Source organism: Streptomyces sp. 1331.2, assembly GCF_900199205.1.
In the GTDB taxonomy this organism is placed as follows: domain Bacteria; phylum Actinomycetota; class Actinomycetes; order Streptomycetales; family Streptomycetaceae; genus Kitasatospora.
The window spans coordinates 2,980,025-3,037,481 of sequence record NZ_OBMJ01000001.1 but is presented as its reverse complement, the minus strand read 5'-3'; the positions used below and the strand labels follow the sequence as shown (position 1 = coordinate 3,037,481).

46 protein-coding genes, 2 tRNA genes, 1 pseudogene and 1 riboswitch (2 of these 50 cut by a window edge) are annotated in these 57,457 nt (G+C 73.1%); of the genes and pseudogenes, 38 read left to right on the top strand and 11 right to left on the bottom strand.

Translation table 11 applies throughout. The features are described 5' to 3' along the window. Both CRP52_RS12765 and CRP52_RS12760 read right to left on the bottom strand, forming a co-directional pair. Positions 1-1,342 carry the 5' portion of a penicillin-binding transpeptidase domain-containing protein gene (locus CRP52_RS12765; protein WP_097236513.1) on the bottom strand. It extends 425 nt beyond the left edge of the window, so the window shows 1,342 of its 1,767 coding nt (coding positions 1-1,342); its start codon is at positions 1,340-1,342; the stop codon falls past the left edge of the window. A 217-nt stretch (positions 1,343-1,559) separates the two neighbouring features. Further along, entirely contained in the window at positions 1,560-3,413 is a 1,854-nt protein-coding gene (locus tag CRP52_RS12760; protein WP_097236512.1) for a dolichyl-phosphate-mannose--protein mannosyltransferase, read from the bottom strand. A 106-nt stretch (positions 3,414-3,519) separates the two neighbouring features. Here CRP52_RS12760 and rsmI point away from each other — a divergent pair, with 106 nt between their 5' ends. The 7 genes from rsmI to CRP52_RS12725 all read left to right on the top strand — a co-directional run bounded on the left by rsmI (position 3,520) and on the right by CRP52_RS12725 (position 11,801). Beyond that, positions 3,520-4,377 carry a 16S rRNA (cytidine(1402)-2'-O)-methyltransferase gene (rsmI, locus tag CRP52_RS12755; RefSeq protein ID WP_097236511.1) on the top strand — a complete coding sequence of 286 codons (858 nt, stop codon included), beginning with the start codon at positions 3,520-3,522 and terminating at the stop codon, positions 4,375-4,377. Between the two features lie 328 nt (positions 4,378-4,705). Next, a complete protein-coding gene (locus CRP52_RS38180) occupies positions 4,706-5,131 on the top strand; it encodes a hypothetical protein (RefSeq protein WP_179852780.1) in 426 nt (141 codons plus the stop codon). A gap of 144 nt (positions 5,132-5,275) precedes the next feature. Continuing rightward, positions 5,276-6,895, top strand: a complete 1,620-nt coding sequence (metG, locus tag CRP52_RS12745; protein WP_097236510.1) for a methionine--tRNA ligase — start codon at positions 5,276-5,278, stop codon at positions 6,893-6,895. Continuing rightward, positions 6,895-7,773 (top strand): TatD family hydrolase, encoded by an 879-nt coding sequence (locus CRP52_RS12740; protein ID WP_097236509.1) that lies wholly within the window; start codon positions 6,895-6,897, stop codon positions 7,771-7,773. The genes metG and CRP52_RS12740 overlap by 1 nt, the downstream gene beginning before the upstream one ends. 134 nt (positions 7,774-7,907) lie before the next feature. Continuing rightward, positions 7,908-8,825, top strand: coding sequence for a 16S rRNA (adenine(1518)-N(6)/adenine(1519)-N(6))-dimethyltransferase RsmA (rsmA, locus tag CRP52_RS12735; protein ID WP_097236508.1), 918 nt, complete (start codon positions 7,908-7,910; stop codon positions 8,823-8,825). Next, entirely contained in the window at positions 8,822-9,739 is a 918-nt protein-coding gene (locus CRP52_RS12730; RefSeq protein WP_097236507.1) for a 4-(cytidine 5'-diphospho)-2-C-methyl-D-erythritol kinase, read from the top strand. Before rsmA ends, CRP52_RS12730 begins: the two co-directional genes overlap by 4 nt. 226 nt (positions 9,740-9,965) lie before the next feature. Further along, positions 9,966-11,801: an ABC-F family ATP-binding cassette domain-containing protein gene (locus tag CRP52_RS12725; protein WP_097236506.1), complete on the top strand. Its 1,836-nt coding sequence runs from the start codon at positions 9,966-9,968 to the stop codon at positions 11,799-11,801. Between the two features lie 28 nt (positions 11,802-11,829). Here CRP52_RS12725 and CRP52_RS12720 read toward each other — a convergent pair whose 3' ends face one another. Then, positions 11,830-13,845 (bottom strand): FUSC family protein, encoded by a 2,016-nt coding sequence (locus CRP52_RS12720; RefSeq protein WP_101948182.1) that lies wholly within the window; start codon positions 13,843-13,845, stop codon positions 11,830-11,832. Positions 13,846-14,444: 599 nt separating this feature from the next. On the opposite strand from CRP52_RS12720, the gene CRP52_RS38175 reads away from it, so the two are divergent. From CRP52_RS38175 to CRP52_RS12695, 5 genes are all read left to right on the top strand, one after another. Then, entirely contained in the window at positions 14,445-14,936 is a 492-nt protein-coding gene (locus CRP52_RS38175; RefSeq protein ID WP_179852779.1) for a hypothetical protein, read from the top strand. A 44-nt stretch (positions 14,937-14,980) separates the two neighbouring features. Then, positions 14,981-16,621: a WXG100 family type VII secretion target gene (locus tag CRP52_RS12710; protein WP_143685719.1), complete on the top strand. Its 1,641-nt coding sequence runs from the start codon at positions 14,981-14,983 to the stop codon at positions 16,619-16,621. A 127-nt stretch (positions 16,622-16,748) separates the two neighbouring features. Further along, a complete protein-coding gene (locus tag CRP52_RS12705) occupies positions 16,749-18,077 on the top strand; it encodes a S8 family serine peptidase (RefSeq protein ID WP_257032439.1) in 1,329 nt (442 codons plus the stop codon). Positions 18,078-18,246: 169 nt separating this feature from the next. After that, entirely contained in the window at positions 18,247-19,473 is a 1,227-nt protein-coding gene (locus tag CRP52_RS12700) for a S8 family serine peptidase (protein ID WP_257032438.1), read from the top strand. A 179-nt stretch (positions 19,474-19,652) separates the two neighbouring features. After that, positions 19,653-21,017, top strand: coding sequence for an MFS transporter (locus CRP52_RS12695; RefSeq protein WP_097236502.1), 1,365 nt, complete (start codon positions 19,653-19,655; stop codon positions 21,015-21,017). Positions 21,018-21,056: 39 nt separating this feature from the next. Here CRP52_RS12695 and CRP52_RS12690 read toward each other — a convergent pair whose 3' ends face one another. Then, positions 21,057-21,653 carry a flavodoxin family protein gene (locus tag CRP52_RS12690; RefSeq protein ID WP_097236501.1) on the bottom strand — a complete coding sequence of 199 codons (597 nt, stop codon included), beginning with the start codon at positions 21,651-21,653 and terminating at the stop codon, positions 21,057-21,059. A 174-nt stretch (positions 21,654-21,827) separates the two neighbouring features. Here CRP52_RS12690 and CRP52_RS12685 point away from each other — a divergent pair, with 174 nt between their 5' ends. The 5 genes from CRP52_RS12685 (at position 21,828) to CRP52_RS12665 (ending at position 25,664) form a co-directional block, all read left to right on the top strand. Beyond that, entirely contained in the window at positions 21,828-22,214 is a 387-nt protein-coding gene (locus CRP52_RS12685; protein ID WP_097236500.1) for a winged helix-turn-helix transcriptional regulator, read from the top strand. A gap of 95 nt (positions 22,215-22,309) precedes the next feature. Beyond that, positions 22,310-22,382: transfer RNA gene (locus CRP52_RS12680), tRNA-Thr, on the top strand. A 164-nt stretch (positions 22,383-22,546) separates the two neighbouring features. Then, positions 22,547-23,215 (top strand): LuxR C-terminal-related transcriptional regulator, encoded by a 669-nt coding sequence (locus CRP52_RS12675; RefSeq protein WP_097236499.1) that lies wholly within the window; start codon positions 22,547-22,549, stop codon positions 23,213-23,215. A 196-nt stretch (positions 23,216-23,411) separates the two neighbouring features. After that, a complete protein-coding gene (galE, locus tag CRP52_RS12670) occupies positions 23,412-24,389 on the top strand; it encodes a UDP-glucose 4-epimerase GalE (RefSeq protein ID WP_097236498.1) in 978 nt (325 codons plus the stop codon). Positions 24,390-24,656: 267 nt separating this feature from the next. Continuing rightward, entirely contained in the window at positions 24,657-25,664 is a 1,008-nt protein-coding gene (locus CRP52_RS12665) for a LuxR C-terminal-related transcriptional regulator (protein ID WP_097236497.1), read from the top strand. 30 nt (positions 25,665-25,694) lie between these two features. On the opposite strand, the gene CRP52_RS12660 is transcribed toward CRP52_RS12665, so the two are convergent. Beyond that, positions 25,695-26,192 (bottom strand): MarR family winged helix-turn-helix transcriptional regulator, encoded by a 498-nt coding sequence (locus CRP52_RS12660; RefSeq protein WP_097236496.1) that lies wholly within the window; start codon positions 26,190-26,192, stop codon positions 25,695-25,697. 111 nt (positions 26,193-26,303) lie between these two features. Here CRP52_RS12660 and CRP52_RS12655 point away from each other — a divergent pair, with 111 nt between their 5' ends. Further along, positions 26,304-27,095: a methyltransferase domain-containing protein gene (locus tag CRP52_RS12655; RefSeq protein ID WP_097236495.1), complete on the top strand. Its 792-nt coding sequence runs from the start codon at positions 26,304-26,306 to the stop codon at positions 27,093-27,095. A gap of 67 nt (positions 27,096-27,162) precedes the next feature. Here the strand turns inward: CRP52_RS12655 and CRP52_RS12650 are convergent, their stop codons facing one another. Further along, positions 27,163-27,765 carry a TetR/AcrR family transcriptional regulator gene (locus tag CRP52_RS12650; RefSeq protein ID WP_045710789.1) on the bottom strand — a complete coding sequence of 201 codons (603 nt, stop codon included), beginning with the start codon at positions 27,763-27,765 and terminating at the stop codon, positions 27,163-27,165. 200 nt (positions 27,766-27,965) lie between these two features. Further along, the gene (locus CRP52_RS12645) at positions 27,966-28,970 is read right to left on the bottom strand and encodes an acyl-CoA desaturase (RefSeq protein WP_097236494.1); all 1,005 of its coding nucleotides are present in this window, start codon (positions 28,968-28,970) and stop codon (positions 27,966-27,968) included. Between the two features lie 301 nt (positions 28,971-29,271). Between CRP52_RS12645 and CRP52_RS12640 the strand changes: the two genes are divergently transcribed. The 6 genes from CRP52_RS12640 to CRP52_RS12615 all read left to right on the top strand — a co-directional run bounded on the left by CRP52_RS12640 (position 29,272) and on the right by CRP52_RS12615 (position 34,168). Then, positions 29,272-29,342 (top strand) — tRNA-Gln (locus tag CRP52_RS12640). Positions 29,343-29,485: 143 nt separating this feature from the next. Further along, the gene (gene glmU / locus CRP52_RS12635; protein ID WP_097236493.1) at positions 29,486-30,940 is read left to right on the top strand and encodes a bifunctional UDP-N-acetylglucosamine diphosphorylase/glucosamine-1-phosphate N-acetyltransferase GlmU; all 1,455 of its coding nucleotides are present in this window, start codon (positions 29,486-29,488) and stop codon (positions 30,938-30,940) included. Positions 30,941-31,154: 214 nt separating this feature from the next. After that, on the top strand, positions 31,155-32,132 hold the full coding sequence (locus CRP52_RS12630) for a ribose-phosphate diphosphokinase (protein WP_097236492.1): 978 nt from the start codon (positions 31,155-31,157) through the stop codon (positions 32,130-32,132). A gap of 280 nt (positions 32,133-32,412) precedes the next feature. After that, positions 32,413-33,000 carry a 50S ribosomal protein L25/general stress protein Ctc gene (locus tag CRP52_RS12625; protein ID WP_097236491.1) on the top strand — a complete coding sequence of 196 codons (588 nt, stop codon included), beginning with the start codon at positions 32,413-32,415 and terminating at the stop codon, positions 32,998-33,000. Positions 33,001-33,073: 73 nt separating this feature from the next. Next, entirely contained in the window at positions 33,074-33,691 is a 618-nt protein-coding gene (gene pth / locus CRP52_RS12620; RefSeq protein ID WP_373560485.1) for an aminoacyl-tRNA hydrolase, read from the top strand. A gap of 153 nt (positions 33,692-33,844) precedes the next feature. Then, positions 33,845-34,168, top strand: a complete 324-nt coding sequence (locus CRP52_RS12615; RefSeq protein WP_143685717.1) for a hypothetical protein — start codon at positions 33,845-33,847, stop codon at positions 34,166-34,168. Positions 34,169-34,240: 72 nt separating this feature from the next. On the opposite strand, the gene ppc is transcribed toward CRP52_RS12615, so the two are convergent. Further along, positions 34,241-37,036 (bottom strand): phosphoenolpyruvate carboxylase, encoded by a 2,796-nt coding sequence (ppc, locus tag CRP52_RS12610; RefSeq protein ID WP_179852778.1) that lies wholly within the window; start codon positions 37,034-37,036, stop codon positions 34,241-34,243. Between the two features lie 259 nt (positions 37,037-37,295). Here ppc and CRP52_RS12605 point away from each other — a divergent pair, with 259 nt between their 5' ends. Further along, complete coding sequence (locus CRP52_RS12605) at positions 37,296-38,564, top strand: sensor histidine kinase (protein WP_097236488.1); 1,269 nt, start codon at positions 37,296-37,298, stop codon at positions 38,562-38,564. A gap of 29 nt (positions 38,565-38,593) precedes the next feature. Here the strand turns inward: CRP52_RS12605 and CRP52_RS12600 are convergent, their stop codons facing one another. After that, on the bottom strand, positions 38,594-39,055 hold the full coding sequence (locus CRP52_RS12600; protein WP_097236487.1) for an SUKH-3 domain-containing protein: 462 nt from the start codon (positions 39,053-39,055) through the stop codon (positions 38,594-38,596). Between the two features lie 181 nt (positions 39,056-39,236). Next, entirely contained in the window at positions 39,237-39,698 is a 462-nt protein-coding gene (locus tag CRP52_RS12595) for a YwqJ-related putative deaminase (protein WP_097236486.1), read from the bottom strand. 441 nt (positions 39,699-40,139) lie between these two features. Here CRP52_RS12595 and CRP52_RS12590 point away from each other — a divergent pair, with 441 nt between their 5' ends. The 7 genes from CRP52_RS12590 to CRP52_RS12565 all read left to right on the top strand — a co-directional run bounded on the left by CRP52_RS12590 (position 40,140) and on the right by CRP52_RS12565 (position 51,022). Then, on the top strand, positions 40,140-41,141 hold the full coding sequence (locus CRP52_RS12590; protein ID WP_097236485.1) for an SMI1/KNR4 family protein: 1,002 nt from the start codon (positions 40,140-40,142) through the stop codon (positions 41,139-41,141). A 97-nt stretch (positions 41,142-41,238) separates the two neighbouring features. Further along, a complete protein-coding gene (locus tag CRP52_RS38170) occupies positions 41,239-42,336 on the top strand; it encodes a hypothetical protein (protein WP_179852777.1) in 1,098 nt (365 codons plus the stop codon). After that, on the top strand, positions 42,282-44,099 hold the full coding sequence (locus CRP52_RS40470) for an SUKH-4 family immunity protein (RefSeq protein WP_306458856.1): 1,818 nt from the start codon (positions 42,282-42,284) through the stop codon (positions 44,097-44,099). The genes CRP52_RS38170 and CRP52_RS40470 overlap by 55 nt, the downstream gene beginning before the upstream one ends. 267 nt (positions 44,100-44,366) lie before the next feature. Continuing rightward, positions 44,367-45,521 (top strand): hypothetical protein, encoded by a 1,155-nt coding sequence (locus CRP52_RS12580; RefSeq protein WP_097236484.1) that lies wholly within the window; start codon positions 44,367-44,369, stop codon positions 45,519-45,521. Further along, positions 45,515-45,724: a hypothetical protein gene (locus CRP52_RS12575; RefSeq protein WP_179852776.1), complete on the top strand. Its 210-nt coding sequence runs from the start codon at positions 45,515-45,517 to the stop codon at positions 45,722-45,724. The genes CRP52_RS12580 and CRP52_RS12575 overlap by 7 nt, the downstream gene beginning before the upstream one ends. A 538-nt stretch (positions 45,725-46,262) precedes the next feature. Continuing rightward, positions 46,263-49,892, top strand: a complete 3,630-nt coding sequence (gene mfd, locus CRP52_RS12570) for a transcription-repair coupling factor (protein WP_097236482.1) — start codon at positions 46,263-46,265, stop codon at positions 49,890-49,892. Positions 49,893-50,002: 110 nt separating this feature from the next. Further along, complete coding sequence (locus CRP52_RS12565; RefSeq protein WP_097236481.1) at positions 50,003-51,022, top strand: MazG family protein; 1,020 nt, start codon at positions 50,003-50,005, stop codon at positions 51,020-51,022. Positions 51,023-51,028: 6 nt separating this feature from the next. On the opposite strand, the gene CRP52_RS12560 is transcribed toward CRP52_RS12565, so the two are convergent. Continuing rightward, positions 51,029-51,454 carry an SDR family NAD(P)-dependent oxidoreductase gene (locus tag CRP52_RS12560; RefSeq protein WP_097236480.1) on the bottom strand — a complete coding sequence of 142 codons (426 nt, stop codon included), beginning with the start codon at positions 51,452-51,454 and terminating at the stop codon, positions 51,029-51,031. A 257-nt stretch (positions 51,455-51,711) separates the two neighbouring features. Between CRP52_RS12560 and CRP52_RS12555 the strand changes: the two genes are divergently transcribed. The 6 genes and pseudogenes from CRP52_RS12555 to CRP52_RS12530 form a co-directional block, all read left to right on the top strand. After that, positions 51,712-53,025: a cytochrome P450 family protein gene (locus CRP52_RS12555; protein WP_097236479.1), complete on the top strand. Its 1,314-nt coding sequence runs from the start codon at positions 51,712-51,714 to the stop codon at positions 53,023-53,025. 210 nt (positions 53,026-53,235) lie between these two features. Continuing rightward, positions 53,236-53,404: riboswitch (cyclic di-AMP (ydaO/yuaA leader) on the top strand. Positions 53,405-53,409: 5 nt separating this feature from the next. After that, entirely contained in the window at positions 53,410-54,189 is a 780-nt protein-coding gene (locus CRP52_RS40465; protein ID WP_097236478.1) for a LysM peptidoglycan-binding domain-containing protein, read from the top strand. A 292-nt stretch (positions 54,190-54,481) separates the two neighbouring features. Continuing rightward, positions 54,482-55,768, top strand: a complete 1,287-nt coding sequence (eno, locus tag CRP52_RS12545) for a phosphopyruvate hydratase (protein WP_097236477.1) — start codon at positions 54,482-54,484, stop codon at positions 55,766-55,768. Positions 55,769-55,888: 120 nt separating this feature from the next. Beyond that, entirely contained in the window at positions 55,889-56,374 is a 486-nt protein-coding gene (locus CRP52_RS12540) for an FtsB family cell division protein (RefSeq protein WP_179852775.1), read from the top strand. Further along, positions 56,346-56,879: pseudogene (locus CRP52_RS12535) on the top strand (DUF501 domain-containing protein); the annotation flags it as partial. The gene CRP52_RS12540 and the pseudogene CRP52_RS12535, both read left to right, overlap by 29 nt. Before the next feature lie 155 nt (positions 56,880-57,034). Beyond that, positions 57,035-57,457, top strand: the 5' end (the start) of a protein-coding gene (locus CRP52_RS12530; RefSeq protein ID WP_097236474.1) for a Ppx/GppA phosphatase family protein. It continues 513 nt past the right edge of the window; the window shows 423 of its 936 coding nt (coding positions 1-423); the start codon lies at positions 57,035-57,037; its stop codon lies beyond the right edge, outside the window.

Below are 57,457 nucleotides of genomic sequence, written 5' to 3'. Positions count from 1 at the left end.
CCGGGGTCGGCGGCACCTTGCCGTCGGCGTTCGGCAGGCCGGTCTTCCACTCCAGGCCGATGCCGAAGACGTCCTTGGCCGTGGCGGAGAGCGTCTCGGGCTTGAGGCTGGTCAGGCCCTGGTTGATGAAGGCCGTGTTGCAGGACACCATGAAGTCCTGCTGGAGCGTGTTGTTCGGGAAGGCGCCGGGGAAGTCGTTCGGGATCGCGACCGCGTTGCTGCTCTTCTCCGGACAGGCCACCGTGCTGTCCGGGTTGAGGCCGGCCTCCAGCAGGGCCGTCGAGGTGACGATCTTCATCGTCGAGCCCGGCGCGAGCAGCCCGGTGAAGGCCCGGTTCTGACCGCTGGCGGGGGCGTTGGCGAAGGCCAGCACCTGGCCGGTGCTCGGCTCGATCGCGACGATGGAGCCGGACTTGCCGCCCAGGTCGGTCATCGCCTTCTCGGCGGCGGCCTGGATGGTGTTGTCGATCGTCACCTTGAACGGCTTGCCGGGCTTCGGCTCGACGATGGTGAACAACTTGTCGGCGGCGGCCTTGCCGGCCGGGTCGCTGATCACCACGGCCTTGCCCGAGTCCGCGTCCTTGTTCGGGTCCGGCGGGAGCAGCTTCTGGGCGTTGTCCTGCAGGGTGGCCATCAGCGCCGGAGTGAGCGAGGCGCCCTGCAGCACCTTGCCGTTGCGGTCCACCACGGTGGACGGCGGGGCGAAGACCTGCTGGGTGGCGATGGTCTCGTTGCCGGACAGGTGCGGGTGGATCACCGAGGGCGCCCAGTGCACGGCCGGGGTGTTGTCGCTCATCTTCACGACGCCCAGGAAGCCCTGGTAGTCCCAGGCCCGGTTGGTGCCCTCGAACTCGGCACGGGCCTTGAAGCTCATCAGCGTGCCGGTGGGCCCGGGCGTGGCGGTCGCGGACGGCGAGTCGGTGGCGCCCGGGGTGCCGGCCGCCGGGGGCGTCGCGGAGGTACCGGCGGCGGGCTTGGCGGGGGCCGGGGTGCCGGTGGCGGCGGAGAAGACCTGCTGGGTGGTCGGACCGGTCGGGGTGAGGGTCAGCGCGCTCGGCTTCACCTGGTCCCGGAAGGCGGTCAGCGCGGTGGTGGCCGCGGCCGGGTCGTCGGTCAGCGAGGCCGCCTTGGCGATGTCGCCGGAGGCCCAGGCCGCCAGGAAGTCCTTGGCGCCGGCCGCCGCCTGCTCGGCGGTGGGCGGCTCGGCGACCACCGTACGGGCCTTCTTGCCGCCGGACCCTGAGTCGTCCGAGCCCATCAGGCTGTACGCGCCGTAGCCGCCGCCCGCGAGGACGACGATGGACACGCCGGTGATGATGCCGATCTTCGCGCCACTGCGCATGGTGCAGGTCCCCCAGGGGTCTCGCGGCCGGGCGCAACCGGCCGGAGCCGGAAACGCGGTACGACCCCACCCTAGGCAGCGCGGATCGGTGCGCTGACGAATCGCCCGTCACTTGTGACGGATCTGGTACGTGTCGTGCACCGCATACGGACGAATCGGGGGGACGCGGTGTGGGCCGGACCACTTTCGAGCGCCGGGCCGGCCTCGGCTCCCGCCGTCAGATCCAGCTGTTGAACCACATCCGGCGGCGCCAGTCCTCCAGCGGGATCGTCTGCCCGGTGAACAGCGGGAAGAAGAACAGGAAGTTCCAGACGATCAGCAGCACCAGCAGGCCGGCCGCCGTGGCGCCGATGATCCGGCGGTCCCGGGAGGCGCCGGGCGGGCCGATCAGGGCGCCGACCAGCATCGTCACCGCGAGCACCAGGAACGGGACGAAGACCACCGCGTAGAACAGGAAGATCGTCCGCTGCTGGTAGGCGAACCAGGGCAGGTAGCCCGCGGCCAGGCCGCACAGCAGTGCGCCGGCCCGCCAGTCCCGCCGGAACGCCCAGCGCCACAGGCAGTAGACCAGGGCCACCACGGCCGTCCACCAGAGCAGCGGGGTGCCGATGCCCAGCACCTCGCGGGCGCAGTCGGCGGCGGTGCAGCCGGCCTGGCCCAGCTTGGGGGACTCGTAGTAGAAGGAGACCGGCCGGCCCAGCACCAGCCAGGACCACGGGTTGGACTGGTAGGTGTGCGGGTCGCTCAGGTGGGTGTGGAACTCGTAGACCGTCGAGTGGTAGTGCCACAGGGCGCGCAGGCCCTCGGGTATCCACGGGTAGTCGGTGGAGCGGCCGACCGCCCAGTCACGGCCCCAGCCGCCCTTCCCGGGGGCGGTGCTGCTGGCGAACCAGCCCCACCAGGACGCGACGTAGACGACCACCGAGACCACGACGACCGAGACGAAGGCCGGCACGACGTCCCGGGCGAGCACCGCCAGGTACGGCCGCGGGGCCCCGGCCAGCCGGCGGGCGCCGACGTCCCAGAGCACGGTCAGCACGCCGAAGGCGGCCGCCACGTACAGGCCGCTCCACTTGGTGGCGCAGGTCAGCCCGACGCAGACGCCGGCCGCGATCCGGTACGGGCGCCAGCCCAGGTTCAGCCGCTGGGCGAGCTCCGCGTTCTCCACCCCGCCGAGCCGCGAGGCCAGCAGGGCTCGGGTGCGGTCGCGGTCCAGCAGCAGGAAGCCGAAGGCGGCGATGATCCAGAACATCACCACCAGGTCCAGCAGGGCGGCCCGGCTCAGCACCAGGTGCAGGCCGTCCACCGAGAGCAGCAGGCCCGCCACGCAGCCCAGCAGGGTCGAGCGGAACATCCGGCGGGCGATCCGGGCCAGCATCAGCACCGACAGGGTGCCGAGCAGGGCCACCGCGAAGCGCCAGCCGAAGGGGTTCATCCCGAACAGCTGCTCGCCCACGCCGATGATCCACTTGCCGACCGGTGGATGCACCACGTACGAGGGCGTCGACCGGTACGGGACGGCCGCGCCCGGCGTCATGATCGTCGTGTTGGCGTCCTCCGGCCAGCTGATCTCGTAGCCGCCGTGCCAGAGCGCGTAGGCGTCCTTGGCGTAGTACGTCTCGTCGAAGATGATCGCGTGCGGCTGACCGAGGTCGGTGAACCGCAGGGCCCCGGCGAACAGCGCCACCGCGATCGGGCCCAGCCAGCCGGACCAGCGGCACAGGAAGTACCAGAGGCCCTGCGGCAGCGAGATGCCCACGCGCAGCAGCAGCGGGGACTGCGGCACGTCGCGCGGCGTCACCCGCGGGCCGTCCGGCATCGGCGGCACCAGGCGCTCGGCCAGCGGCGCCGTCGGGCGGGCGAGGTAGCCGTGGCGGGCCAGGCGCTCGCGCCAGCCGGCGGCCGGCGGGGTCGGAGGGGCCGGGGTAACCGCCGGGGCCGGCGGGGCTGCCGGGGGTGCGGGGACGGTGGCGACGGCGGGCTCCGGTGGGCGGGGAGACGGCAGGCCGGCGCCGCCCCGCGCGGAGTGGTCCGTACCAGTGGGCGTCTGCGCCGCCTTGTCGCCGTTCATCCGCCACATCGTAGGGGCGCTCTTCGCACACGTGTCCGCTCCCTCGGAAGCTGACCGAATCGTCACCAAACGCCCCGCACCGCCGGTAGCTGGAAGGATGGGGCCCGTGACAGGAGTACTCGTTCTCGCAGGCACCCCCATCGGCGACGTCTCGGACGCCCCGCCCCGGCTGGTCCACGAACTGGCCACGGCCGACGTGATCGCGGCCGAGGACACCCGGCGGCTGCGCCGGCTCACCCAGGCCCTCGGGGTGACCCCGGCCGGCCGCGTCGTCTCGTACTTCGAGGGCAACGAGGTGGGCCGCACCCCCGAACTGGTCGAGGCGCTGCTCGGCGGCGCCCGGGTGCTGCTGGTCACCGACGCGGGCATGCCCTCGGTGTCCGACCCCGGCTACCGGCTGGTCGCCGCGGCCGTCGAGGCCGAGGTCAAGGTCACCGCGGTGCCCGGGCCGTCCGCGGTGCTCACCGCGCTCGCCCTGTCCGGCCTGCCCGTCGACCGCTTCACCTTCGAGGGCTTCCTGCCGCGCAAGACCGGCGACCGCGCCCGGCAGCTCGCCTCCATCGCCGCCGAGCCGCGCACCATGGTCTTCTTCGAGGCGCCGCACCGGATCGCCGAGGCCCTGGCCGCGATGGCCGAGGCCTTCGGGCCGGAGCGCCCGGCCGCCGTCTGCCGCGAGCTCACCAAGACCTACGAGGAGGTCAAGCGCGGGCCGATCGGCGAGCTGGCCGCCTGGGCGGCGGAGGGCGTCAAGGGCGAGATCACCGTCGTGGTCGCGGGCGCCCCGCCGGCCGCGCCGCAGGAGCTGACCCCGGCCGAGCTGGCCCGGCTGGTCGCCCTGCGGGAGGAGGCCGGGGAACGGCGCAAGGAGGCCATCGCGGCCGTCGCGGTCGAACTCTCGCTGCCCAAGCGGGAGGTCTTCGACGCGGTGGTGGCGGCGAAGAAGGAAGGCCTGGGGAAGGCCTGAGGGGACACGTGCGGGAAGGCCCGGGGGAAGCCTGGACGGAGGCCTGGGGGACGCTTGGGGGAAGGCCTGGACGGGGGCCGAAGGAGCGGTGAATTCGGGGGGGTTGCGTCGCGCACGGGGCGTCGTACCTTTGAGGGAAGGCCCCGGTAAACGCCCGCTGAGCTGAAGTTTCGGTCGCGGTTTTCGGCTCCCGGGAGGCCCTTCGTATAGGACTTCCCAACCCGCATCCAAGTCTTCACAAGTGGGGCGTCGGCCGAGGCGGTCCGGGCATTTCCTGAAAGGGAAAGACCCAGCCGGGCGAGCGCCCGGCGGGCGCTGGGAGACGGCTATGAGCGAGACGATCGGTAGCCCCCGCAATGGCAGCGCACTGAGCACCGCCGGCCTGGCCGGGCGGGCGCACACTCCCGTCGAGACCGTACGGGAGGCCTACTCCTTCGCCTGCCTGCGCTGCGGGTACGGGTGGGAGCAGGCGTACGACATCGAGCACCACGTGGCCAACGACGGGCACGTCGTGTTCGAGTACCACGCCAACGGCGTCCGGGTGCCGTCCCCGCTGCTCAAGCCGACCTGCCCGGGGTGCGGTGGCCACACCGTCCGGATCATGCGCGAGGGCCGGGTCGCCTCCGCCGACCAGCCCTGGCAGCACGCCCCCGGCTACCCGGCGCACGCGGAGCCGGCCGAGCCGGTCCCGGCCCCCGCGCCCGCCGAGCCGCGCGGCCGCTGGGCCCGGTTCTGGGCGCGGCTGCTGGGCTGACGGTCGCAGCTGCCGGTGCGGGCCCCGGTTACCCGGCCCGCACCGCAGGACGCGGGCGGACCGCAGGAGACCGGACGGACCGTCCCCCGGCCGGGAAACAACTCGGTCGAGGGCGGTCCGCGGGCCCGACTAAGCTTTCCGACCATGGCGGCCACTGCAGACCACAGCACCACCGGGGCGAACGCCCCGGCGTACTACGTTTCCACCCCGATCTACTACGTCAACGATCGCCCGCACCTGGGCCACGCGTACACCACCGTGGCGGGCGACGTCCTCACCCGCTGGCACCGCCAGCGCGGCGAGAAGGTGTGGTACCTGACCGGCACCGACGAGCACGGTCAGAAGATCATGCGGACCGCCGAGGCGAACGGCGTCACCCCGCAGGAGTGGTGCGACAAGCTGGTCGAAGAGGCGTGGAAGCCGCTCTGGGAGCACCTGGAGATCGCCAACGACGACTTCATCCGCACCACCCAGCAGCGCCACACCGACCGGGTGCAGGAGTTCGTCCAGGACCTGTACGACAAGGGCGAGATCTACAAGGGCGGCTACTCCGGCCCCTACTGCGTCGGCTGCGAGGAGTTCAAGCTCCCGGCCGAACTGCTCGACGGCGCCACCGCGGACGAGAAGCTCTGCTCCGTCCACAAGAAGCCCGTCGAGTGGCTGGAGGAGGAGAACTACTTCTTCCGCCTCTCCGCGTACGGCCCCAAGCTGCTGGAGTTCTACGCCGCGAACCCGGACTTCATCCAGCCGGCCTCGGCCCGCAACGAGGTGCTGCGCTTCGTCGAGCAGGACCTGAAGGACCTCTCGATCTCCCGCTCCACCTTCAACTGGGGCGTGCCGCTGCCCTGGGACGAGAAGCACGTCCTCTACGTGTGGGTGGACGCGCTGCAGAACTACATCACCGCGGCCGGCTACGGCAGCGACCCGGAGCGCTTCGCCGAGCTGTGGCCCGCCTCCGTGCACCTGGTCGGCAAGGACATCCTGCGCTTCCACGCCGTCATCTGGCCCGCCATGCTGATGGCCGCCGGGCTGCCGCTGCCCAAGCGGGTCGTCGCCAACGGCTGGCTGATGGTCGGCGGCGAGAAGATGTCCAAGTCGAACCTGACCGGCATCGCGCCCACCGACCTGACCTCGCACTTCGGCGTGGACGCCTACCGCTACTACTTCCTGCGGGCGATCCCGTTCGGCACGGACGGCTCGTTCTCCTGGGAGGACTTCAGCGCCCGCTACACCTCCGAGCTCGCCAACGACTTCGGCAACCTCGCCTCCCGGGCCGCCGCGATGGTCGGCAAGTACTTCGGCGGCGTGCTGCCGGCCGCCACGGCCGACGGCGAGGCCGAGCAGGCCCTGAAGGACGGGCTGGCCAAGGCCGTCGAGGCGGCCGACCGGAAGATCGGCGAGGAGCTGGACTTCGCCGGCGGCCTCGCGGCGATCTTCGAGTTCGTCAAGCAGGTCAACGGCTACATCACCGAGCAGGAGCCCTGGAAGGTCGCCAAGGACGAGTCGGAGGAGGGCCGGGCGCGCCTCGCGACCATCCTCTACGCCGCCGCCGAGTCGCTGCGCGCCACCGCCGTCCTGCTCAACCCGGTGATGCCGTCCACCGCCGAGAAGCTGTGGGCCTCCCTGGGCGCCGAGGCCGAGCTGGGTGCGCTGTCCGCGCAGACCGTCGCCACCGTCGCCGACTGGGGCCGGCTGCCCGCCGGCGTCACCGTCACCAAGGGCGAGATCCTCTTCCCGCGCCTCGAAGAGAAGCCCGCCGCCTGATGGCCGCCAAGGACGACGACCGGTCGACCCCGCCGCCGCTGCCGGAACCCCTGGCAGTGGCGGTGGCCGACTCGCACACCCACCTCGACATGCAGTCCGGTACCCCGGCCGAGGGCCTGGCCCGGGCCGCCTCGGTCGGCGTCACCACGGTCGTCCAGGTGGGCTGCGACGTGCCCGGCTCGCGCTGGGCCGCCGACCTGGCGGCCCAGTACGAGCAGGTGCACGCGGCCGTCGCTCTGCACCCCAACGAGGCGCCGCGGATCTTCCTCGGCGACGCGGACGGCTGGTCCGGACAGCAGCGCAAGGCCGGCGGCGCCGCCGCACTCGACGAAGCCCTCGCCGAGATCGACCGGCTCGCCGCCCTGCCGCAGGTCCGGGCCGTCGGCGAGACCGGACTGGACTACTTCCGGACCGGGCCCGAGGGCGTGGAGATCCAGAAGGAGTCGTTCCGCCGCCACATCGAGATGGCCAAGCGGCACGGCAAGGCCCTGGTCATCCACGACCGGGACGCCCACGAGGACGTCATCGCCGTCCTGCTGGAGGAGGGCGCCCCCGAGCGGACCGTCTTCCACTGCTACTCCGGCGACGCCACGATGGCCAAGACCTGCGCCGAGCACGGCTGGTACCTCTCCTTCGCAGGCCCGGTCACCTTCAAGGCCAACCAGCCGCTGCGGGACGCCCTGCTCGCCACCCCGCTCGACCGCATCCTGGTCGAGACCGACGCCCCCTTCCTCACCCCGCACCCCTACCGCGGCCGGCCCAACGCCCCGTACCTGATCCCGGTCACGGTGCGCTCGATGGCCGCCACCCTGGGGCTGCACGAGGACGAGCTGTCGACGGCCATCGCGGAGAACACGGCGCGGGCCTTCGGGTACTGATCTACCCGGCACCCAGGGCCTGCCCGTCGCGCAGCACGAGGGAGTGCTCCGCACTTCGGTGCCGTACCCGGTGGAGATCGACCTGGCGGCCCTGGTCGAACTCTGAGCCCCGCCCGCGCCCGTATCCTTGGCGCGTGAGCACCACCGACCCCACCCCTGACAGCCACCTGCTGGGCGCCGCCGACATCCGCGAGCTGGCGGCCGCGTTCGGCGTGAAGCCGACCAAGCAGCGCGGGCAGAACTTCGTCATCGACGGCAACACCGTGCGGCGGATCGTCCGGGCGGGCGGCGTGACCGGGGAGGACGCGGTCGTCGAGGTCGGGCCCGGGCTCGGGTCGCTGACGCTCGCGCTGCTGGAGGTGGCGAAGCACGTCACCGCCGTCGAGATCGACCCGGTGCTCGCACAGCACCTGCCGGACACCGTCGCGGCCCGGATGCCCGGCAAGGCGGACAGCTTCGACCTGGTGTTCAGTGACGCCATGGAGGTCACCGAGCTGCCCGGGCCGGCCCCCACCGCGCTGGTCGCCAACCTCCCGTACAACGTGGCCGTGCCCGTCCTGCTGCACATGCTGGCGACCTTCCCCAGCATCGAGCGGACCTTGGTGATGGTGCAGAGCGAGGTCGCCGACCGGCTCGCCGCCAAGCCCGGCAACAAGGTGTACGGCGTCCCGTCGGTCAAGGCCAACTGGTACGCCGAGGTGAAGCGGGCCGGTGCCATCGGGCGGAACGTGTTCTGGCCCGCCCCCAACGTCGACTCCGGGCTGGTCTCGCTGATCCGCCGCGAGCCCCCGAAGACCACCGCCAGCCGCGAGGAGGTGTTCGCGGTGGTCGACGCCGCGTTCGCCCAGCGGCGCAAGACCCTGCGTGCCGCCCTGGCCGGCTGGGCCGGCTCCCCCGCCGGCGCCGAGCAGGCCCTCGCCGCTGCCGGGATCGACCACAAGCTGCGCGGCGAGATGCTGACGGTGGAGCAGTTCGCCGCGATCGCCGAGCACAAGCCCGAGCACAAGCCCGAGCGCAAGCCCGAGCGCAAGCCCGCGAAGGACAGTGAGTGATCACCGTACGGGTCCCGGCCAAGGTCAACGTCCAGCTCGGCGTCGGCGGACTGCGTGCCGACGGTTTCCACGACCTGGCCAACGTCTTCTTCGCCGTCGCCCTCGGTGACGAGGTCACCGCGACGGCAGGGGAGGGCGTCACGCTCTCCTGCACCGGACCGGACGCCGCCGTCGTCCCGCTCGACGACAGCAACCTCGCCGCCCGCGCCGCCCGGCTGCTCGCCGCCCACCACGGCATCGCCGACCCCGGCGTGCACCTGCACATCGCCAAGGCCATCCCGGTGGCCGGCGGCATGGCCGGCGGCAGCGCCGACGGCGCGGCAGCCCTGGTCGCCTGCGACGCGCTGTGGCAGCTCGACACCTCGGTCGAGACCCTGTTGGAGCTGGCCGCCGAGCTCGGGTCGGATGTGCCGTTCGCCCTGCTCGGCGGCGTCGCGCTGGGCCGCGGCCGGGGCGAGATCCTGGACCCGCTGGCCGTCGAGGGCACCTTCCACTGGGTCTTCGCGGTCGCCGACGGCGGCCTGTCCACCCCTGCCGTCTTCCGCGAGTGCGACCGGCTGCGCGAGGAAGCCGGCACCGGCTCCAGCGACACCGACGTCCCCACCCCCGACGCCGACCCGGCGCTGCTCGCGGCACTCGCCGAGGGCGATGCCGTCGCCCTGGCCGCCGCACTCGCCAACGACCTCCAGTCCGCCGCCCTCTCGCTGCGCCCCGCGCTCGCGGACACCCTGCGGGCCGGCACCGAGGCCGGCGCGCTCGGGGCACTCGTCTCCGGCTCCGGGCCGACCTGCGCCTTCCTCGCCAAGGACGCCGACGCGGCCGCTGCCGTCGCCGAGGCGCTGCGGGCCTCCGGAACCTGCCGGACGGCGCACGTCACGTACGGGCCGGTGCCGGGGGCTTCGGTCGTGGCGTAGGCGGGGCGTCCCTCGGCGTCCCTCGGCCTGCTGCGGCGTCCCGGGCTTCACCTGGTGGCCGGGCTCCCCGTGGTGGCCCGGCTCGCTCCCCGTCGTGGCCCGGCGCGCTCCCCGGGAGCGCGGTGAGGCCGTCGCCGCGAGCCCATTAGGCTGGGGAGATCGGGGTGTCCCCGAGACGGGGCCGGTCGTCCGCCCCGCGACCGCCGATCCCAGGAGCGCAGCACACGTGGCCGTCAACCTCGCCACCATCGAGTCCGTCACGAAGGTCTACGGCACCCGCACCCTGCTGGACGCGGTCAGCCTCGGCGTCAGCGAAGGCGACCGGATCGGAGTCGTCGGACGCAACGGCGACGGCAAGACCACCCTGATCCGGATGCTCGCCAAGCTGGAGGAGCCCGACGGCGGCCGGATCACCTGGAGCGGCAACCTGCAGCCGGCCGTCCTCACCCAGCACGACTCGCTCGACCCGAACGCCACCATCCGGCACGAGGTCATCGCCGACCGGGCCGACCACGAATGGCTCGGCGACGCCCGCATCCGCGACATCATCGAAGGCCTCTTCGGCGGCCTCGACCTCCCCGGCTTCGCCGACGGCCTGGACACCGTCATCGGCCCGCTCTCCGGTGGCGAACGCCGCCGGATCGCCCTCGCCAAGCTGCTGCTCGGCTCGCCCGACCTCATCATCCTGGACGAGCCCACCAACCACCTCGACGTCGAGGGCATCAACTGGCTCGCCCAGCACCTCCAGAAGCGCCGCTCCGCGCTGGTCTGCGTCACCCACGACCGCTGGTTCCTCGACCAGGTCTGCACCCGGATGTGGGACGTCCAGCACGGCACCGTCCACGAGTACGAGGGCGGCTACTCCGACTACGTCTTCGCCCGCGCCGAGCGCACCCGGGTCGAAGCCGTCGAGGAGCAGAAGCGCCAGAACCTCGCCCGCAAGGAACTCGCCTGGCTGCGCCGCGGCGCCCCCGCCCGTACCTCCAAGCCGCGCTACCGCATCGAGGCCGCCAACGCGCTGATCGCCGACGTGCCGGAACCGCGCGACAAGTCCGAACTGATGAAGTTCGCCAACGCCCGGCTCGGCAAGACCGTCTTCGACCTGGAGGGCGTGACCGTCAAGGCCGGCCCCAAGCTGCTCCTGGAGAACCTCACCTGGCAGCTCGGCCCCGGCGACCGGATCGGCCTGCTCGGCGTCAACGGCGCCGGCAAGACCTCGCTGCTGCGCGCCCTGCGCGACGCGTACACCAGCGAGGGCGACGTGCAGCCCGCCTCCGGGATCATCAAGGTCGGCAAGACCGTACGGCTCGCCTACCTGTCGCAGGAGATCGCCGAACTGGACCCGGAGATCCGGGTGCTGCAGGCCGTCGAGCAGGTCCGCTCGCGAGTCGACCTCGGCAAGGGCCGGGAGATGAGCGCCGGGCAGCTGTGCGAGCAGTTCGGCTTCGGCAAGGACAAGCAGTGGACGCCGGTCGGTGACCTCTCCGGTGGCGAGCGCCGCCGCCTCCAGCTGCTGCGGCTGCTCATGGACGAGCCCAACGTCCTGTTCCTGGACGAGCCGACGAACGACCTGGACATCGAGACGCTGAACCAGCTGGAGGACCTGCTCGACGGCTGGCCCGGCTCGATGATCGTCATCAGCCACGACCGCTTCTTCATCGAGCGCACCACGGACGTCGTCCACGCGCTGCTCGGCGACAAGAAGATGCGGATGCTGCCGAACGGCGTCGACGAGTACCTGGAGCGGCGGGCCCGGATGGCTGCGGAGGCGGCTTCCGCCGCCGCCGCTGCTTCCGGTGCCGCTGCCGCCTCGGCGGCGGCGGCCGGCGCGGCCGGGTCGGGGCTGACTGGCGGGGACCTGCGGGCGGCGAAGAAGGAGATGCAGAAGCTGGAGCGGCAGATCGCCAAGCTGGACGAGAAGGAGTCCAAGCTGCACACCCAACTCGCCGAGCACGCCGCCGACTTCTCCAAGGTCGCGGAGCTGGACGGGCAGCTGCGCGCGGTCCGGGAGGAGAAGGAGGAGCTGGAGATGAGCTGGTTGGAGCTGGCGGAGCAGGTGTGAGTCGAAGCGAGTCGGGTCGGCTGGTTCGCTAGCCGTTGGTGAGGAGCGCTTCGAGTTCGTCCGCCGCACGGCCCAGCGCGCTGCGCGTGGGGTCGTGCGGCTCGGTCGGACGGTCGACCGAGACGGTCGTGCTGCCCGTCGGAGCACTCGGTGGGCGGTGGGCGCGGGCGGCGACGGTCAGTTCGTCCAGCGCGCGGCGGACCCGGTCGACCTCGTCCGGGTCCGGCACTCGGCCGCCGTACCGGATCTGCGCCGCGAACGCCGCCACCGCGCCGCCCAGCCGCTCCAGCGCCGCCGTCGCCGGCAGCCACTGCTCCGCGAGCCGCCCTGTCGGCGGCGGCTCGGCCAGGCCCTGCCGCACCTCCTGGCGGGCCTCCGCCAGCGAGCGGTAGGCGGTGCGGCGCAGCCACACCTCGGCGCGGTCGGTGCGGCCTGTGCTGCTGTCGGGGCTCTGGCTGATTTCGGGGCTCCGGTTGTTTCCGGGGCTCAGGTTGTCTCCGGGGCGCGTGCGCGTGGCGGTGACGGCGTCCAGGTAGGCCCGTAGCGCCCCCGTCGCGTCCACCAGCCGGGGCTCGATCCGGTGGCGCGGCCGCTCGGGCCACAGCAGATAGCCGAAGAGCAGCACGATCGCGCTGGCCAGGACGGTGTCCAGGACCCGTGGCCAGAACTCCGCCGCGCTGCTCTGGCCGCCCAACTGGAGCAGGACCAGCGCCATCGGCGTCATCGCGACGGTGTTCAACCCGTAGTGTGCCGCCGTCGCGTACGGGAGCAGGGCCACGCACAGCGCGGCGATCGCGGTCAGCGCCCACTCCTCGGTGGTCAGCACGAGCAGCGCCGCCGTGACCGCCACCCCGAGCACCGTGCCGATCGAACGGCTCACCGCGCGCAGGAACACCGAGCCGAGGTCCGGCTTGAGCACGAAGGCGATCGTCATCGGCACCCAGTAGCTCTTGCTGAGCGGGAAGTTGGCGGTGACCGCCGAGCCGACCGCGATGCACAACGCCACGCGCAGCCCGTACCGCACCGAGCCCCGGGACAGCAGCCGCACCCGCAGCCGCCAGGGGTCGGGCGGGGGCACGGGCGCCGTGCCGAGCCGCGCCTCCCGGCCCGCCACCGTGTCGGCGGCGGCGCGCAGCGCCACGTCCAGGGCCTGCCGCGAGGGCGTGTCCGGCTGCCAGTCCGGCATGGCGACCTCGCCGCCCCCCTGCCGTACGGCGGCCGCGAGGCGGTGCGGCACCGCGGCTACCTCGGGCGGGACGGCACGACGGGCCCACAGCAGGCCGGTCGCCGCCTCGGTGGCGGCGAGGGCGGCTTCGTACTGGTCCTGGCTCCGCGTCTGGTGCTGGTTCCGGTTCCGGCTCCGAGTTCGGGTTCCGGTTCGGTTCGGGAGGAGGTCCTGGAGCTGGTTCAGACGGGCCGTCAGCACCTGGCGCGAGCCGGCCGCCCGTGAGGTGCCCAGGTCGGCGAGCGTACGGCCGAGCGCGTCGTACGCGGCCGCGAGCGCCCGGACCCGCGGATCGGCGGCGGGCCGGCTCGGCACACCCGCCGGCAGCCCGAGCAGCACCACGAACGCCGCGCCCACGAGCATCATCGGCGCCGCCGCCCACCACGGGTGCGGCAGCGGCATCCCACTGCCCAGCGCCGCCGACACCAGCAGCAGCATCCCGGCCGCCGAACCCCGCGGACCCGTCGCACTCAAGGCGCCGGAGACGAAGGCGGTGGACGTCAACGCCGCACCGAGGGCCAGGCCGTTCGCGTCGGCGCGCTGCAGGGCCGTACCGACCAGCATGCCGAGCGCGGAGGCGAGCACGGCCGTCCCGATCCGGGCCGCCCGCAACCGTGACGGCTCAGCCCGGTCGTTCATCGTCGCGTGCATCGCACCCAGGCCCGCGAACACCCCCAGATCCAGCCGGTGCAGCAGCAGGCCCGCCGCCAGCGGCACCGCCATCCCCACCGCGGCCCGGACCATCAGCGCCAACGGCAACGGCGGCCGCTCGGGCCGTACGGCGCGGGCCCACCAGGAGGCGGCGTCGGAGGAAGGCATGCGGTCACGTCCGTTCTGCGGCCTTGGGTCGCTGCTGTGCGACATTGCGCGGCAGATGGGGCGTACCCGGGCAGTCTACCCAGGGGCGGGTAGGGAGTTGTACGTGTCGGGTTCGTACCGATCGCGTACGGGCAGACCAAGGGCCCTGCCCGGCCGACAGAGGCGGTGGCTACGATGACGGAGGCGAAAACCGCCCTCAGGGTGGACGGTTCGCCGACCAAGACGGTACGACGACGGCACGACCCACAAGTTGACGGTGTGTTGCGGCACGGCACCACCCGGGGACACCCCCCGGGGCGGCGGCCGGCCGAACGGGGGAGAGGTGAACTGCTATGGCAGGAAATAGCGCATCGGGTTCGGGGACGCCGACCCCTTCGGCAAGTCCTTCGGCGAGTCCGTCCCCGAGCCCATCGCCGAGCTCGTCGGGGACACCCACGCCCAGCGCGTCCCCGAGCCCTTCACCGAGCCCCGCCCCCAGCCCGTCGGCGAGCGCCACGCCGAGCCCGTCGGCGAGTCCGGCCCCCTCCTCCAGCCCCGCGCCCAGCTCCTCGGGGGACGGCACGAACGCCCAGGGGCTGACGGGTGACGCGACGCCGTTCATGCTGGACAAGAAGATCCCGTTGCCGTGGGGCGCGATCAACATCGCCCCCGTCGTCAGCACCGCGCAGACGAACGTCAGCGCCAACGACCTGGTGGCGGCCTTCGGCAAGCAGGACGTCAAGGTGGAGCTGCAGACGCTCTCCGCCTTCGCTGCCAAGGTCGAGGCGCTGCTCGCCGCGATGGAGGGCTCGGCGGCCGCGCCGTACAAGCTCGAAGAGCAGAAGCTGACCCAGACGAGCTTCGTCAGCGGGGGCAATCCCGGATCGTTCACCGAGGCGGTGGCTCTGACCACTGCCTACGGCAAGGTCCACTCGCAGCTCGTGAAGTTCCACAAGGACTTCAAGGCCCAAATCGAGGCGATGCAGAACGCGGTCACGAAGACCGCGGGCACCTACTCGACCAACGAGGACAACACGACGGCCGATCAGAACGCGGTCGCGAAGAACGCGGGGGTCAGCCCGACGACGACGAAGGAAAAGACGACCCTCTGACGGCGTTGCGGGGAGAGACTCACGGGGAGACGGGGAAGCAGGTCATGGCAGGAGAATCGAAGTACCACGACATGGAGCACGCCGAACTCAGGGAGTTCGTCGTGTCGACGCAGCCGGACTTGGTGTTGAAGCGAGCCGGTCAGCTCCAGGACGCCGGTCGTGTTCTGACCGAGCTCAGCACGGCACTGCAGGGGCACCTCGGCCAGGTCCACTGGGAAGGCCCGGCGGCCGAGAACTTCAAGGCCTGGGTCGGAAACCTGTACAAGTCCGCGGCGATCATCGGTCAGCACTCGGCGACCGCCGGCGGTGCGATGACCCAGGCCGGTGAAGCACTCAGCACGGCCAAGGTCGCGATGCCCCCGGTTCCCACGGAAGCGATGAAGGTGGTCGCCAAGTACGAGGGGCAGGCCACTCCCGCCGGAGTGCAGGCCAAGCTCGCCGTCGGTCAGTCGGTCGACGATTACATGAAGACCGTTCCGGGCTCCGGCTGGGTGAGCAAGGCGGAGTACGACCAGGCCAAGGCGACGGTCGAGAAGGAGCACCAGGAAGCCAGCCATCAGGTGGTGAACCTGGCCCAGGCTTACAGTGCGGCGACGACGACGCTGAACGGGATTCCCGAGGACGTGACGTTGCCGGGGACGCCTGGGGATGACAAGGCAAGGGCATCCAGTACGGAGTACGGAGGCTCCGGAGGCGGCGGCTACAGCGGCTCCGTCCGTAGCCCTCGTACGGGTGGCGGGAGCGTCGGAGGCAGCTACAGCCCGTCCGGTGGAGGCAGCTACGGCGGCGGGTCGGTCGCGCCGCAGAACCCGGGGTCGGGTTCCACCGGGCCGTCCGGGCCGGGGCACACCACCCCCATTCCTCCGCACGGTGGTGGCCAGGTTCCCCCCAACCCGCAGGACCCGGGTTCCGTCCCGCCGTCCCACCCCTCGGACCCGGTCAATCGTCCCGGCACGGGGCTGGACAGTGTGCCGACCCTCCCGACCCAGACCGGTCCGTACGGTCCCGGAGGCGGCCCGCTGCCGACCGGTGGTCCGACCGCCACACCCGTCTACCCGAGCGGCCCCAACGGGCCCGGCGGCGGTCCTGGTGTCCCCGGTGGTGGCCCGGTCCCCGGATTCCCGGTCGGGCCCGGCGGTGGTTCGGTGCAGGCCAAGGGCGGTGGCGGCGGATACCAGCCCGGCAAGGGCGGTAGCTTCACCCCCCGTCCGGCTCCCTTCGGCGGCGGCCAGATCCCCGGGAAGAACGGCACCCCGGGTCTGCCCAGCGGGACGGTCTTCGGCGGACGCGAGGCGGGGCCCGGCGGTGGCCGGGCCGGCGGGCCCAACGGCATGGGCATGCAGCCCGGCATGGGTGGGCATGGCGGTGGAGCCGTCGGTTCCGGCGGTGGTGGGCGTGGCCGGGGTCTGTCCTCGACCAGCGGTGGCACGGTCGGCGGCCGCAAGGGACCGGCCGTCGGCGGGGAGTTCACGCCCGGCGGCACGGGCCTGCGCAACCGCGCGGCCGCGGCAGGAGCTGCGGAGGGCGGTTCCCGGTCCAGGCAGAACGGCATGATGGCCCCCGGAGCGGCGGGCCACGGAGGCCGCAACGAACGCGACCGCCGCAAGCGGGCCGACTACCTCCACGAGGACGAGGAGACCTGGACCAGCGGTACGCCGCAGAGCAACCCGGACGTGGTTGAGTAGGACGGCAACGACTGCCCGGCCACTGGGCTCTCCCAGTGGCCGGGCAGGCTTGTTCGGGGCACGCTTCCCGGTCGGGTGGACAGATTGACGAGGAGTTGTGATGGGGCGGAAGCAAGGTCGGTGGCGGATGCTTTCAGCCGCGCTCCTGGCTGCAGGAATTCTTGCTGGTCCGGTTGCTGGGCCTGCGGTTGCCGATGATTCGATCCGCGCTGATCAATGGCACCTGGATGCCATGCACGCCCCTGAGATGTGGAAGGTCTCGAAGGGCGAGGGAATCACTGTCGCGGTCATCGACGGAGGATTCAAACTGGATCATCCGGACCTGGTCGGGCAGTTTCTTCCGGGAAAGGATTTCAGCGGTGGCTCCAGTGGCTTGGGCGTAGACCGCAACGGCCATGGCACCGAAATGGCTAGCCTCATCGCAGGCACGGGCAGGAACCGAGCCGGGAACGGCGCCTACGGCCTTGCGCCTGGTGTGAAGGTTCTACCTCTGAAGATCAATAGTGGATCTGAGGGTACTGTCATCACGGCCGAATTCCTCGATCAGATCGGCCAGGCGATCAGCTATGCGGTTGACCAGGGTGCGAAGGTCATCAGCATTTCGCAGGGCACATCTGCGGTTACCGCCACGTCAGACGATGTGGCCAAGATAAATCGAATCCTTGCAAATGCGCGCGCGAAGGGCGTCCTCGTGGTCGCCAGTGTCGGGAATTCTGCGCAGCAGGGCAATATTGTCGAGTATCCGGGTGGTCTGCCGAATGTGGTCGGCGTCGGGGCTGTTGACCGGAACGGAACCGTGACGGATGAGTCCGAGCGTGGGCCGCAGGTCGCTCTCGTGGCCCCTGGCATGGATGTGATTGCTGCTTGTACGGCGTCCACCGGCTATTGCAAGAGCCATGGCACCTCCGATGCGACTGCCCTGGTCTCCGCTTCGGCGGCGCTGGTTTGGGCGGTTCACAAGGACTGGACGGCGAATCAGGTTCTGCGGGTGCTGATCAACACCGCTGGCCGGTCGAATGGTGGGGACGGCCGCACGGACGGTGCGGGGTGGGGGGCGGTTCGGCCTCGGGTCGCGCTGACGGATCCCGGCGATCCCGGTCCGGCGGGTGTGTCGCCGCTGCCGGCAGATGCGGTTTCGCCGTCGGCGGCTCCGTCTGCTTCGGCGAGTGCGTCCGCGCCCGTGTCGTCGGCGCCGAGTGCGGCCGGGAGCCCGACCGATGTCGCGGTGGGTGCGCCGCCCGTGGAGCCCAAGGCAGGGTCGAGTAGTTCGGCGCCGATCGTGGCGGGCGTCCTTGCCGGGTTGGTGCTGGTGGCCGGCGTGGTGTTCGTGCTGGTGCGGCGGCGGAAGTCGGCCGTGCAGCCTGAGGCCGCTGTTCCGCTGGTGCCGCCGCATCAGCCGATGCCGCCGTCGTACCAGCCGCCGGTGCCGCCGGAGGACAATCCGTACGCGAGGTAGTAGGGGCGCTTCTGTGGTGGGGGATCGGGTGGGGAACCGTTGGACTCGGCGGTTTGTGGCCGTTGGGGTGGCGAGTCTGTGGGTGGCGGGGGCATTGGCGGGGCCGGCGGCTGCGGACGAGACGGTTCGCGCACGGCAATGGCACCTGGACGCCATGCATGCTCCCGAGATGTGGAAGACCTCGACAGGGCAGGGCGTCACTGTCGCGGTGATCGACGGAGGCTTTCGACTGGACCATCCTGACCTGGTCGGACAGTTCCTGCCAGGCAAGGATTTCAGCGGTAGTCCCGGCGGGGTGGGGACCTTCGGCGACGGACACGGTACGGAGATGTCCAGCTTGATTGCGGGTACTGGCAAAGGCGTGGGCGGAACAGGCGCCTACGGTCTGGCGCCCGGAGCCAAGATCCTCCCACTCAAGATCAACAATGGGTCTGTCGGTGCCCTCGTTTCGGCCGACTTCCTGGACCAGATCGGACAGGCTGTCAACTATGCCGTAGACCAAGGGGCGAAGGTCATCAACATCTCGCAGGGCATTGCTGCAGTGACGGCCATGCCGAGTGATGTGGATAAACTGGACAGGATTCTTGCTGCTGCGCGATCCAAGGGTGTCCTGGTCGTATCCAGTGTCGGAAATAAGGCGCAGTCCGGAAACCTGCTGTCGTACCCGGGTGGGCTGCCCAACGTAGTCGGAGTGGGGGCCATCGACCGACAGGGAACCGTTACGGCTGAATCGGAAACCGGACCTCACGTTGCCCTGGTTGCTCCGGGCGATGAAATTCTCGCGGGTTGTACCTCGGAAACGGAATACTGCAAGAGCCATGGAACGTCGGACGCGGCGGCTTTGGTTTCCGCTTCGGCTGCGCTGGTTTGGGCGGTTCACAAGGACTGGACGGCGAATCAGGTTCTGCGGGTGCTCATCAACACCGCGGGCAGGCCGAACGGTGGGGACAAGCGTACGGATGATGCGGGGTGGGGGGCGGTTCGGCCTCGGGTCGCGCTGACGGATCCCGGCGATCCCGGTCCGGCGGGTGTGTCGCCGCTGCCGGCTGATGCGGTTCTGCCGTCGGCGGCTCCGTCGGGTTCGGCTTCGGCGAGTGCGTCCGCGCCCGTGTCGTCGGTACCGAGTGCGGCCGGGAGTCCGACCGATGTCGCGGTGGGTGCGCCGCCGGTGCAGCCGAAGGCTGATTCGTCGTCCGGGTCGGGCAGTTCGCTGCCGATCGTGGCGGGTGTGGTGGCCGGGTTGGTGTTGGTGGCCGGTGTGGTGTTCGTGGTGGTGCGGCGGCGGAAGTCGGCCGTGCAGCCTGAGGTCGCCGTTCCGCCGGTGCCGCCGCAGCAGCCGTTGCCGCCGTCGTACCAGCCGCCGGTGCCGCCGGAGGACAATCCGTACGCGAGGTAGTTCGAGCGTTCCATGGCGGTAACGGCGCCCCGGCTGGTGTGGCCGAGCGGGGGCGGGTGGCTCGGTACCGGTGGTCGTGGTGGTGCGGCGGCGGTAGGGGGCGCCGGGTGGGTGGGGGTGCGCCGGGGTCACTCGGGTGGGGGCTGGTGGGGGAGGGGGTTGGTGGTGAGGGTGGTGGTATGGATGCGGAGGGTGCTTGGCGGGTAGGGCAGTTGCGGCGGGCGGCGGCTGCGGCGCTGATCGGGACGGCGATCGAGTTCTACGACTTCTTCATTTACGGCACGGCGGCGGCGCTCGTGTTCGGGGTGGTGTTCTTCCCCGGGTTGGGTGCGGTGGGGGCGCTGTTGGCGGCGTTCTCGGTGTATGCGGTGGCGTTCCTGGCCCGGCCGTTGGGGGCGGTGGTGTTCGGGCACTTCGGGGACCGGGTGGGGCGGAAGGCGACCTTGGTGGTGTCGCTGCTGTTGATGGGGTTGGCGACGGCGGCGGTGGGGTTGTTGCCGGGGTTCGCGGCGTGGGGGTGGTGGGCGCCGGCGGTCCTGGTGGTGTTGCGGGTGTGCCAGGGCGTCGGGTTGGGCGGGGAGTGGGGCGGGGCGGCGCTGCTGATCGCGGAGAACGCGCCGGCCGCCCGGCGGGGGCGGTACGGGGGCTTCCTGCAGTTGGGGCCGACGATCGGGTTCGTGTTGGCGAACGGGGTGTTCTTGGCGCTCCAACTCGGTTTGGACGAGCGGGCGTTCCGTGCGTGGGGTTGGCGGGTGCCGTTCCTGGCCTCGTTCGCGCTGGTCGCGGTGGGGTTGTTCGTACGGCTGCGGGTCGAGGAGTCGCCGCTGTTCCGGGCGATGGAGCGTACGGAGGAGCGCGGGGAGAAGGGGGCGCACGGGGAGCGGCCGCCGGTGCTGGAGGTGGTGCGGGAGCACTGGCGTCCGGTGGTGGCGGGTGGGGGCGCGATCACCGTGGGGTACGCGCTGTTCTACCTGACCACGACGTACTCGCTGGCGTACGCGACCTCGGGGCTCGGGGTGGCGAGCACGCTGGTGCTGGCGATGCTGCTGGTGGGCGCGGTGGGGATGGCCGGGACGGTGTGGCTGAGCGCCGAGCGCAGTGACCGGTGGGGGCGGCGGCGGACGTTGCGGTGGGCGACGGGGCTGGCCGCCGGCTGGGCGCTGGTGCTGTTCCCGCTGCTGGAGTCGGTGAGCCGCCCGCTGATGTTCGTGGCGCTGGCGGGGGCGATGGTGGTGCTGGGCTGCATGTTCGGGCCGGTGGCGGCGTTCCTGCCGGAACTGTTCCCGACCCGGGTGCGCTACACGGGTGCGGCGCTGACGTACAACCTGGGCGGTGTGGTCGGCGGTGCGTTGACGCCGCTGGTGGCGACGCGGCTGACGGCGGCGTACGGGACGGCGCAGCCGGTGGGCTGGTACCTGGCCGGGCTGGGGGTGCTGGCCCTGGGGTGTCTGCGGCTGCTGCCGGAGACCACGGGTGCCGAGTTGGGGGCGGTGGACGGCGGACGCCGCCGGGCGCCCCTGTGGGGGGCGGATCCGGCGGCGTAGGCGCAGGGCGCGGCGGCGCGGGCGGGTCGACCGACCGGGTCAGCCGCCCAGGGCGGCGCGGCCGGCGAGGACGATGGCGGTGTGCGCGGCGACGCGGGCGCCCAGGTGCTCGGCGGTCGCGATGTCGGCCTTGTGGACGGCCTCGGGGCCGGCGTCGGCCGGGGTGGAGGCAGCGGCGCCGCTGGAGAAGCCGAGGCGGTTGAGGTCGTTCTCGGAGGCGGTGGTGGCGTTCCAGCCGGGCTTGAGGCCGAGGTTGACCCAGGACATGCCGTGCTGGGCGGCGAGGGTCTGGAAGAAGCCGAGGGTGCCGGCCTTGTCGCCGTACTTGGAGGCGGAGTTGGTGAAGCCGGCGGCGACCTTGTCCTTCCAGGCGTCGGCGAACCAGCGCTTGCTGCTGGCCTCGGCGAAGACGTGGAAGGCGCCGGAGGCGGTGCCCATGTAGGTGGGGGAGCCGAAGACGATCGCGTCGGCGGCGTCCAGCTGGGCCCACTGCTCGTCGGTGATGGTGTCGACGGCGATCGTGACGACCTCGGCGCCCGCGTCGGCGGCGCCGCGGGCGACGGCCTCGGCGATCACGGCGGTGTGGCCGTAGCCGGAGTGGTAGGCGAGGGCGACGGTCGGACGGATGGCGGTCATGCGGCACTCCATGGGGACAGGCGGGCGGGCAGGGACAGGACGGGGCGGCACGGGCGCAGCGAGAACTGCGGCGGACCGAACCTGCTCCAGGCCCGTCCGGCGGTCTCTAATATAGACCAAGTCTCTATTGGTTACCAAGGGTGGATTGGAGACCGAAGGGCTACCCTGGATGGCATGACGACGCAGGAACGGCCAGAGCACGACGTGTTCGCCCAGCTCTGTCCCAGTCGCGAGGTGTTCGCGGAGCTTGCCGACAAGTGGTCGATGCTGATCCTGATGAGCCTCTCCGCCTGCGGCCCGCGGCGCTTCTCCGAACTCCAGCGCGGGGTCGGCGGGGTCAGCCGCAAGATGCTCACCCAGTCCCTGCGCAACCTGGAGCGCAACGGCCTGGTGCGCCGTACGGTCTTCCCGGAGACGCCGCCGCGGGTGGTCTACGACCTGCTACCGCTGGGCCGCGAACTGGCCGAGCTGGTCGCGCCGCTCGGCCGGTGGACCGAGCGCCACGCCGGCCGGCTGATGGCGGCCCGCGAGGAGTTCGACGCGGCGCACGCCGAGGGCTGAGGCCGGAGCGGCGGGCAGGAGGGGCCGATTTCCCTTCCGGCCCCACGGCCGTGTAATGTCTTCCTTGTTCGACCGGCCCGGTGAAAACCCGGCAAGCCCCTATAGCTCAGTCGGTAGAGCGTCTCCATGGTAAGGAGAAGGTCTGCGGTTCGATTCCGCATGGGGGCTCAACTGGAAGACCCCCGCCTCAGGGCGGGGGTCTTTCGCGTTTCCATCGACAGTCGATGCGTCACGGCCTAGCGGGTCGGGTGCGGAATGCGCTGTGATGGGGCGTCATCGGCCGCCCGCCCGTGGGGTGTGGGCGGGAGCCGGACCCCGACCGGGAGGGCGTCATGGGCGTTCGACTCGTGGTGGTGGACGACCACCGGTTGCTGGCCGAGGCCCTGGCCACCGCGCTCCAGCTGCGCGGTCACCGGGTGCTCGCGGTCGGTTGCCCGGCCGCGGTCGCCGCCGATCTGGTGGCCGGGCGCCGGCCCGAGGTGTGCCTGCTCGGCGTAGCCGCGCCCGCCGAGGCGGGCGCCTTCGACGGGCTGCGCCGGATCCGCCGGGAACGCCCCGAGGTGGCCGTGATCGTGCTCGGGCCGGTGGGTGAACTGCGCGGTGTGGCCGCGGCGTTCGCGGCCGGCGCGGCGGGCTACGTGCCCAGCGACGAGCGGATCGAGGTGGTCGAGCGGGCCATCGGCCGGGCCAGGGCGGGCGAGGCCGCCGTCGCGGTGGACATCTTGCGCGGGGCCTTCGACCAACTGCTGCGCCCGGAGGCCGAACCCGACGACGAGGCGGTCCGGCTGCTGCGGCTGCTGACCCGCCGTGAGGTGCAGGTGCTCGGCCGGATCGCGGACGGCGAGGACACCGCGGCGATCGCCGCCGGGATGCGGATCGCGGCCAGTACGGCCCGGACGCACGTCCAGCGGGTGCTGATGAAACTGGGCGCGCGGACCCGCCTGGAGGCGGCCGCGGTGGCGGCGCGCACCGGCCTGTTGGAGCGGATGTCCGGCGGCTGAGGCCGTGGCGCAGGGCCCGGTGGCCGCCGCCCGCGAGGGGCGGGATGTCCGGCGGCTGAGGACTTGGTGAAAAGCCTGCGCGCGACCGCCTCCGTGGTCCGGAGCACCCCGGTGGATTGGGAGAATGGCCTGAGTCGTACGCATTCCGTCGATGGCCCCGCCGTCCGCGCGACCATCGCCCGCTGGAGGTCCCAACATGAGTAAGTACCTGGTCACGGGTGGCGCCGGCTACGTGGGCAGCGTGGTGGCCGCCCACCTGCTGGAGGCGGGGCACCAGGTGACGGTCCTGGACGATCTCTCGACCGGCTTCCGCGAGGGTGTGCCGGCCGGCGCCGAGTTCGTCGAGGGCCGGATCCAGGAGGCCGACAAGGTGCTGGACGGCTCCTTCGACGGCGTGCTGCACTTCGCCGCCTCCTCCCAGGTCGGCGAGTCGGTCGCGGACCCGGAGAAGTACTGGCGCAACAACGTGGCCGGCTCGCTGGAGCTGATCAGCGCGATGCGCGCGGCGGGCGTGCGCAAGCTGGTGTTCTCCTCCACCGCCGCCACCTACGGCGAGCCGGAGGCCGTGCCGATCGCCGAGACCGCCCGCACCGCGCCGACCAACACCTACGGCGCCACCAAGCTCGCCGTGGACCACCTGATCACCAGCGAGGCCGTCGCGCACGGCCTGGCCGCCGTCTCGCTGCGCTACTTCAACGTGGCCGGCGCGTACGGCAGTTCTTTCGATGTCACTTTCGGGGAGCGGCACGACCCCGAGTCGCACCTGATCCCGCTGGTCTTCCAGGCCGCGCTCGGCCAGCGCCCGCACATCGCGGTGTACGGCGACGACTACCCGACCCCGGACGGCACCTGCATCCGCGACTACATCCACGTCGCGGACCTGGCCGAGGCCCACCTGCTGGCCCTGGACGCCGCCAAGCCGGGCGAGCACCTGATCTGCAACCTGGGCAACGGAAGCGGCTTCTCGGTGCGCGAGGTGATCGAGTCGGTCAAGCGCGTCACCGGCCGGGAGATCCCGGTGCAGATCGCGGGCCGCCGGGCGGGAGACCCGGCGGTGCTGGTGGCCTCGGCCGCCCGCGCCCACGAGGCGCTGGGCTGGACCCCGCGCCGCCCGAGCCTGGACGACATCGTCGCCGACGCCTGGAAGTTCACCCTGGAGAAGAACGCCCGCTAGACCTGCGCGCCCCGGCCGCCGCCGTCCGCGGTGGCCGGGCGCCGTCCTGTGACGCAAGTCCTGTCACGCACGCCCCTTCTGACGAAACTTCACCGAATCACCACGAGGGCGATTCCCGACCCGTACGCTGAGTGCGGTACCGGTGGGGGCCGGCGCCCTTCGGTCTTACCGACCACCGGTGGGTGGGCGGAGCGGCGGGTCCGGATCGCGGATGCCGGGCCGGTCTCCCCGTTCCCGGGCTCGGGCGGTCTGAGCAGGGGAGGGACGATGGGGCGGATTCGCGTCCTGGTGGTCGACGGTCACCGGATCTTCGCCGAGGCACTGGCCGCGGCGCTCGCCGCCGAGCCGGACGTGGAGGTGGGCGCGGCGGGCAGCGCGGCGGCCGCCGAGCGGGCGCTGGAGCGTGCCGCCGTCGAGGGCCGGGCCTACGACGTGGCGCTGATCGACGCCGACCTCGGAGCCGAGGCGATGGCCGGCGCGGCCGGGGTCGGCGGAGCGGGCGGGTCGGCGGCGACGGCCGTCCGCAGGCGGCCCGGTCCGGATGCCGCCGAGGAGGTGCGGCGCCGGGCGGCCCCGCCCGTACCGCCGGCGCGCCGGGCGGCCGTTCCGCTCGGGGCACCGCCCACGCTGTCGGCCGGGGTGGCCGGCGCCCGCCCGGCGGGCGACCAGCTCCGGGCCGACCAGGTCCGGGTCGACCAGCTCAGGCCCGACCAGGTGCGGCCCGATCAGCTCAGACCGACGCCGTCGCCCGACGGCATCACCCTGCTGGCCCGGCTCCGCCGCGCCCACCCCGGGCTGCGCGCCGTCGTCCTGGCCACCGCCGACGACCCGCACCGCGCCGCCCGCGCCCTGCACGCCGGCGCCACCGGCTGGGTGGCCAAGGAGAGTTCGCTGGCCCGGCTGCTCGCGGTGGTCCGCGGGGTGCTGCGCGACGAGACGCACCTGCCGCCCGCGCTGCTCACCGGGGTGATCCGCGAGCTCACCACCGCCCGGCGGGACCGCACCGAGAGCGAGCGGCTGGTGGACACCCTCACGCCGCGGGAGAAGCAGATCCTGCGCTGCATGGTCGCGGGCCTGGGCCGGCAGGCCGTCGCGGAGCGGCTCTACCTGTCCCCGCACACCGTCCGGACGCACATGCAGAACGTGCTCGGCAAGCTGGGGGTGCACTCCACGCTGGCCGCCGTCGCGGTCGCCCGCCGGGCCGGGGTCAGCCCCGCGGAGCCGGCCGTACCCGTGGCGCCGCCGTCCGTCGCCACGGGCGCCGACAGGTCCTAGCGGCCAGCCGGACAGGCCCTGGTCAGGGAACTAGCCGGGGATGTTGTCGAAGGGGGCGACCAGCTGCCGCAGCAGTGCCGCGAGTTCGGTCTGCTGGCCGGAGCTGAGCTGGGCGAGGAGTTCGCGCTCGTGCGCGAGGAGCCCGGCGAGTGCCTGGTCGGCGCGGTCGCGGCCGTCGTCGGTGAGGCGGACCAGGACGCCGCGTCGGTCGTCCGGGTCGGGCAGGCGCTTGACCAGGCCCTTGCCGGTGAGCCGGTCGATCCGGTTGGTCATGGTGCCGGAGGTGACCAGGGTCTGGGTGAGCAGTTGGCCGGGGGAGAGCTGGTAGGGGGTGCCGGCCCGCCGCAGGGCGGTCAGGACGTCGAACTCCCAGGGCTCCAAGCCGTGCTCGGCGAAGGCGGTGCGGCGGGCGCGGTCCAGGTGCCGGGCGAGCCGGCTGACCCGGCTGAGCACCTCCAGCGGCTCCACGTCGAGGTCGGGGCGCTCTCGGCGCCACGCTGCGACCAGCCTGTCGACCTCGTCCTCCATGACGATCAGTGTATCGGTGGATGTGTCGATGTGAAGTCTCTTGACATCGAGAAATGTGCGGGCAAGGCTACGAGGAGATATCTTGATGTCGAGATACTTGCGAGGTAGGCCATGACCACCACCGTCTGGGACCCGGCGCAGTACCTGCGCTTCGCCGACGAACGCACCCGCCCGCTGCGCGACCTGCTCGCCCGCGTCCCCGATCTGCCGACCCGGGGCGACGAGCGGATCCTCGACATCGGCTGCGGGCCCGGCAACTCCACCGCCGTCCTGCGCGAGCGCTGGCCGGGCGCCCGCATCACCGGCGTCGACAACTCCGCCCCGATGCTCGCCACCGCCCGCGCCGAGGGCGAACCGAGCGCCGACTACCTGCTCGCCGACGCCCGCGACTACGACCCGGCCCCGGCCCGGCCGGACCTGATCGTCTCCAACGCCACCCTGCAATGGATCGACGGCCACCTCGACCTCGTCCCGCGCTGGGCCGGCGCCCTGCGTCCCGGCGGAGTCGTCGCCTTCCAGGTGCCCGGCAACTTCGAGGCCCCCAGCCACACCCTGCTCGCCGAGCTGCGCCGCAGCCCCCGCTGGCGCGACCTGCTCGGCGAGGACGCCGTCCGCGCCGGCGTCCACCCGCCCGAGCGCTACCTCGACGCCCTGGCCGGCGCCGACTGCCTCCCGGACGTCTGGGAGACCACCTATTCCACCCTGCTCCCGGGGCCGGACCCGGTCCTGGAGTGGGTCAAGGGCAGCGCGCTGCGCCCGGTCCTGGGCCTGCTCGCCGACCCGGCCGAGCGGGCCGCCTTCCTCGCCGAGTACGGGCGGCTGCTGCGCGAGGCGTACCCGGCCGGGCCGTACGGGACGGTGTTCCCGTTCCGGCGGATCTTCGCGGTGGGGATCAGGCGGTAGCCGGCCGGGGGCGATCGGCGACCGGGCCCGGCAGCACGGCGGCCGGCCGGCCCCCGGTCGGTCGCGGTCAGCCCGTGCGGTCGCCGACCAGCCGGGGGTGGCGCTCCAGGCCCTCCAGCCCGTGCCAGGCGAGGTTCACCAGGTGCGCCGCCACCGTCGCCTTGTCCGGCTTGCGCACCTCCAGCCACCACTGCCCGGTCAGTGCGACCATGCCGACCAGCATCTGCGAGTACATCGGGGCCAGCCGGGCGTCGAAGCCCCGGGACTTGAACTCCAGGCCCAGGATGTCCTCCACCTGCGTGGCGATGTCGCTGATCAGCGAGGCGAAGGTGCCGGTCGACTGGGCCACCGGCGAGTCCCGGACCAGGATCCGGAAGCCGTCCGTCGAGGTGTCGATGTAGTCCATCAGCGCGAAGGCGGCCTGCTCCAGCAGCTCGCGCGAGTGTCCGCCGGTCAGCGCCCCGGTCACCATGTCCAGCAGCAGCTGCATCTCGCGGTCCACCACCACCGCGTACAGCCCCTCCTTGCCGCCGAAGTGCTCGTAGACGACGGGCTTCGACACCCCGGCGCGCTCGGCGATCTCCTCCACCGAGGTTCCGTCGTAGCCGCGCTCCGCGAAGACCGTCCGGCCGATCTCCAGCAGCTGTTCGCGCCGCTGCTTGCCGGTCATCCGGACCCGGCCGCCCCGGCGGCGCGGGGCCGGGGCGGCGCCCCGGTCCGCACCCCCCTCGGCGGCCGCGCCCGCCGGTGCAGCGGCCCGCGGACGGGCCGGCGCCGTAGCGGGCGCCGCGTCCGTCCGCGTGCTGTGTTGCCCGCCTGTGCTGTCTGCGCTGCTCCCGTTCACCCCTACATCATGCTGGAAGCGCCGCCTCATGCGGCGCGGCGGGCGGCGATCCGCTGCGCGTCCGGCCAGCGGACGTCCCGGGCCCAGCCGGCCAGCTCGAACCAGCGGATCAGCCGGGCCGAGGAGTCGATCTGTCCGCGGAGCACGCCGTGCCGGGCCGAGGTCGGGTCGGCGTGGTGCAGGTTGTGCCAGGACTCCCCGCAGGAGAGCACCGCGAGCCACCAGACGTTGCCGGAGCGGTCCCGGGAGCGGAACGGGCGGCGGCCGACGGCGTGGCAGATCGAGTTGATCGACCAGGTGACGTGGTGCAGCAGGGCCACCCGGACCAGCGAACCCCAGAAGAAGGCGGAGAGCGCGCCCGCCCAGGAGAGCGTCACCAGGCCGCCGACCAGCGCGGGCAGCAGCAGCGAGATGGCGGTCCAGAGCCAGAACAGCCGGGAGATCCGCCTTATGGCCGGGTCGCGGACGAGGTCCGGGGCGTAGGTGAGCTGCGGGGTCTGCTCCTCGTCGAAGAGCCAGCCCAGGTGCGCCCAGAACAGGCCCTTCAGCAGCGCGGGGACGCTCTCCCCGTAGCGCCAGGGCGAGTGCGGGTCGCCGTCCTTGTCGCTGAACCGGTGGTGCTTGCGGTGGTCGGCCACCCAGCGCACCAGCGGGCCCTCGACCGCGAGGCTGCCGGCGATCGCCAGCGCGAGGCGCACCGGGCGGTTGGCCTTGAACGAGCCGTGGGTGAAGTAGCGGTGGTAGCCGACGGTGACGCCGTGGCAGGTGAGGAAGTACATGGCGACGGCGATCGCGAGGTCCGTCCACCCCAGCCCCCAGCCCCAGGCCACCGGGACGGCGGCCAGCAGCGCGGTGAAGGGCACGAGGATGAACAGTCCGAGCGCGATCCGCTCGGGCAGACCCTGCTTCTCCCCGCCGCGGGTGGCGGACAGCTGGGTGGCGGCGGTCTGCGGGTCGAGGGTCTGGGGGTCGGAGGACGGAGTACGGGAGGCGGCGGTCCCCGCGCGCGCCTCTCCTGCCTGGATGGTCATGGGCGTCCCTTTGCGGCGTCCCGGTACGGGAGAGAAGCGGAGCCTACGTCGGCGTAACCTACGGCATCGTAGGTTGCGCTCCGTGTCCAAGGGAACACTCCGCCGCGCGGCTCTTGAGTGAATTCACCCGACTGGATGGATGAACCCCGACCCCACGGGGTTCGGCGGCGGAGACGCCGGCGGATCGGGGCGTGGATCGGAGCGCGGACCGCGGCGGGAACCGAGCGTGGACCGGCGGTTGCGGATCGGTGCAAGGCGATACCCACGGCAGGGTCGACTCGGGTAGGGTCTGACACGACTGTCCGCCGTGGTGTAATGGCAGCACAGGGCCCTTTGGAGGCCTTTGTCTGGGTTCGAATCCTAGCGGCGGAGCCTCTGCACGCCTCTGGTTCGGGCGTCTTCCATCGCGCCGGTATTGTCGGTGCCGCTCGGCGGACTGTGCGACCGGCGACCGGCGTGGGTCCGGGCCGGGCCTGCTCTGCCCTCTCCGTGAACCTACCGAGGAGCCTCCCCGCATGGGTGCCAATTCGCTTGCCGCCGTTGTCGTGCTCGCCGCCGGTGGCGGGACCCGGATGAAGTCGAACAAGCTGCCCAAGGTGCTGCACGAGGTGTGCGGACGGTCGCTGGTGGGGCACGCGGTCTCGGCGGCCGGGGAGCTGGCTCCGGAGCAGCTGGTCGTGGTCGTCGGGCACCAGCGCGAGCAGGTGCAGGAGCACCTGGCGGCGCACTACCCGGCGGTGCGTACGGCCGTCCAGGAGGAGCAGAACGGCACCGGGCACGCGGTGCGCACCGCGCTGGAGGCGCTGGGCGCGGACGGCGTGGTGCTGGACGGCACCGTGATCGTCACCGCCGGCGATTCGCCGCTGCTGACCGGGGCGACCCTGCGCCGGCTGGCGGACGCTCATGCGGCCCAACAGAACGGCGTCACCGTGCTGACCGCCGTCGTCCCCGAGCCCTTCGGCTACGGCCGGATCCTGCGGGACGAGGACGGCACCGTCGCCTCGATCGTCGAGGAGCGGGACGCCACCGACACCCAGCGGGCGATCGCCGAGATCAACTCGGGCGTCTTCGCCTTCGACGCCAAGCTGCTTGTCGAGGCGCTGGCCGAGCTCACCACGGACAACTCGCAGGGCGAGGAGTACCTGACCGACACCCTGGAGATCCTGCGCAAGGCCGGCCATCGGGTCGGTGCCGTGGTCGCCGAGGACCACCGGGACATCCTGGGCATCAACGACCGGGTCCAGCTGGCGCAGGCCCGCCGGCTGCTGAACGACCGTCTGCTGGAGCGGGCGATGCGCGCGGGCGTCACCGTGGTGGACCCGGCGACCACCTGGTTCGACGTCCAGGTGACCTACGAGCCGGACGCGGTGGTGCTGCCCAACACCCAGCTGCAGGGCGCCACCCACCTGGCCGAGGGCTGCGAGGTCGGTCCGAACTCGACCCTCAAGGACACCCTGATCGGCGCCGGCGCCCGGGTGAGCAACACCACGGCCGACCGTGCCGAGGTGGGCGAGCTGGCCACCGCCGGCCCCTACGCCTACCTGCGGCCGGGCGCGAAGCTGGCCCGCAAGGCGAAGGTCGGCACCTACGTCGAGGTGAAGAACTCCGAGCTCGGCGAGGGTGCCAAGGTGCCGCACCTGTCGTACATCGGCGACGCCACGATCGGCGAGGGCACCAACATCGGCGCGGCCTCGGTCACCGTGAACTACGACGGCGTGAACAAGCACCGCACCGTCATCGGCGCGCACTGCCGCACCGGTTCGGACAACATGTTCATCGCCCCGGTCACCGTCGGTGACGGTGCCTACACCGGTGCGGGCTCGGTCATCACCTCCGACGTCCCGGCCGGCGCACTCGGCGTGAACCGCGCGCAGCAGCGCAACATCGAGGGGTGGGTCGAGCGCAAGCGCCCCGGAACCGTCTCCGCGCAGGCCGCGAAGGCGGCGACGGACGGGGCCGGGCAGGCCTGACGGGGCGGGCGGGGCACCGCGGGCCGACCCAGGGGCGATCCCGGGGCGGACGGTTTCTGCGCGGGCGCGTAACCTTGGGGACATACGTGCGCCACTGGGCTTACCGCCCGTGTCCAGGCGTACCGACATTCCCCCCGACCCCGTACCGCGCGTGGGCCCCGCCTGCCCGCACCGGGTCGAGGGTTCAGCGTCCGCAACGCGAGGAGACGGTGCAGTGAGCGGGATCACGACGTCGGGTGAGAAGAAGCTCAAACTCTTCTCCGGCCGTGCCCACCCGGAGCTGGCGAAGGAGGTGGCCGAGGCGCTCGGGACCGAACTGGTCCCCACCAAGGCCCTGGACTTCGCCAACGGCGAGATCTACGTCCGCTTCCTGGAGTCCGCCCGTGGTGCGGACTGCTTCGTGATGCAGAGCCACACGGCTCCCATCAACCAGTGGATCATGGAGCAGCTGATCATGATCGATGCTCTGAAGCGGGCCTCCGCCAAGAGCATCACCGCGATCCTGCCGTTCTACGGCTACGCCCGCCAGGACAAGAAGCACCTCGGCCGCGAGCCCATCTCGGCCCGCCTGGTCGCCGACCTGCTGCGCCAGGCCGGGGCCGACCGTCTGATGGCCGTGGACCTGCACACCGCGCAGATCCAGGGCTTCTTCGACGGCCCGGTGGACCACCTGTTCGCGCTGCCGCTGCTGGCCGACTACATCGGCGAGAAGGTCGACCGCTCCAAGCTGACCGTCGTCTCCCCGGACGCCGGCCGGGTGAAGGTCGCCGACCAGTGGTGCGACCGCCTGGCCGCCCCGCTGGCGATCATCCACAAGCGCCGCGACATCACCCAGGCCAACACCATCCTGTCGGCCGACGTCGTCGGTGACGTCGAGGGCCGGGTCTGCGTCCTGGTCGACGACATGATCGACACGGCCGGCACGATCTGCGCCGCCGCCGACGCGCTGTTCGAGAACGGCGCCGCGGACGTCCTGGTCGCGGCCACCCACGGGGTGCTCTCCGGCCCGGCCGCGGACCGGCTGAAGAACTCCCGGGTCAGCGAGTTCGTGTTCACCAACACGCTGCCCACCCCGGCCCAGCTCCAGCTGGACAAGATCACCACGCTGTCCATCGCCCCGTCGATCGCCGCCGCGATCCGCGAGGTGTTCGAGGAGGGTTCGGTCACGAGCCTCTTCGAGGGCGTGCACTGACGAAGGCCCGCGCAGGCGGCCCCGGTCCGAACGGGCCGGGGCCGCCGCCGATTTCGCGGGAGGGCACCGGTGCGGTTAGACTCGTGAGACTGCTCGGCGAGGGATGCCGTGTGCCTGCTCGACGGGCGCCCGCTCCGTGATCGACGCGCTGCCGGTGCCGGATTCCCGTCCGCCGGCAGGCCGTTGCCGCCGAGTGACCCCCGAACGTACTGAGGGTGTGGTCCCGGCGGTTTTTCGCGTTGCCTGCACCCCCGCGCCATCTTCCACGAGGAGTGCAGTCGTGTCCGAGATCCGCCTTGCCGCTGAGACCCGTTCCGAGTTCGGCAAGGGTGCCGCCCGTCGCGCCCGCCGTGCCGGCTTCGTCCCCGGTGTCGTCTACGGCCACGGCCACGCCCCGGTTCACCTGAACCTGCCCGGCCACGACCTGATGATGGCCCTCAAGACCCCGAACGCCCTGCTGGTCGTTCCGATCGAGGGCAAGGACGAGTACGTGCTGCCCAAGGCCGTCCAGCGCGAGGCCATCAAGCGCACCATCGAGCACGTCGACCTGCTGCTGGTCAAGCGTGGCGAGAAGGTCACCGTCGAGATCCCGGTCCACACCGAGGGCGAGCTGGCCCCGGGCGGCAACCTGCTGGAGCACGTCCTCAACGCGCTGCCGATCGAGGCCGAGGCCACCCACCTGCCCGAGTCCGTCACCGTCTCGGTCGAGGGCCTGGAGGCCGGTGCCTCCATCCACGCCAAGGACATCACCCTGCCGGCCGGCGTCACCCTGGCCGTCGAGGCCGACGCCGTCGTCCTGCAGGTCATCGGCGCCCAGGCCGCTCCGGCCGACGAGGAGGCCGCCGAGGCCGAGGGCACCGAGGCCTGAGCCTCGCCCTGCTAGCACGGACCGCTGCCCCGGTCGCTCCCGCTGGAGCGGCCGGGGCAGCGGTGTGTCCGGGATGATGACGACGAGCGCGAAGGCGAGGAGTGAGAGCGCGATGGCGGACGAGTACGAGGGCCCCTGGCTGGTGGTGGGGCTGGGCAACCCGGGCGAGCAGTACGCCCGCAACCGGCACAACATCGGGTTCATGGTGGTGGACCTGCTGGCGCAGCGGATGGGCGCCAAGTTCAAGGCGCACAAGAGCAGGGCGCAGGTGGCCGAGGGACGGCTGGCGGGCAAGCGGGTGGTGCTGGCCAAGCCGATGTCCTTCATGAACCTCTCCGGCGGGCCGGTGACGGCGCTGCGAGACTTCTACAAGGTCCCGGCCGCCGCGCTGATCGCGGTCCACGACGAGCTGGACATCGACTACGCGGCGCTGCGGCTGAAGCTGGGCGGCGGCGACAACGGCCACAACGGGCTGAAGTCGATCACCAAGTCGCTGGGCCCGGACTACCACCGGGTGCGCTGCGGGATCGGCCGTCCGCCGGGCCGGATGGAGGTCGCGGACTTCGTGCTGAAGGACTTCTCCTCGACCGAGCGCAAGGAGCTGGAGTGGTTCGTGGACCGCTCGGCGGACGCGGTGGAGGCGCTGCTGTCCGAAGGGCTGGAGCGGGCGCAGGGGACGTACAACTCCTGAGCCTCCGTCAAGACGGCGCGCCGGGCGCCGGGTACGCAACAGTCGTACAACGCTTGGCGGGCCGGAGCTGAATCCGTGTGAGAAGCCCGGACGGGATCGGATAGCGTCGGCCGCGGTACGCGAACGAGTCCTGGGGAGTTTGGGGAGTTCTCGATGCGGGGATTGGGTCCGGTCCGCCGACTGCGGCGGACCCGGGTGGTTCGGCTGAGGCGGCTCGGACGGCGGGTCGGTACGGCCGGTGCGCTGGGGGCGGCCGGGATGCTGCTGTCCAGCGGTGCGGTGGCGCACGCGGACCCGGTGGCGGAGCCCGATCCGGCGCTCCCCCCGGAGCCGGCCGCGGCGCAGTTCAGCCCGGTGCTGGGCGAGTCGATGGGCCCCGACGCGGGGCTGCTGGCGGTCGGCGGCGGCCTGGTCGTGGCGGCCGGCGGCGCGGCGCTGTGGCTGAAGCGCAGGCGCGCGGGCGAGCCCGCGGAGTAGCAACCCCCGTACGGCGAGGGGCCGGTGTCCCGGGGGCGGGACACCGGCCCCTCGGCCGTTGCGGGCCCGGCGTCAGCCGGTGTTGCGCAGGCCGGCGGCGATGCCGTTGACGGTCAGCAGCAGCGCGCGGGCGCGCAGCGGGTCGTCGCGGCGGCCGGCCGAGACCTCCTCGCGCTGGCGGCGCAGCAGCGCGACCTGGAGGTAGGAGATCGGGTCGAGGTAGGCGTCGCGGACGGCGAAGGTCTGCTTCAGCACCGGGTTGTGCTCCAGCAGTTCGCCCTCGCCGGTGAGCCGGAGCACCTCGCGCAGGGTGAGCGCGTGCTCGTCCTTGATCTGGTCGAAGACGTGCCGCAGCTCGCCGGGCACCAGCTGCTCGACGTAGTGGCGGGCGATCCGCAGGTCGGTCTTGGCCAGCGTCATGGCGACGTTGGACAGGAAGTTGCGGAAGAAGTGCCACTCGCCGTACATCTCGTCCAGCACGTCGCCCAGGCCCGCGGCGCGGGCGGCGGCGAGGCCGGAGCCGACGCCGTACCAGCCGGGGACGATCTGGCGGGACTGGGTCCAGCCGAAGACCCACGGGATGGCCCGCAGGCCGTCCAGGCCGGCGCCGGAGTCGGGGCGGCGGGACGGGCGGGAGCCCAGGTGCAGCGAGGCGAGCTGGTCGACCGGGGTGGAGGCGAAGAAGTACTTCGGCAGGTCCTCCTGCTCGACCAGGCCGCGGTAGGCGGTGTGGGCGGCCTCGGAGACCTGGTCCATCGCGGCGTCCCAGCGGGCCAGCGACTCGGGGGCCTGGCGCGGGGCGGTGTGCAGCGCGGAGGCGGACAGGGTGGCGGAGATGGTCAGTTCCAGGTTCTCCCGGGCGAGGGAGGGGAGCAGGTACTTGTCGGAGATGACCTCGCCCTGCTCGGTGACCTTGATCTCGCCCTCCAGGGTGCCCCAGGGCTGGGCCAGGATGGCCTCGTGCGAGGGGCCGCCGCCGCGGCCGACGGTGCCGCCGCGGCCGTGGAAGAGGCGCAGCCGGATGCCGTAGCGGTGGGCGACGTCGCGCAGCCGGCGCTGGGCGCGGTGGATCTCCCACTGGGAGGTGGTGATGCCGCCGAACTTGGAGGAGTCGGAGTAGCCGAGCATGACCTCCTGGATGTCGCCGCGCAGCGAGACGAGCAGCCGGTAGGAGGGGTCGGAGAGCATCTCGTCCAGGATGCGGTCGGCCTGCTGGAGCTCGTCGGTGGTCTCCAGCAGCGGCACGATGCCGATCTTGGCGATCCCGGTGTGCAGGTCGATCAGGCCGGCCTCGCGGGCCAGCACGGTGGCGGCGAAGACGTCGTCGGCGCCCTGGCACATCGAGATGATGTAGCTCTCGACGATCTCGTCGCCGAAGCGCTCGAAGCCCTCGCGGATGGTGTTGAAGACGCCGAGCGTCTTGGTGCCGGCCTCGTCCAGCGGGGCCGGGGTGGGGGCGAGCGGGCGGCGCGAGCGGAGCTCCTTGGCGAGCAGCTTCTGCCGGTACTCGCGCGGCATGTCGGCGTAGCGCCAGGCCTCCTCGCCGAGGCGGTCGAAGAGCTGGCCGAGGGCGTGGTGGTGGGCCTCGGCGTGCTCGCGCACGTCCATGGTGGCGAGTTGGAGGCCGAAGGCCTCGATGGTGCGGATGGCGCGGGCGAGGCGGCCGTCGGCGATCAGCTCGCCGCGGTGGGCGCGCAGGGACTCCTGGATCAGCCGCAGGTCGGCGAGGAGTTCGCGGGTGCCGAGGTAGTCGCGGCCTTCGACGTGCGGGGTGCCGCCGGCCAGGCGCTCGCGGGTGTTCTCCAGCTTGAGCCGGATGCAGGTGGCCTTGAGGCGGTAGGGCTCCTCGGCGTTCATCCGCCGGTAGCGCGGGCTGAGTTCGGGGAGCAGGTGCAGGTCGGTGTTGAGCGAGGCGAGCAGTTCGACGGAGGCGCCGGCCAGCCGCTCGGAGGTGGAGAGGGTGTTGCGCAGGTCGTCGATGGCGGCCAGCGCGTCCTTGATGCCGTACTCGTGCTGGAGGTTGAGGACGTCCCAGGTGACCTGCGGGGTGACGTTGGGGTTGCCGTCGCGGTCGCCGCCGATCCAGGTGCCGAAGGTGAGCGGGCGCACGCCCTCGGGCAGGCCCAGGCCGACCCGGGCCAGCTCCTCGTGCAGCTCCTCCAGGACCTCGGGGACGGCCTCGCGGTAGAGCTCGTCCAGGTAGTAGACGGCGTTGCGGGCCTCGTCGGTGGGCTCGGGGCGGGCGATGCGCAGCTCGTCGGTCTGCCAGAGCAGGTCGATGACCTCGGCGAGGCGGCGGTCGGCGGAGCGCCGGGCGCTGCTGGTGCGCGCGGGGCCGGCGGCGGCGAGGCCGGAGCTGAGCTCCTCGCGGTGGATGCGGTCGAGGAGTTCGCCGATCCGGCGCAGCTTGTTGAGGACGCTGCGGCGGGCTGCCTCGGTGGGGTGCGCGGTGAAGACCGGACGGACCGCGAGGTGGGCCAGGGTGTCCTGGAGGTGCTTGGGGTCGGCCTCGGCGAGCTGGTCGGCGGTCTGCGCGAGCAGCGAGCCCTCCCGGGCGCGGCGGGTGGCGAACTCGCGGCCGCGGTGCACCTGCTCGGTGACGTTGGCGAGGTGGAAGTAGGTGGAGAACGCGCGGACCAGCTTGGCGGCGGTGTCCAGGTCGATGTCGGAGAGGAGTTCGGCGGTGGCCTCGCCGTCGGTGCGGCTGAGCAGGCGGACCTGTTCGACCAGGCCCAGCAGCTGGGGGCCCTCCTGGCGGACCAGCGTCTCGCCGAGCAGGTCGCCGAGGCGGCGGATGTCCGCACGCAGGGCGGCGTTGTCGGCGATGACGGTGGGGCTGTCCGCCGGGGTGGGGACCGGAGCGGTCACGGCTGGCTCCCTGTGGTGGTGGGGTTCGGCAACGGCTCATCGTCACAGGTCCGCCCGCGTGTGGCGGTTGTGACGCGTGCGGACCGCGCTGTCCGACGCGACCAGCATAGGTGTCGGGGCGTGCGCTGTCCGAGAGGTGGCCGGATGGCGGACAGAGCTGCCGGGATACAGCTGTGGTCTGGACCACTTGGCGTGCCCGGGAGGTGTGCCGGACAATCCCGGTGGGGAGGGGTGGGGGTTGCCGCATAGGCTGTCGGACATGAGCAAGTCGCCTGGGGAGCGCGCGCAGGAACGATCGTTCTGGTGGTGGAAGCGGCCGCGCAGCGCCTTCCTGGACATCGGGCTGGCCCTGCTCGCCGCGCTGGAGTGCGCGGCCAGCACGATCGGATTCCTGTCCGCACGGGTCGATCTGACCGCCGCGGGGAAGGTCGGGATCGCGCTGCTCGGCGCGCTGGCCGGCGGCTCGCTGGTGCTGCGCCGGCGCTGGCCGGCCGTCCCCGTGCTGGTCACCCTGGTCGCCATGCCCGGGATGCTCGGGGTGCTGCTGCTCGTGGTGGCGCTGTACACACTGGCCGAGACCTGGGAGTGGCCCACGCGGCGCTGGCGGGTGGTGGCGCTGTCCGGGCTGGCCTTCGCCGAGGCGGTCGCCGTGATGATGGTCTCGATGCTGACCCCCGGCGACTCGGGGGTGGAGCAGCCGCCGCTGTGGGGCCAGGTCCTGATAGCCGTGCTGGTCGCGGTCGGGCTGACCGTCCCGCCGGTGGTGACCGGCCTGTACGTGGGTGCGCGGCGGCGGCTGATCGAATCGCTCAAGGACCGTGCGCACGGCCTGGAGACCGAACTGGACCTGCTGGCCGAGCAGGCCCAGGAGCGCGCCCGGCGGGCCCGGCTGGAGGAACGCACCCGGATCGCCCGGGAGATGCACGACGTGGTGGCGCACCGGGTCTCGCTGATGGTGGTGCACGCCGGCGCGCTGGAGCGGATCGCCGCCAAGGACCCGGAGAAGGCCGCGCAGAGCGCCAAGCTGATGGGCGAGGTGGGCCGGCAGGCGCTGAACGAGCTGCGCGAGATCCTCGGCGTGCTGCGGATGGACGACGAACGGCCGCAGGAACCGGACTCGCTGGCTGCGCTGCCCCGGCTGGTGGACCAGTCCCGGGCGGCCGGCATGGCGGTGACGCTGACGGTCAGCGGCAGCCGGCAGGAGTTCACCGGCGAGGCGGAGCAGACCGCCTACCGGGTCGTCCAGGAGGGGCTCACCAACGCGCACAAGCACGCGGGCGGCGCACAGGTGTCCGTGCTGCTGGCGTACGCGCCGAACGGGGTGCGGGTGAGCGTGGTGAACGCCTGCCCGGGCGGGGAGCGCGGTGCGGCCCAGCTGCCCAGCGGGGGCAACGGGCTGGTCGGGATGCGCGAGCGGGTGATCGCGCTGGGCGGCACCTTCTCGTCCGGGCCGGAGGCGGACGGCGGGTTCCGGGTCGAGGCGGTGCTGCCGTCCCGGCTGGCGGTACGGGCCGAGCGGCTGCGGTAGCCGTCGGCCCTGCTTCTTCGCCGTACCCGTCAGTGCTCGTCCGCGGTGCGCAGCCGCCCCGGGGCGGTGCCCAGCACCAGGGCGGTGATCGCCTGGTCGACGCCGTGGCCGAGGAACCACTCGCCGGTGTGGTCCAGGCTGTAGACCCGGCCCTCCTCGTCGACGGCCAGCAGCGCCTGCCCGTACGCCTCCTCGCCGAGCGGGGACAGCTTGGTGCCCAGTGCCCGGCCGAGGTCGTGCAGGGTGCGCGGCTGGTGCAGGCCGCACAGCGGGTCGATCAGGAACGGGGTGCGGGCCAACTGGCGGCCCGGGCCTGACAGGTCGAAGGCGAGGCCGCCGAACTCGGCCCAGGCCTCCACGGCCGCCGGGAACACCGCGTGCCCCACGCCGGTGGGTGCGCCGAAGCCGACGAGGGTGTCGGCCCACTCCTCGGCCTGCCGGATCTGCCAGCGGCCGGGATGCCAGCCGGCGGCCTTGAGTTCGGCGGCCACGTCGGCGGGGAAGCGCGGGCGGGTCCGGGTGCCGGTGGCACCGCCGGCGGTGGACAGGGTGGCCGGCGGGGGCGGGGGAGGGCTGGGCGGGTTCAGGGCTTGCTCCAGGGCTCGGGGACGGGGGGACGGACCGGGGGCGGGTGGGCCGGGGCCGGCCGGGGCCGGGCCGGTGCTCGGCCGGTCAGTGCGCGGGCGGTCCGACGGCGACGACCTGCACGGTGAAGTGCTCCAGCATCGGGGCGCAGGAACGGCACGGCGGGGCGTGGGTGCCGTGCGCCGGATCGCCCTCCTCGCGGATCCGAACGGTCGTCATCCGGGAGCCCTTGAGCGCCTTGCGGGCCTCGTGCAGGGTCATCGGCTTGCGGGCGGCGCGCTTGGAGCGCCGGCCGTCGACCGTCGTCAGGTACTGGGAGAGCAGGACGGCCTCCGGGCAGCGGCCGGTGAACCGCTCGCGGGCGTCCAGCGGCAGGGCGTCCAGGAACTCCGTGACCAGGCCGTGCAGCACCGGGCGACGGGCGTCCTTGTCGCCCGCCAGGGTGTGCACCTCGCCGCCCTTGAGCGACAGCGCGGCGGCGACGGCGGGCAGCAGGCTGTCGCGGTGGTGGCGCAGCACTGGTGGGCCCGCCGGCTCACCGGTGGTCATCCGTCGTCCTCCTCCTCGTCATCCGGCGGCGGCCGCAGCGGCCCGGCCGGTCCTGGGCAAGCCTGTCAAACGACACCGACATCCGTACAACCGGGGTGCGGGCGTGGCGGATACCGGGCAGAGCGGCCGGATGTCCGACGGGGCATCACCCGATACTGGCCGAATCCGCACCCCCGCGTCATGACTTGTCCCCTGATGTGCCGAAACCGTCCCCGGGGCCGCGGTCGCGGCGGTACCGTCCCGGCGGCGAGCCGGGGGATGCAGCCGGCCGCCGGGACGGGTGAGGTGCGGCCCGGTGCGGGGGTTCCGCGCGGGGCCGGCGCGGGGGTTCCGGGAAGGTTCCGGGCGGGGGGCTCTCCCCAGGACCGGGGGTTGAAGGCAGGCCCTAGGCTGGTGCCCAGCAAGCACCGAGTATTTGCAGCAGCCAGTGGGGGCTCCCAGATGACGACAGGTCGGCCCGGCGTCGCCGCCGCACCGAACGCGGCGTACGCAGGTCAGGTGGTGCAGTTCCCGGATCCGGTCCGCGCGGAGCGGCACCCCGCCGGGGTCAGGGTGGACGAGTACGGCTACCCGGACTTCGGCCCGTACGCCGCGGCCGCGGCCGAGGTCGCCGACCCGCCGGAGGGCTTCGGCGTGGACGAACTGCGGCTGACCGACTACGTCTCGGCCAACGCCGCGCTCTACACCCAGGGCCACCCGCTCTGGGCCGACCTGGAGACCGCGGTCGCCACCCCGCCCGGCTGGACCTGGCACCACGCAGTCGGCCGGGCCGCCCCCGGCTGGCGGCGGATGGAGCTCGTCCCGGTCGAGGTCAAGGCCCTGCTGCGGCACCACGGCGGCCTGGCCACCTCCGCCGCCGACCACACCCGGCGCGGCACCCGCCCGCTGCAGGAGCGCCGGCCCGTCCACTTCTCCCTGGCCAGGGACGGCGGCGACCCGATCGGCGTCCCCGAGGACCTGGTGCAGCGCGCCGAGGAACGCCTCGGCTACCGGCTGCCCGGCGCCTACCGCACCTTCCTCAAGCTGGGCGGCGGCCGCGGCCCGGTCGGGGTGGCCCTGGACACCGACCTCGGCCTGCTGCTCGACCAGCCGTTCCTGACCCTCAGCGAGGAGTACGGCACCGAGGACGTCGTGTACGCCAACAAGTGCCTGCGCGACCACCTCACCAAGGACTACCTGGGCATCGCCTACGCGCAGGGCGGCATCGTCGCGCTCAAGGTGCGCGGCGACCGGACCGGCTCGGTCTGGTTCCACCTGTACGACGACGCCCGCGACTCCGGAGGCCCGGAGGCCCCGGAGGACCGCCTCGCCCGGCTGCTGCTGCCCTGTGGCGAGGACTTCGACGCCTTCCTGCTGCGACTGGCGGGCAGCCCGCCGGAGCTGGAGACGGTCGCGGAGCTGATGGTGGACGGCGGGTTCGCCCGGGCCGTCCCGGTGGGCTGATGCGCACGGCTGCGGCGGTGGCCGTGGTGGCGGTGCCGGCAGTTCCGGTGCTGGTGGAACGGGGGACGACGAGGATGCGGACAGGGGTGAACCGGGCGTGGTGACGTACGCGCAGGCGCAGGAGCTCGCCGAGGAGTGGATCAACGGCGGGGTGCCGCGCGCGCAGCAGCGCGAGGTGCGGGTCCGGGAGTTCGACCTGGGCTTCGTCTGCTGGGCGGTGGCGCCCGGGGACGCGGCGGCCGGCGGCGGTACCGAGGGTGCGAGCGGCTCGGGTGAGGCGCGGCTGGTGATCGCCCGGGACTCGGGTGCCAGCACGCTCTGGCCGGCGCTGCCCGTCAACGAGGTGGTCCGGCAGTACGAGGAGGTGTACGGGCGGCCGGTCGCGGCCAACCCGGCCGGGGCGGCCAAGCCCGCACCGGGGCCGGTGGAGGCGACCTCCTTCCTGCTCAGCCCGCCGCAGTGGCTGCAGGAGGCGGGGGCCGCGGCGATCGCGGCGGAGGCGGAGCGGCTGGGGGGCGGTTCGGCCGGTCCGGCCGGTTCGCAGGCTGCTGCCCCGGGTTCGCCGCTGGCGGCGACGGAGGAGTTGCCCGGTCCGGCTTCGGCGCTGGCGGCCACCGAGGAGCTGCCCGGTCCGGCTTCGGCACTGGCGGCCACCGAGGAGCTGCCCGGCCCGGCTTCGGCTTCGGCGCCCGCGGCCGCGGTGCTGACCGAGCCGCCGGTGTCCGACCGGCCCGCCGGGGACGCGCCGACGATGCTCGCCCCGCCGCCCGGGCCGGACGAGCAGTTCGTCGCGCCTCCGCTGCCGCAGCCGCAGGCCGGCGTGCCGCTTGCGCCGCCGGCCCCGGTTGCGCCCGTGGCGCCCGTCGCGCCGACGGCTCCGCCGGTCGGTGCCGAGGCCGCGACCGTCCTGATGCCCGAGGGCCTGCGGACCACCGGCGCGGACCGGCCCGACACGGCCGCGCCGGCCGGTGCCGAGGCCGCGACCATGCTGATGCCGCCGGGCAGCGGCGGGTACGGCATGCCGCCGGTCCCGCCGTCCGCCGCGCAGGCCGCGCCGGCCCAGCCCCGGCCGTACCGCCGACTGCGCCGCCGGCCGCACCGCCGTTCGCACCGCCGGCCCAGGCCCCCGCACCCGCCCCGGTGGCCGAGCCGGCGCCGACGCTGCTCGCGCCGCCGGACGCCGTGCCCGGGCTGATGGGCCTGCCCGGTGCCCCGGCGACGCCGCCCGGTACGCCGGTGGAGCACGCACCGACGATGCTCGCCCCGCCCGGCGGGGTGCCCGGTCTCGCCGGCCTGCCCGGTGCCCCGGCGACGCCGCCCGGTGCGCCGGTGGAGCACGCGCCGACGATGCTCGCCCCGCCCGGCGGAATGCCGGGCCTCGCCGGCCTGCCCGGTGCCCCCGGCACCCCGGCCGCGGAGCCGCCGGCCGCCGCTGCGCCGCAGGGCGGGCTCGGCCGTGCGCCGGGCTCGGCTCCGCCGCCGCCCCCGCCGGCCGCGCTGCGCGGCGGTGCAGCCGGTTCGCCCGGCGCGGGCGCCGCTCCGGGCGGGTTGGGCCGCAACTCCGGTTCCGCCCCGCCGCCGCCCCCGCCTGCCGGCCTGAAGCACACCCCGGGCCCCGGCGCGCCCGCCGCCGCCCCCGGCGGCCGCGGAGCCGGCTCGGCCCCGCCGCCCCCGCCCCCGGCGGGCCTGCGTGGCGCCGAGGCGCCCGCCCCCCAGGGCACGCCGGCCGGCGGCACGCCCGCGGCCGCGGCGGCGTACGAGGCGACCCAGCTGGCGAGCGCGATCGACCCGGCGCTGCTGGGCGGTCCGGCGGACCCCGGCACCCCGCCGTCCGGCGGCCCGGCCGTTCCGCCGCCGCCCGGCGGTCCGGTGGCCCCCGCCGCGCCGGTGGCCGGCTACGGCTACCCGAACGCGGGCGGCGCTGCCGGGGTCGTCCCCCCGGCGGCGGTGACCGGTGCGCCGCAGCCCGCGCCGGTGCCCCCCGGCGTGCCCGCGGTCGGCCCGGGCTACTTCGCCGCGCTCAGCTACCGGGGGCCGGACGGTTCGGAGCAGAAGCTGCTGCACCGCAGCGAGCCCGGCACCCCGCACCCGGAGTGGAAGATCCTGCAGGACCTGCGCCGGCTCAACGTGCCGCCGGAGCAGGTGCTGGAGCTCTACACCGAGCTGGAGTCGTGCGACCTGCCCGGCGGCTACTGCAACCGCATGATCGCCGCGTCCTGGCCGAACGTGCGGCTCACCCACACCGCCCCGTACGGCCGTGACCACGCCTCCCGGCAGGCCGGGATGGCCGAGCTGCTGGACCACCTGGACGAGCTGCACCAGTTGGCCTCCGGTGCCCAGCGGGTCCGCCCGTTCCGGGTGCCGCCGCCGGCGCCCGGGACGGTCCAGCCGCTGCCGCCGCTCCCGCCGCAGCAGCTCGCCCAGGAGGTCGGCGCCGCCTTCGGGCAGAACCTGTTCCGCTACGAGCAGCGCGCGGTCTCCCGCCAGGGCGTACCCGAGCCGGTGTCCCAGACCCTGATGTGGGCCGGGCTGCCGCGGGACTTCGGGCCGTTCTTCTGGGCGCAGGCGCAGGAGGGCCGGCCGATCCCGACGCTCGCCGAGCTGGCCGCCGAGCGCGGCCTGGCCGGCGGCCCGGACTTCGGCGGCTACCTGGTCCTCGGCAACGACTACGGCCGGCAGCTGTGCGTCCAGTACGGCACCGCGCACGTGGTCGCCGTGGACATCGATGGAACCGCCCAGCCGCCCCGGTTCGTCAACAGCGGTGTACCGGAGTTCGTCCGCGCGCTGGCCCTGCTGGGCCGGATGTGGCGGCTGCGGTACGGGCTGACGCCGGATCAGGCCGGTCGCTGGACGACCGACTTCCAGGCCCAGCTCGCCGCGATCGACCCGGCGGCCCTGCAGAACGCGGACACCTGGTGGGCCGTGCTGCTGGAGCAGTTCTGGGACGGTCTGCTGTAGCGGACCGTCGTGGATCCTCGCAGGTGGGGAGGGGTCGTTCCGGTGTTCGGGACGGCCCCTCCGGCGTGCCGCGGCGGCTCTGCCTCGTTGGGGTTTCGCCCGGATCTGCGCAAAATAGGTCAAGAGGATGGGTCTATTCGTCCCGTCCTCGACGTATTCAGGTCCGTACGACGACCGAATCCGGCCCCCGGCTCCGAAGCGGTTCCGGATCCGGCCGTTCCGTCCGATCATGGGCTCCGCAGCCCGCGACAACGAGGGGAAGAGCCCATGAGCGACGCCGTCCCCCAGCACGGCTTCACCCAGGCCCGGCGCGGTTACGCGCCCGATCAGGTCGAGCGGGCCCTTGCCGCGCTCACCGCGCAGCGCGACGAGGCGTGGGAACGGTTGAGCGTCCTCGGCGCCGGCATCCGGCAGATGGAGGCCCGGCTGGCCGACATCCGCCGGGCCGCCGAGGAGGCCCCGGAGCCCGACTACGAGGTGCTCAGCGAACAGGCCGCAGGACTGGCCGCGATGGCCCAGAACGAGGCGCGCGCCGTCCGGGAGAAGGCCGAGCGCTTCTCCGAGGACCTGCGGGACGAGGTCTACGAGGCCGGCCAGGCGCTCGACCGGGCCGCCAAGGAGTACAGCACCACCACCCGGACCGAGGCCGACGCGGCCGCCCGGCGCACCGACGAGCGCACCCGCGCCGAGGCCGAGGGCATCCGCGCCGAAGCCGACCGGGAGAGCCGCGCCGTCCGGGACGCCGCCACCGCCTACGCCGCCAAGGTGCGGGTGGCCGCCGCCGAGGCCGGCGAGCAGGCCGAGGCCGAGCTGGCCACCCGGCGCCGCCGGGCCGACGAGGACTTCGCCGCGGCCCAGGCCGCCGCCGACGCCGAGGACGCCGAGGTCTCGGCGACCGCCGAGCGCCGGGTCAAGGAGGCCGAGCAGCACCGGGAGACCGTGCTGAACCGGATCAAGCAGCTGGAGACGGACGCCCAGGCCAAGGCGGACCAGCTGGTCGAGCAGGCCCGCCGGGAGGCCGAGAAGATCAACGCGGCGAGCGAGCGCGAGCAGGCCGAGTTCGACATCCGGCTGGAGACGGTGCAGCAGCACCTGGACCACATCAAGGCCACGCTGGCCTCCCTCACCGGGGCGGCGGTCGGCCAGATCGAGCCCGGGCTGGCGGCTGCCGCGGCCGCGCGGCGGGGGGACGCGGCTCCGGCCCCGGCCCCGTGGACGAGGCTCCGGCCTCGGTGGATGCGGGCCCGGCGGACGCGGTCGTCGACGCGGTGCCGGTGGACTCGGAGGCGGACACCGGGGAGATCCCGCTGCCGACGCTGCGGAAGGCTCCGGCTTCGGCCGGGGCTTCGGGTGGCGCTTCGGTGCCGCGGACGCCGGTGGTCGGCGGTGGCGCGGCGAAGGCGGCCGCCGGGCCCGTGGTGACCGGCCCGGTCGCCCCGGCCGTGGTCCCGCCGAAGCCGGCCTCCCCGCCCGAGCCCGTGACCGGGGCGGCGGGCGACGAGGCAGCGGGCGACGGGAAGGCGGGGGCGCCGGCGGAGGAGACCCGGATCATCCCGAAGATCATCATCGTGGACGACGGCGCCGACTACGCGACGCCCAACACCGTGAGCTACCGCCGCCGCTAGGGCCTGTCCGGGGCGGGGCCCGGGAAACGCAGTAGGCCGAGACCCGTGGCGCCCTCCAGGAAAGGGCGCCACGGTTCCCGGCGCTTGGGCGGGCGCCCCCACCCAGGGTCGCCCGGCCTCGCACCTCCGACCCCCATCGGGGGTGCGACAGTGCCGCCACAGCCATCCCCCACGGTTGGGTGCGGCGGGCACGTTCACCATGGTGCGCGATCTCCATGGACGGCCAGTGACAGGAGTATGTCCAGTTCGTGGCGGGTGGCTGTGCCCGTGGCGGGGGCGGCGCCGGGCCGGTTCGTCCACCGGCGGTCCGGTGTTCCGTCCAGTGGTTCGTTCCCGGTCATGTCCCCGTCAGGGATGGGGTGCGGGAGGCGGTTCGTCCCCGCCCGGCCCCGCCGTGGCCGTACGCCGCGTGCGTGTCCCTGGCGCGGCGTAGGCTGGAGACCCCCGGCCGCTCGGCGCGCCGGGCCGTTCGCGTTGCCCTGGCGGGCCTTCGCCGCCCGGGGGCAGCACCAGCCACGGGACGAAGAAGAGACCCCAGATGAGTCTGACCGGACTGCTCGATGTCGTCGCCCGGGACGCGGCGCTCGCCGAGGCGATCGAGGCGGCCACCGCCACCGGAGCCGCGGCCGGCGGCCGCCGCCACCTGGACCTCGTCGGACCGCCCGCCGCCCGGCCGTTCGCGATCGCCGCGCTGGCCCGGGCGCTCGCCGGGCAGGCCGCCGGGGAGCGCGGCCGCCCGGTGCTCGCGGTCACCGCGACCGGCCGGGAGGCCGAGGACCTGGCCGCCTCGCTGCGCTCGCTGCTGCCCGCCGACGCGGTCGCCGAGTTCCCGGCCTGGGAGACCCTGCCGCACGAGCGGCTGTCGCCCCGCTCGGACACCGTCGGGCGCCGGCTGGCCGTCCTGCGCCGGATCGTGCACCCGCGGGCGGACGACCCGGCGGCCGGGCCGGTGCAGGTGATCGTCGCCCCGGTCCGCTCGGTGCTGCAGCCGCAGGTCAAGGGGCTGGCCGAGCTGGAGCCGGTGGCCGTCCAGCGGGGCGAGTCGCACGACCTGGAGGAGGTCGCCCGCCGGCTCGCCGCGGCTGCCTACGCGCGCGTCGAACTGGTCGAGAAGCGCGGCGAGTTCGCCGTCCGCGGCGGCATCCTGGACGTCTTCCCGCCGACCGAGGAGCACCCGCTGCGGGTGGAGTTCTGGGGCGACGAGGTCGAGGAGATCCGGTACTTCAAGGTCGCCGACCAGCGCTCGCTGGAGATCGCCGAGCACGGGCTGTGGGCGCCGCCCTGCCGCGAGCTGCTGCTCACCGACGAGGTGCGGGCGCGGGCCGCCGAGCTGTCCGCCGAACACCCCGGGCTGGCCGAGATCCTGGACAAGATCGCCGAGGGCATCGCGGTCGAGGGCATGGAGTCGCTGGCGCCCGTCCTGGTCGACGACATGGAGCTGCTGCTCGACGTCCTGCCGCTCGGCTCGGTCACCGTGGTCTGCGACCCCGAGCGGGTCCGCACCCGCGCCGCCGACCTGGTGGCGACCAGCCAGGAGTTCCTGCACGCCTCCTGGGTCGCGGCCGCGACGGGCGGGGACCGGCCGATCGACCTGGAGACCATCGACGTCTCCGCCGCCTCGCTGCGCTCGCTCGCCGAGGTGCGCGAGCACGCCGACGAGATCGGGCTGCCCTGGTGGTCCGTCAGCCCGTTCGCGACCAGCGAGTCGACGGTGAGCGAGGTGCTGGAGTTCGACGCCAACACGCTGACCCTCGGCATGCACGCCGTCGAGGCCTACCGCGGCGACACCGCCCGGGCGATCGCCGACGCCAAGGAGCGGCTGGCCGCCGACTGGCGGGTCGTCATGGTGACCGAGGGCCACGGGCCGGCCTCCCGGCTCGCCGAGGTGCTGGGCAACGAGGGCATCCCGGCCCGGCTGGTCGCCGACCTCGCCGAAGCGCCCACCCGGGACGTCGTGTACGTCTCCTGCGGCTCGATCGAGCACGGCTTCGTCGACGAGGCGCTCAAGCTCACCGTCATCACCGAGACCGACCTGTCCGGCCAGAGGTCCTCCACCAAGGACATGCGCCGGATGCCCTCGCGCCGCCGCAACGCCATCGACCCGCTGGCGCTCGTCCCCGGCGACTACGTCGTCCACGAGGCGCACGGCGTCGGCAAGTACGTCGAGATGGTGCAGCGCACCGTCCAGGGCGCCACCCGCGAGTACCTGGTGCTGGAGTACGCCCCGGCCAAGCGCGGCCACCCCGGCGACCGGCTGTTCGTGCCGACCGACCAGCTCGACCAGGTCACGAAGTACGTCGGCGGCGAGGCCCCGACGCTGCACCGGCTCGGCGGCGCGGACTGGGCGAAGACCAAGCAGCGGGCCAAGAAGGCCGTCAAGGAGATCGCCGCCGACCTGATCAAGCTGTACTCGGCGCGGATGGCCGCTCCCGGCCACACCTTCGGCCCGGACACCCCGTGGCAGCGCGAGCTGGAGGACGCCTTCCCGTACGCGGAGACCCCGGACCAGCTGACCACCATCGCCGAGGTCAAGTCCGACATGGAGAAGTCCGTCCCGATGGACCGGCTGATCTGCGGCGACGTCGGCTACGGCAAGACCGAGATCGCCGTCCGGGCCGCTTTCAAGGCCGTGCAGGACGGCAAGCAGGTGGCGGTGCTGGTGCCGACCACGCTGCTGGTGCAGCAGCACTTCTCGACCTTCGCCGAGCGGTACGCCAACTTCCCGGTGACGGTGAAGGCGCTGTCCCGCTTCCAGAGCGACAGCGAGGCCAAGGCCGTCCTGGAGGGGCTGTTCGAGGGCTCGGTGGACGTCGTCATCGGCACCCACCGGCTGTTCTCCTCCGAGACCAGGTTCAAGGACCTCGGCCTGGTCATCGTCGACGAGGAGCAGCGGTTCGGCGTCGAGCACAAGGAGCAGCTGAAGAAGCTGCGGGCCAACGTGGACGTGCTGACCATGTCCGCGACCCCGATCCCGCGCACCCTGGAGATGGCGGTCACCGGCATCCGCGAGATGTCCACCATCACCACCCCGCCGGAGGAGCGGCACCCGGTGCTGACCTTCGTCGGGCCGTACGACGAGAAGCAGATCTCGGCCGCGATCCGGCGTGAACTCCTGCGCGAGGGACAGGTGTTCTACATCCACAACCGGGTGGAGTCGATCGACAAGGCGGCCGCCCGGCTCAAGGACCTGGTGCCCGAGGCGCGGATCGCCACCGCGCACGGGCAGATGGGGGAGACCCAGCTGGAGAAGGTCGTCGTCGACTTCTGGGAGAAGGAGTTCGACGTCCTGGTGTCGACCACGATCGTGGAGTCCGGCATCGACATCTCCAACGCCAACACCCTGATCGTCGAGCGCGGCGACACCTTCGGCCTCTCCCAGCTGCACCAGCTGCGCGGCCGGGTCGGGCGCGGGCGCGAACGCGGCTACGCGTACATGCTGTACCCGCCGGAGAAGCCGCTCACCGAGACCGCGCACGAGCGCCTGGCCACCATCGCCCAGCACACCGAGATGGGCGCCGGCATGTACGTCGCGATGAAGGACCTGGAGATCCGCGGCGCCGGCAACCTGCTCGGCGGCGAGCAGTCCGGGCACATCGCGGGCGTCGGCTTCGACCTCTACATGCGGATGGTCGGCGAGGCGGTGGCCGAGTTCCGCGAGTCGCTGGTGGGCGGCGGGGAGCCGGAGGAGGAGCCGCTGGAGGTGAAGATCGAGCTGCCCGTCGACGCCCACGTGCCGCACGACTACGCGCCCGGCGAGCGGCTGCGGCTGCAGGCGTACCGCTCGATCGCGGCGGTCAACTCGGAGGCGGACATCACGCAGGTCCGGGACGAACTCGTCGACCGCTACGGCAAGCTGCCCGAGCCGGTGGAGAACCTGCTGCTCGTCGCGGCGCTGCGGCTGTACGCCCGGCGGTGCGGCATCTCGGACATCACCCTCCAGGGCACCAACGTCCGCTTCGGGCCGGTGGAGCTGCGCGAGTCCCAGCAGCTGCGGCTGAACCGGCTCTACCCGCGCAGCCAGGTCAAGGCGGCGGCCCGGCAGCTGCTGGTGCCGCGCCCGAGCACCGGGCGGATCGGCGGCAAGCCGCTGGTCGGCCGGGAACTGCTGGGCTGGTGCAGCGAGTTCCTGTCGACCATGTTCGACGACCTGGCGGGGGCGAAGAAGTAGCCCTGGCGGGCGGTGGTGCACGGCGGTCTCGGGCTTCGGCCCGGGGCCGCCGTTCTGCGGTCGGGGAGCGGGGGTCGGTGGGGTGGGTGGGGGAGTAGGTTCGGGGTGTGATGACGAATGTGCCGGGTGCCAAGTTGATTCTGCTGACCACCACGCACCGGGTGGCTCCCGGGCTGTTGGCGTGGCCCGCGTGGGAGGCGCTGCGGTCGGCGGGGCGGGTGCTGGTGGGGGACGAGGGGCATCCGCAGGTGCCGGCGGTGCGGCAGGCCGGGGTGGCGGTGGAGGTGGTGGCGGCCGGGTCGGTGCCGGCGTTGGCGCGGTTGCTGACCGAGCAGCCGGCCGGGGGCGGGCCGACGGTGTGGCTGGGCGGCCCGGACGGGGATCCGGGGCTGACGGACGCGCTGGCGCGGCTGGCGGTGGAGCGGGCCGGTGAGGTGCCGGAGATCGAGGTGCTGCCGGGCTCGTACGACCTGCCGGGGGCGCGGCTGCTGGACCTGGTGACGGTGATGGACCGGCTCCGCTCGCCCGGTGGCTGCCCCTGGGACGCCGAGCAGACGCACGAGAGCCTGGTGAAGTACCTGGTCGAGGAGGCGTACGAGCTGGTCGAGGCGATCGAGGAGGGGGACCGGGAGACGCTGCGCGAGGAGCTGGGCGACGTGCTGCTCCAGGTGTTCTTCCACTCCCGGATCGCCGAGGAGCACCCGACGGAGCCGTTCACGGTGGACGACGTGGCCGGCGACATCGTCGAGAAGCTGATGTACCGGCACCCGCACGTGTTCGGGGACGTCGAGGCCGGGGGCGCCGCCGAGGTGGAGGCGAACTGGGAGCAGCTGAAGGCCGCGGAGAAGGCGGACCGGGAGTCGGTGCTGGACGGCGTGCCGGCCGGGCTGCCCGCGCTGGCGTACGCGGCGAAGCTGGTGTCGAGGGTGCGCCGGGCGGGCTTCACGGCGGTGCCGGACGAGCCGTACGTGCTGCCGGCGGAGCTGACCGCCGAGTCGGTGGGCCGGCTGCTGCTGGCGGTGGCGCAGCGGGCGCACGACGCCGGGGTGGACGTGGACGCGGCGCTGCGGGCGGCCGCGCGCGGTTACCGGGACGCGGTGCGCGCGGCCGAGGGCCTCGGATCGGAGTAGCGGGCCTCAGGCCGCCGTGGCGGTGTTCTCGGCCGGGCGGCGCTGCGGCGGGACGAGTTCCCCGATGGCCTCGCCGACGAGGACGACGAGTTCGGCGAGGCGTTCCAGGTCGAGGTGGGCGGGCAGGTCGGCGAGGGAGATGATGCGCTCGCCGTCCGGTCCGGCGACGGCGAACAGGTCGATCGGTCCGAGGTGCTTCTCCGCGGTGTCGACGAGGGCGGCGACGTCGCTGGGGCGGCGGATGTCGCCGGAGACGCCCACGACGGGGCAGCCCGGCCGGTCGAGTTCGGCGGCAAGGTCCTCGGCGATGCCGACGTGCTGGTCGGCGATCAGCATTCCGGCGGCGCCGGCCGCGGAGAACCGGCGGGCGAGGTCGGCGCCCGACCCGCCGTCGAGTACCGCGATGACGACGACTGACCCGCTGACCCGCATGGTCTGCTCCTCCCTGTGGGCGGCACCGCACCGGCGCCCACGCGTACTGCGGAGGATCGTAGGCAGTTCCTGACCCTCCGCAACAGGGATTACCCCGCAGGTGACCAGGCTCACGCCGCCCGCCCGGCCAAGAGCTGTCCAAGAGCTGTCCACGGACCGTCCACGTACCGTCTGCGGGTCGTCCACGGAGCGTTGGCGCGGCCGTCGCCGGAAGGGCGCGCCCGGCCCGCCGGGGACGCACCGGATACGGTCGACCCATGCCTGCTCAGCCCGACTCCGCCCGGCCCGCCGCCGCCCCGCTCGACGCCTCCGCGCCGCAGCTGTTCACCTGGGAGTTCGCCGCCGATCCGTACCCCGCCTACGCCTGGCTGCGCGAGCACGCCCCGGTGCACCGGACGACGCTGCCGAGCGGGGTGGAGGCCTGGCTGGTGACCAGGTACGCGGATGCCCGGCAGGCGCTCGCGGACGGCCGGCTGTCGAAGAACCCGGCGCACCACAGCGAGCAGGCGCACCGCACCGGCCGGGTGGGCATCCCGGGGGAGCGGCAGGCGGACCTGATGACCCACCTGTTGAACATCGACCCGCCGGACCACACCCGGCTGCGCCGGCTGGTGTCGAAGGCGTTCACCCCGCGCCGGGTGGCCGAGTTCGAGCCGCGGGTGCAGCAGCTCACGGACCGGCTGATCGACGGCTTCGCGCAGCGCGGTTCGGCGGACCTGATCCACGAGTTCGCGTTCCCGCTCCCCATCTACGCGATCTGCGACATGTTGGGCGTGCCGGCGGAGGACCAGGACGACTTCCGCGACTGGGCCGGGATGATGATCCGGCACGGCGGCGGTCAACGCGGTGGCGTGGGGCGGGCGGTGAAGCGGATGCGGGCGTACCTGCTGGAGCTGATCCACCGCAAGCGCGCGGACCTCGGGGACGACCTGATCTCGGGCCTGATCCGGGCGAGCGACCACGGCGAGCACCTGACGGAGAACGAGGCCGCGGCGATGGCCTTCATCCTGCTCTTCGCCGGCTTCGAGACGACGGTGAACCTGATCGGGAACGGGACGTACGCGCTGCTGCGCAACCCGGAGCAGCGCCGCCTGCTGCAGGAGTCGGTGGCGCGCGGCGAGCGGGGGCTGCTGGACACCGGGATCGAGGAACTCCTGCGCTACGACGGGCCGGTGGAGCTGGCGACCTGGCGGTTCGCGACGCGGCCGTTGGCCATCGGCGGGGTGGACATCCCGGTGGGCGATCCGGTGCTGGTGGTGTTGGCGGCGGCGGACCGCGATCCGGCCCGGTTCGCGGACGAGAACACCCTGGACCTGGCCCGAACGGACAATCCCCATCTGGGGTTCGGGCACGGCATCCACTACTGCATCGGCGCCCCGCTGGCCCGTTTGGAGGGGCGTGCCGCGCTGGCCACGCTGCTTTCCCGGTTGCCCGATCTGCGGCTCGCGGAGAGTCCGGAGAATCTGCGCTGGCGGGGTGGTCTGATCATGCGTGGGCTGCGGGAACTTCCGGTCGAATTCACGCCGGAGAGCCGGTCCCCGCACGCGCCGCCGGCGGCCTCGACACGCTGACGCGGTGTCGCCGACGGGCCCTCGACGGCGGTATGAACGCCCATCAAACCGGACATAGCGACGCCGTTGGTAGGCGATCGGCCACGCGCCGTAATTTCTGTGTGATATCTGCGATATGAGCTTGTGATCGGTCTGATGTTCTGTCTACTCTCCCTGGAGTTCGCAGCTGCGGACCTCGTGCGCGGAACGCCGAATCCTGCCCGCCGCGTCACGGGAAACCGACCAGAACCCTGGGCAGGGGCGGGGGAACCAGGTTTGTTGCCGTCCTCCCACGGCTTGGGGTGAAGCCGCCCGAGCGGAATCTTTTCCGCACACGGCGGCCGGGCCACCTCCCGGTCCGAACCCGACAGCTCACCTCGCAGGCGTGCGGAGAGGGACCTCTTCATGCTGCTCGTTGGAACTGGCCGTCACCGTCGTCGTACCCAGGCCGAGAAGGCCATCGCCGTCGCCGGTGTGGCCGGCGTCGGACTCGCACTGCCGCTCCTCACCGCCACCGGCGCCTCCGCCGCCCCGGCCTCCACCTGGGACTCCGTCGCCCAGTGCGAGAGCGGCGGCAACTGGAGCATCAACACCGGCAACGGCTTCTACGGCGGCCTGCAGTTCACCTCCGGCACCTGGAAGGCGTACGGCGGCACCGCGTACGCGCCGCAGGCCAACCAGGCCAGCAAGGGTCAGCAGATCGCCGTCGCCGAGAAGGTGCTCGCCTCGCAGGGCCCGGGCGCCTGGCCGGTCTGCTCGCAGAAGGCCGGTCTGACCAAGGGCGGCGCCCCGGCCTCGGTGGACACCTCCGCGGACGCCAAGCCGCAGTCCGCCGCCAAGCAGCAGACCCCCCAGCAGACCGCCAAACCGCAGGCCGCGAAGCCCGCCGCCAAGTCGGCCCAGAAGCCGGTGCAGCAGTACACGCCGAAGCACGCCGCCCCCCAGCAGGCCGAGAAGCCCGTCGAGCAGTCGGCGCCGCAGTACACGCCGAAGCACGCCGCTCCCCAGCAGGCCGCGCCGGCGTCCGGCCACGACTACACCGTCCGCTCCGGCGACACGCTGTCGACGATCGCCGCCGCCCAGGGCGTGTCCGGCGGCTGGCAGGAGCTGTACGCGCAGAACCACGCCACCGTCGGCGGCGACCCGGACCTGATCCTGCCCGGCCAGGTGCTGCACCTCGGCTGAGCCGAGCCGCCCGGGCCGACCCGCCCGGGCCGTCCCCCGGCGCGACGCGCGGAGGGAGCCGGTACGTCCGGCCCCCTCCGTCCGCGTTCGTCGGCCTCGTCCGCCCCGGTGCGACGAAGCTGGGACAAGCAGGTGAACTACCGGTGCGTAGCGGGGCCACACGCTGAGACGGAACCGAGGCCGACGTGGCCCCGGGAGCCCGGGCGGCTAGGCTCTGGTCCGTAACGACTCCGCAATCGTCCCGCCGACAGCACCAGCGTCAGCCGGACCTGCTTCCGCAAGGAGATGCCTCGTGCCGTCCATCGATGTCGTCGTAGCCCGTGAGATCCTCGACTCGCGCGGCAACCCCACGGTCGAGGTCGAGGTCGGCCTCGACGACGGCAGCACGGGTCGTGCCGCTGTCCCGTCGGGTGCCTCCACCGGTGCCTTCGAGGCGCTGGAGCTGCGCGACGGTGACAAGAACCGCTACTTCGGCAAGGGCGTCGAGAAGGCCGTCCTGGCCGTCATCGAGCAGATCGGCCCGGAGCTGGTCGGCTACGACGCCACCGAGCAGCGCCTGATCGACCAGGCCATGCTCGACCTGGACGCCACCCCGGACAAGTCCTCGCTCGGCGCCAACGCCATCCTGGGCGTCTCGCTGGCCGTCGCGCACGCCGCCTCCGAGGCCAGCGACCTGCCGCTGTTCCGCTACCTGGGCGGCCCGAACGCGCACGTCCTGCCGGTCCCGATGATGAACATCCTCAACGGCGGCTCGCACGCGGACTCCAACGTCGACATCCAGGAGTTCATGATCGCCCCGATCGGCGCGGAGTCCTTCTCCGAGGCCGTCCGCTGGGGCGTCGAGGTCTACCACACCCTCAAGGGCGTGCTGAAGGAGCGCGGCCTGTCCACCGGCCTCGGCGACGAGGGCGGCTTCGCGCCGAACCTGGACAGCAACCGCGAGGCCCTGGACCTCATCACCGAGGCCATCCAGAAGGCCGGCTACGTGCCCGGCCGCGACATCGCGCTCGCCCTGGACGTCGCCGCCTCCGAGTTCTACGAGGACGGCGCCTACCAGTTCGAGGGCAAGGGGCTGACCTCCGCCGAGCTCATCGAGTACTACGCCGAGCTGGTCGCCTCCTACCCGCTGGTCTCCATCGAGGACCCGCTGGACGAGTCGGACTGGGACGGCTGGAAGGCCATGACCGTCAAGCTGGGCGACAAGGTCCAGCTGGTCGGCGACGACCTGTTCGTCACCAACCCGCAGCGCCTGGCCAAGGGCATCGAGACCGGCACCGCCAACGCGCTGCTGGTGAAGGTGAACCAGATCGGCTCGCTCACCGAGACCCTGGACGCCGTCGAGCTGGCCCAGCGCAACGGCTACCGCTGCATGATGTCGCACCGCTCCGGCGAGACCGAGGACGTCACCATCGCCGACCTGGCCGTCGCCACCAACTGCGGCCAGATCAAGACCGGCGCCCCGGCCCGCTCCGAGCGCGTCGCCAAGTACAACCAGCTGCTGCGCATCGAGGAGATCCTCGACGACGCCGCCGAGTACGCCGGCCGCGGCGCCTTCCCTCGCTTCAAGCACGAGGGCTGAGCGGCCACCCGGTAGCGCACGCCTGACCGGTGCCCCGCCGTTCACCCCGTAGGGTGGACGGCGGGGCACCGTCGCGACCAGGAGGGGACACCGGAGATGGCAGGCTGGAGGATCCCGGGCTTGGCGGCCCGGCCTCGGTTCACGAGCCGGGCGACCGTCCTCGTCCTGGTGCTCTGCTCGCTGGTGGCGATCCTCGCCTACCCGACGCGGCAGTTCATCTCCCAGCGCGCCGAGATCTCGGCCCAGCGGGCGAAGGCCGACCACGCGCGCCAGCAGGTCGAACAGCTGCGCCGGGACAAGGCCCGCTGGCAGGACCCGGAGTTCGTCAAGGCGCAGGCCCGCGCCCGGCTGCACTACGCGGTGCCGGGGGAGACCCCGTACATCGCGGTGGACCCGGCCGGCCAGGCCTCCGCCAAGCCCTCCTCGTCCGCGGCCGGCGCCGCCGCGTCCGGCGGTACGGCCGCCGCCCAGGCGAGAGCCGCTGCGCCCTGGTACGCCAGCATCTGGGACTCGGTGGACGCCGCCGACACCGCCGCGGCCGCCCCCGCCACCCCCCTTCCGCTCCCACCGTCCCCCGTTGGAGACACCTCCCCCCATGACCACTGAGAACCACCCCACCGTCTCCGACGCCGACGTCGCGGCCATCGCCGCCCAGCTCGGCCGGGTGCCGCGCGGCCTGCGCGGCGTGGCGCACCGCTGTCCCTGCGGCAACCCCGACGTCGTGGAGACGGCCCCCCGGCTGCCGGACGGCACCCCGTTCCCGACGCTGTACTACCTGACCTGCCCCAAGGCCGCCTCGCTGATCGGCACCCTGGAGGCCGACGGCGTGATGAAGGAGCAGAGCGCCCGGCTCGCAGAGGACCCGGAGCTGGCCGCCGCCTACCAGAAGGCGCACGAGGACTACATCGCCCGGCGCGACGCGATCGAGGTGCTGGAGGGCTTCCCGAGCGCCGGCGGCATGCCGGACCGGGTGAAGTGCCTGCACGTGCTGGTCGGCCACTCGCTGGCGGCCGGCGAGGGCGTCAACCCGCTCGGCGACGAGGCGATCGGCATGCTGGAGGACTGGTGGGCCAAGGGCCCGTGCGTCTCCCCGGCCGAGGTCCAGGCCGCCGGTGAGCGGGTCGCCCGCAACCGCGCCAAGGACCAGGACCACGAGGCCGTGATCGCCGCCAAGCAGCAGAAGGCCGCCGAGCGCGCCGCCAAGAAGCGCGCCGCGGCGGACGAGGCGGCGCAGGACGCCGACGGGCAGCAGGAGCCGCAGTGACCATGACCCGCGTCGCCGCGATCGACTGCGGCACCAACTCGATCCGGCTGCTGGTCGCCGACCTGGACCCGGAGACCGGGGAGATCACCGACCTCGACCGCCGGATGATCGTCAACCGGCTGGGCCAGGGCGTGGACCGGACCGGCCGGCTGCACCCGGACGCGCTGGCCCGCACCTTCGCGGCCTGCCGGGAGTACCAGGAGATCATCTCCGGCTTCGGCGTCGGCCCCGAGCGGGTCCGCTTCGTCGCCACCAGTGCCTCCCGGGACGCCGAGAACAGCGACGAGTACGTCAAGGGCGTGCGCGACATCCTGGGCGTCGAGCCCGAGGTGGTGAGCGGCGAGGAGGAGGCGCGGCTGTCCTTCCTGGGCGCCACCAAGGAGCTGACCGGCGGCCCGTTCCCGGGCCCGTACCTGGTGTTCGAC

Coding starts and splice junctions, on each gene's coding strand:
- CRP52_RS12760 (WP_097236512.1), bottom strand. CDS start 3,413: ATGAACGGCGACAAGGCGGCGCAGACGCCCACTGGTACGGACCACTCC.
- CRP52_RS38180 (WP_179852780.1), top strand. CDS start 4,706: ATGAGCGAGACGATCGGTAGCCCCCGCAATGGCAGCGCACTGAGCACC.
- metG (WP_097236510.1), top strand. CDS start 5,276: ATGGCGGCCACTGCAGACCACAGCACCACCGGGGCGAACGCCCCGGCG.
- CRP52_RS12740 (WP_097236509.1), top strand. CDS start 6,895: ATGGCCGCCAAGGACGACGACCGGTCGACCCCGCCGCCGCTGCCGGAA.
- CRP52_RS12720 (WP_101948182.1), bottom strand. CDS start 13,845: ATGCCTTCCTCCGACGCCGCCTCCTGGTGGGCCCGCGCCGTACGGCCC.
- CRP52_RS38175 (WP_179852779.1), top strand. CDS start 14,445: ATGCTGGACAAGAAGATCCCGTTGCCGTGGGGCGCGATCAACATCGCC.
- CRP52_RS12710 (WP_143685719.1), top strand. CDS start 14,981: ATGGCAGGAGAATCGAAGTACCACGACATGGAGCACGCCGAACTCAGG.
- CRP52_RS12705 (WP_257032439.1), top strand. CDS start 16,749: ATGCTTTCAGCCGCGCTCCTGGCTGCAGGAATTCTTGCTGGTCCGGTT.
- CRP52_RS12700 (WP_257032438.1), top strand. CDS start 18,247: ATGTGGAAGACCTCGACAGGGCAGGGCGTCACTGTCGCGGTGATCGAC.
- CRP52_RS12695 (WP_097236502.1), top strand. CDS start 19,653: ATGGATGCGGAGGGTGCTTGGCGGGTAGGGCAGTTGCGGCGGGCGGCG.
- CRP52_RS12690 (WP_097236501.1), bottom strand. CDS start 21,653: ATGACCGCCATCCGTCCGACCGTCGCCCTCGCCTACCACTCCGGCTAC.
- CRP52_RS12685 (WP_097236500.1), top strand. CDS start 21,828: ATGACGACGCAGGAACGGCCAGAGCACGACGTGTTCGCCCAGCTCTGT.
- CRP52_RS12675 (WP_097236499.1), top strand. CDS start 22,547: ATGGGCGTTCGACTCGTGGTGGTGGACGACCACCGGTTGCTGGCCGAG.
- galE (WP_097236498.1), top strand. CDS start 23,412: ATGAGTAAGTACCTGGTCACGGGTGGCGCCGGCTACGTGGGCAGCGTG.
- CRP52_RS12665 (WP_097236497.1), top strand. CDS start 24,657: ATGGGGCGGATTCGCGTCCTGGTGGTCGACGGTCACCGGATCTTCGCC.
- CRP52_RS12660 (WP_097236496.1), bottom strand. CDS start 26,192: ATGGAGGACGAGGTCGACAGGCTGGTCGCAGCGTGGCGCCGAGAGCGC.
- CRP52_RS12655 (WP_097236495.1), top strand. CDS start 26,304: ATGACCACCACCGTCTGGGACCCGGCGCAGTACCTGCGCTTCGCCGAC.
- CRP52_RS12650 (WP_045710789.1), bottom strand. CDS start 27,765: ATGACCGGCAAGCAGCGGCGCGAACAGCTGCTGGAGATCGGCCGGACG.
- CRP52_RS12645 (WP_097236494.1), bottom strand. CDS start 28,970: ATGACCATCCAGGCAGGAGAGGCGCGCGCGGGGACCGCCGCCTCCCGT.
- glmU (WP_097236493.1), top strand. CDS start 29,486: ATGGGTGCCAATTCGCTTGCCGCCGTTGTCGTGCTCGCCGCCGGTGGC.
- pth (WP_373560485.1), top strand. CDS start 33,074: ATGATGACGACGAGCGCGAAGGCGAGGAGTGAGAGCGCGATGGCGGAC.
- CRP52_RS12615 (WP_143685717.1), top strand. CDS start 33,845: ATGCGGGGATTGGGTCCGGTCCGCCGACTGCGGCGGACCCGGGTGGTT.
- CRP52_RS12605 (WP_097236488.1), top strand. CDS start 37,296: ATGAGCAAGTCGCCTGGGGAGCGCGCGCAGGAACGATCGTTCTGGTGG.
- CRP52_RS12595 (WP_097236486.1), bottom strand. CDS start 39,698: ATGACCACCGGTGAGCCGGCGGGCCCACCAGTGCTGCGCCACCACCGC.
- CRP52_RS12590 (WP_097236485.1), top strand. CDS start 40,140: ATGACGACAGGTCGGCCCGGCGTCGCCGCCGCACCGAACGCGGCGTAC.
- CRP52_RS12580 (WP_097236484.1), top strand. CDS start 44,367: ATGAGCGACGCCGTCCCCCAGCACGGCTTCACCCAGGCCCGGCGCGGT.
- mfd (WP_097236482.1), top strand. CDS start 46,263: ATGAGTCTGACCGGACTGCTCGATGTCGTCGCCCGGGACGCGGCGCTC.
- CRP52_RS12565 (WP_097236481.1), top strand. CDS start 50,003: ATGACGAATGTGCCGGGTGCCAAGTTGATTCTGCTGACCACCACGCAC.
- CRP52_RS12560 (WP_097236480.1), bottom strand. CDS start 51,454: ATGCGGGTCAGCGGGTCAGTCGTCGTCATCGCGGTACTCGACGGCGGG.
- CRP52_RS12555 (WP_097236479.1), top strand. CDS start 51,712: ATGCCTGCTCAGCCCGACTCCGCCCGGCCCGCCGCCGCCCCGCTCGAC.
- CRP52_RS40465 (WP_097236478.1), top strand. CDS start 53,410: ATGCTGCTCGTTGGAACTGGCCGTCACCGTCGTCGTACCCAGGCCGAG.